This is a genomic window from Symplocastrum torsivum (genome assembly GCF_059505465.1).
In genome coordinates this window covers 1-48,585 of record NZ_JCACKQ010000052.1, presented here as the reverse complement: position 1 = coordinate 48,585, position 48,585 = coordinate 1, and the positions used below count along the sequence as shown (strand labels likewise).

At 45.9% G+C, this 48,585-nt stretch carries 46 protein-coding genes; 18 read left to right on the top strand and 28 right to left on the bottom strand.

What is annotated here, in order from left to right:
* Positions 1 to 224: hypothetical protein (locus tag AC5JL3_RS17290; protein WP_496075656.1), on the top strand; the 224-nt coding region annotated here is incomplete at its 5' end.
* 319 nt (positions 225 to 543) lie between these two features.
* Here AC5JL3_RS17290 and AC5JL3_RS17285 read toward each other — a convergent pair.
* Positions 544 to 861 carry a helix-turn-helix domain-containing protein gene (locus AC5JL3_RS17285; protein ID WP_496075655.1) on the bottom strand — a complete coding sequence of 106 codons (318 nt, stop codon included), beginning with the start codon at positions 859 to 861 and terminating at the stop codon, positions 544 to 546.
* A 65-nt stretch (positions 862 to 926) separates the two neighbouring features.
* Between AC5JL3_RS17285 and AC5JL3_RS17280 the strand changes: the two genes are divergently transcribed.
* Both AC5JL3_RS17280 and AC5JL3_RS17275 read left to right on the top strand, forming a co-directional pair.
* Entirely contained in the window at positions 927 to 1,427 is a 501-nt protein-coding gene (locus tag AC5JL3_RS17280; protein WP_496075654.1) for a helix-turn-helix domain-containing protein, read from the top strand.
* Positions 1,428 to 1,609: 182 nt separating this feature from the next.
* The gene (locus tag AC5JL3_RS17275) at positions 1,610 to 2,131 is read left to right on the top strand and encodes a transposase (RefSeq protein WP_496075658.1); all 522 of its coding nucleotides are present in this window, start codon (positions 1,610 to 1,612) and stop codon (positions 2,129 to 2,131) included.
* A 490-nt stretch (positions 2,132 to 2,621) separates the two neighbouring features.
* On the opposite strand, the gene AC5JL3_RS17270 is transcribed toward AC5JL3_RS17275, so the two are convergent.
* Positions 2,622 to 4,034, bottom strand: coding sequence for a DUF2272 domain-containing protein (locus AC5JL3_RS17270; protein ID WP_496075653.1), 1,413 nt, complete (start codon positions 4,032 to 4,034; stop codon positions 2,622 to 2,624).
* A 371-nt stretch (positions 4,035 to 4,405) separates the two neighbouring features.
* Here AC5JL3_RS17270 and AC5JL3_RS17265 point away from each other — a divergent pair, with 371 nt between their 5' ends.
* The 4 genes from AC5JL3_RS17265 to AC5JL3_RS17250 are packed head-to-tail and all read left to right on the top strand — an operon-like array spanning position 4,406 to position 9,932.
* The gene (locus AC5JL3_RS17265; RefSeq protein ID WP_496075652.1) at positions 4,406 to 5,026 is read left to right on the top strand and encodes a helix-turn-helix domain-containing protein; all 621 of its coding nucleotides are present in this window, start codon (positions 4,406 to 4,408) and stop codon (positions 5,024 to 5,026) included.
* Positions 5,027 to 5,052: 26 nt separating this feature from the next.
* Positions 5,053 to 5,601: a tetratricopeptide repeat protein gene (locus tag AC5JL3_RS17260; RefSeq protein ID WP_496075651.1), complete on the top strand. Its 549-nt coding sequence runs from the start codon at positions 5,053 to 5,055 to the stop codon at positions 5,599 to 5,601.
* On the top strand, positions 5,598 to 6,656 hold the full coding sequence (locus AC5JL3_RS17255; protein ID WP_496075650.1) for a tetratricopeptide repeat protein: 1,059 nt from the start codon (positions 5,598 to 5,600) through the stop codon (positions 6,654 to 6,656). The genes AC5JL3_RS17260 and AC5JL3_RS17255 overlap by 4 nt, the downstream gene beginning before the upstream one ends.
* 45 nt (positions 6,657 to 6,701) lie before the next feature.
* Positions 6,702 to 9,932, top strand: a complete 3,231-nt coding sequence (locus AC5JL3_RS17250) for a two-partner secretion domain-containing protein (RefSeq protein ID WP_496075649.1) — start codon at positions 6,702 to 6,704, stop codon at positions 9,930 to 9,932.
* A gap of 89 nt (positions 9,933 to 10,021) precedes the next feature.
* Here AC5JL3_RS17250 and AC5JL3_RS17245 read toward each other — a convergent pair whose 3' ends face one another.
* Positions 10,022 to 12,673: a CHAT domain-containing protein gene (locus tag AC5JL3_RS17245; RefSeq protein WP_496075648.1), complete on the bottom strand. Its 2,652-nt coding sequence runs from the start codon at positions 12,671 to 12,673 to the stop codon at positions 10,022 to 10,024.
* Positions 12,674 to 13,051: 378 nt separating this feature from the next.
* Here AC5JL3_RS17245 and AC5JL3_RS17240 point away from each other — a divergent pair, with 378 nt between their 5' ends.
* The 4 genes from AC5JL3_RS17240 to AC5JL3_RS17225 all read left to right on the top strand — a co-directional run bounded on the left by AC5JL3_RS17240 (position 13,052) and on the right by AC5JL3_RS17225 (position 16,363).
* On the top strand, positions 13,052 to 13,663 hold the full coding sequence (locus tag AC5JL3_RS17240; protein ID WP_496075657.1) for a ParA family protein: 612 nt from the start codon (positions 13,052 to 13,054) through the stop codon (positions 13,661 to 13,663).
* Positions 13,660 to 14,043 carry a hypothetical protein gene (locus AC5JL3_RS17235; protein ID WP_496075647.1) on the top strand — a complete coding sequence of 128 codons (384 nt, stop codon included), beginning with the start codon at positions 13,660 to 13,662 and terminating at the stop codon, positions 14,041 to 14,043. The genes AC5JL3_RS17240 and AC5JL3_RS17235 overlap by 4 nt, the downstream gene beginning before the upstream one ends.
* Positions 14,044 to 14,386: 343 nt before the next feature.
* Entirely contained in the window at positions 14,387 to 14,953 is a 567-nt protein-coding gene (locus AC5JL3_RS17230) for a tyrosine-type recombinase/integrase (RefSeq protein ID WP_496075646.1), read from the top strand.
* 261 nt (positions 14,954 to 15,214) lie between these two features.
* Complete coding sequence (locus AC5JL3_RS17225; RefSeq protein WP_496075645.1) at positions 15,215 to 16,363, top strand: alpha/beta hydrolase; 1,149 nt, start codon at positions 15,215 to 15,217, stop codon at positions 16,361 to 16,363.
* On the opposite strand, the gene AC5JL3_RS17220 is transcribed toward AC5JL3_RS17225, so the two are convergent.
* The 3 genes from AC5JL3_RS17220 to AC5JL3_RS17210 form a co-directional block, all read right to left on the bottom strand.
* Positions 16,356 to 18,074 (bottom strand): PAS domain-containing protein, encoded by a 1,719-nt coding sequence (locus AC5JL3_RS17220; protein ID WP_496075644.1) that lies wholly within the window; start codon positions 18,072 to 18,074, stop codon positions 16,356 to 16,358. The two genes, AC5JL3_RS17225 and AC5JL3_RS17220, sit on opposite strands and share 8 nt — an antisense overlap.
* 392 nt (positions 18,075 to 18,466) lie before the next feature.
* Entirely contained in the window at positions 18,467 to 18,601 is a 135-nt protein-coding gene (locus AC5JL3_RS17215) for a hypothetical protein (RefSeq protein WP_496075643.1), read from the bottom strand.
* 361 nt (positions 18,602 to 18,962) lie between these two features.
* On the bottom strand, positions 18,963 to 19,514 hold the full coding sequence (locus tag AC5JL3_RS17210) for a hypothetical protein (RefSeq protein ID WP_496075642.1): 552 nt from the start codon (positions 19,512 to 19,514) through the stop codon (positions 18,963 to 18,965).
* 246 nt (positions 19,515 to 19,760) lie between these two features.
* Between AC5JL3_RS17210 and AC5JL3_RS17205 the strand changes: the two genes are divergently transcribed.
* Positions 19,761 to 21,002 carry a YaaC family protein gene (locus AC5JL3_RS17205; RefSeq protein WP_496075641.1) on the top strand — a complete coding sequence of 414 codons (1,242 nt, stop codon included), beginning with the start codon at positions 19,761 to 19,763 and terminating at the stop codon, positions 21,000 to 21,002.
* A 141-nt stretch (positions 21,003 to 21,143) separates the two neighbouring features.
* On the opposite strand, the gene AC5JL3_RS17200 is transcribed toward AC5JL3_RS17205, so the two are convergent.
* The 5 genes from AC5JL3_RS17200 to AC5JL3_RS17180 form a co-directional block, all read right to left on the bottom strand.
* Positions 21,144 to 21,677, bottom strand: coding sequence for a tyrosine-type recombinase/integrase (locus AC5JL3_RS17200; RefSeq protein WP_496075640.1), 534 nt, complete (start codon positions 21,675 to 21,677; stop codon positions 21,144 to 21,146).
* 285 nt (positions 21,678 to 21,962) lie between these two features.
* Positions 21,963 to 22,316, bottom strand: a complete 354-nt coding sequence (locus AC5JL3_RS17195) for a hypothetical protein (protein ID WP_496075639.1) — start codon at positions 22,314 to 22,316, stop codon at positions 21,963 to 21,965.
* 861 nt (positions 22,317 to 23,177) lie between these two features.
* Complete coding sequence (locus tag AC5JL3_RS17190) at positions 23,178 to 25,991, bottom strand: CHAT domain-containing protein (RefSeq protein WP_496075638.1); 2,814 nt, start codon at positions 25,989 to 25,991, stop codon at positions 23,178 to 23,180.
* 212 nt (positions 25,992 to 26,203) lie between these two features.
* Complete coding sequence (locus AC5JL3_RS17185) at positions 26,204 to 27,328, bottom strand: helix-turn-helix domain-containing protein (protein ID WP_496075637.1); 1,125 nt, start codon at positions 27,326 to 27,328, stop codon at positions 26,204 to 26,206.
* The gene (locus tag AC5JL3_RS17180; protein WP_496075636.1) at positions 27,325 to 27,732 is read right to left on the bottom strand and encodes a type II toxin-antitoxin system RelE/ParE family toxin; all 408 of its coding nucleotides are present in this window, start codon (positions 27,730 to 27,732) and stop codon (positions 27,325 to 27,327) included. Before AC5JL3_RS17180 ends, AC5JL3_RS17185 begins: the two co-directional genes overlap by 4 nt.
* Before the next feature lie 680 nt (positions 27,733 to 28,412).
* On the opposite strand from AC5JL3_RS17180, the gene AC5JL3_RS17175 reads away from it, so the two are divergent.
* Positions 28,413 to 29,183: a DNA N-6-adenine-methyltransferase gene (locus AC5JL3_RS17175; RefSeq protein WP_496075635.1), complete on the top strand. Its 771-nt coding sequence runs from the start codon at positions 28,413 to 28,415 to the stop codon at positions 29,181 to 29,183.
* 12 nt (positions 29,184 to 29,195) lie between these two features.
* Here the strand turns inward: AC5JL3_RS17175 and AC5JL3_RS17170 are convergent, their stop codons facing one another.
* From AC5JL3_RS17170 to AC5JL3_RS17155, 4 genes are all read right to left on the bottom strand, one after another.
* Positions 29,196 to 29,450 (bottom strand): hypothetical protein, encoded by a 255-nt coding sequence (locus AC5JL3_RS17170; protein ID WP_496075634.1) that lies wholly within the window; start codon positions 29,448 to 29,450, stop codon positions 29,196 to 29,198.
* Positions 29,447 to 30,043 (bottom strand): nucleotide-binding protein, encoded by a 597-nt coding sequence (locus tag AC5JL3_RS17165; RefSeq protein WP_496075633.1) that lies wholly within the window; start codon positions 30,041 to 30,043, stop codon positions 29,447 to 29,449. The genes AC5JL3_RS17170 and AC5JL3_RS17165 overlap by 4 nt, the downstream gene beginning before the upstream one ends.
* Before the next feature lie 187 nt (positions 30,044 to 30,230).
* Positions 30,231 to 31,097 carry a tyrosine-type recombinase/integrase gene (locus tag AC5JL3_RS17160; RefSeq protein ID WP_496075632.1) on the bottom strand — a complete coding sequence of 289 codons (867 nt, stop codon included), beginning with the start codon at positions 31,095 to 31,097 and terminating at the stop codon, positions 30,231 to 30,233.
* A 356-nt stretch (positions 31,098 to 31,453) separates the two neighbouring features.
* Positions 31,454 to 31,645 (bottom strand): DUF2949 domain-containing protein, encoded by a 192-nt coding sequence (locus tag AC5JL3_RS17155; RefSeq protein ID WP_496075631.1) that lies wholly within the window; start codon positions 31,643 to 31,645, stop codon positions 31,454 to 31,456.
* A gap of 446 nt (positions 31,646 to 32,091) precedes the next feature.
* Here AC5JL3_RS17155 and AC5JL3_RS17150 point away from each other — a divergent pair, with 446 nt between their 5' ends.
* Together AC5JL3_RS17150 and AC5JL3_RS17145 are read left to right on the top strand one after the other, a co-directional pair.
* The gene (locus tag AC5JL3_RS17150; RefSeq protein WP_496075630.1) at positions 32,092 to 32,550 is read left to right on the top strand and encodes an SH3 domain-containing protein; all 459 of its coding nucleotides are present in this window, start codon (positions 32,092 to 32,094) and stop codon (positions 32,548 to 32,550) included.
* Between the two features lie 79 nt (positions 32,551 to 32,629).
* Positions 32,630 to 33,049 carry a VOC family protein gene (locus AC5JL3_RS17145; RefSeq protein ID WP_496075629.1) on the top strand — a complete coding sequence of 140 codons (420 nt, stop codon included), beginning with the start codon at positions 32,630 to 32,632 and terminating at the stop codon, positions 33,047 to 33,049.
* 185 nt (positions 33,050 to 33,234) lie between these two features.
* Here the strand turns inward: AC5JL3_RS17145 and AC5JL3_RS17140 are convergent, their stop codons facing one another.
* The 5 genes from AC5JL3_RS17140 to AC5JL3_RS17120 all read right to left on the bottom strand — a co-directional run bounded on the left by AC5JL3_RS17140 (position 33,235) and on the right by AC5JL3_RS17120 (position 36,815).
* Positions 33,235 to 33,669 carry an arsenate-mycothiol transferase ArsC gene (locus tag AC5JL3_RS17140; RefSeq protein WP_496075628.1) on the bottom strand — a complete coding sequence of 145 codons (435 nt, stop codon included), beginning with the start codon at positions 33,667 to 33,669 and terminating at the stop codon, positions 33,235 to 33,237.
* Between the two features lie 235 nt (positions 33,670 to 33,904).
* Entirely contained in the window at positions 33,905 to 35,011 is a 1,107-nt protein-coding gene (locus tag AC5JL3_RS17135) for an HNH endonuclease (RefSeq protein WP_496075627.1), read from the bottom strand.
* A gap of 417 nt (positions 35,012 to 35,428) precedes the next feature.
* Positions 35,429 to 35,905, bottom strand: coding sequence for a hypothetical protein (locus tag AC5JL3_RS17130; protein ID WP_496075626.1), 477 nt, complete (start codon positions 35,903 to 35,905; stop codon positions 35,429 to 35,431).
* A gap of 318 nt (positions 35,906 to 36,223) precedes the next feature.
* A complete protein-coding gene (locus tag AC5JL3_RS17125) occupies positions 36,224 to 36,529 on the bottom strand; it encodes a hypothetical protein (RefSeq protein WP_496075625.1) in 306 nt (101 codons plus the stop codon).
* Complete coding sequence (locus AC5JL3_RS17120; RefSeq protein WP_496075624.1) at positions 36,522 to 36,815, bottom strand: hypothetical protein; 294 nt, start codon at positions 36,813 to 36,815, stop codon at positions 36,522 to 36,524. The genes AC5JL3_RS17125 and AC5JL3_RS17120 overlap by 8 nt, the downstream gene beginning before the upstream one ends.
* A 143-nt stretch (positions 36,816 to 36,958) precedes the next feature.
* On the opposite strand from AC5JL3_RS17120, the gene AC5JL3_RS17115 reads away from it, so the two are divergent.
* Complete coding sequence (locus AC5JL3_RS17115) at positions 36,959 to 37,162, top strand: hypothetical protein (RefSeq protein ID WP_496075623.1); 204 nt, start codon at positions 36,959 to 36,961, stop codon at positions 37,160 to 37,162.
* A 42-nt stretch (positions 37,163 to 37,204) separates the two neighbouring features.
* Here the strand turns inward: AC5JL3_RS17115 and AC5JL3_RS17110 are convergent, their stop codons facing one another.
* Both AC5JL3_RS17110 and AC5JL3_RS17105 read right to left on the bottom strand, forming a co-directional pair.
* Complete coding sequence (locus AC5JL3_RS17110; RefSeq protein ID WP_496075622.1) at positions 37,205 to 37,717, bottom strand: hypothetical protein; 513 nt, start codon at positions 37,715 to 37,717, stop codon at positions 37,205 to 37,207.
* On the bottom strand, positions 37,714 to 38,508 hold the full coding sequence (locus tag AC5JL3_RS17105; protein WP_496075621.1) for a MarR family transcriptional regulator: 795 nt from the start codon (positions 38,506 to 38,508) through the stop codon (positions 37,714 to 37,716). The genes AC5JL3_RS17110 and AC5JL3_RS17105 overlap by 4 nt, the downstream gene beginning before the upstream one ends.
* Before the next feature lie 356 nt (positions 38,509 to 38,864).
* On the opposite strand from AC5JL3_RS17105, the gene AC5JL3_RS17100 reads away from it, so the two are divergent.
* On the top strand, positions 38,865 to 39,206 hold the full coding sequence (locus AC5JL3_RS17100) for a hypothetical protein (protein ID WP_496075620.1): 342 nt from the start codon (positions 38,865 to 38,867) through the stop codon (positions 39,204 to 39,206).
* A gap of 5 nt (positions 39,207 to 39,211) precedes the next feature.
* On the opposite strand, the gene AC5JL3_RS17095 is transcribed toward AC5JL3_RS17100, so the two are convergent.
* Together AC5JL3_RS17095 and xisF are read right to left on the bottom strand one after the other, a co-directional pair.
* Positions 39,212 to 40,096 carry a COG3415 family protein gene (locus tag AC5JL3_RS17095; protein WP_496075619.1) on the bottom strand — a complete coding sequence of 295 codons (885 nt, stop codon included), beginning with the start codon at positions 40,094 to 40,096 and terminating at the stop codon, positions 39,212 to 39,214.
* Between the two features lie 41 nt (positions 40,097 to 40,137).
* Positions 40,138 to 41,685 (bottom strand): fdxN element excision recombinase XisF, encoded by a 1,548-nt coding sequence (gene xisF, locus AC5JL3_RS17090; protein WP_496075618.1) that lies wholly within the window; start codon positions 41,683 to 41,685, stop codon positions 40,138 to 40,140.
* 23 nt (positions 41,686 to 41,708) lie between these two features.
* Here xisF and AC5JL3_RS17085 point away from each other — a divergent pair, with 23 nt between their 5' ends.
* The gene (locus AC5JL3_RS17085; RefSeq protein ID WP_496075617.1) at positions 41,709 to 41,915 is read left to right on the top strand and encodes a hypothetical protein; all 207 of its coding nucleotides are present in this window, start codon (positions 41,709 to 41,711) and stop codon (positions 41,913 to 41,915) included.
* On the opposite strand, the gene AC5JL3_RS17080 is transcribed toward AC5JL3_RS17085, so the two are convergent.
* From AC5JL3_RS17080 to AC5JL3_RS17065, 4 genes are all read right to left on the bottom strand, one after another.
* Positions 41,912 to 43,519 (bottom strand): hypothetical protein, encoded by a 1,608-nt coding sequence (locus AC5JL3_RS17080; protein ID WP_496075616.1) that lies wholly within the window; start codon positions 43,517 to 43,519, stop codon positions 41,912 to 41,914. The genes AC5JL3_RS17085 and AC5JL3_RS17080 overlap by 4 nt on opposite strands.
* Positions 43,520 to 44,659: 1,140 nt before the next feature.
* The gene (locus AC5JL3_RS17075; RefSeq protein WP_496075615.1) at positions 44,660 to 46,318 is read right to left on the bottom strand and encodes a GspE/PulE family protein; all 1,659 of its coding nucleotides are present in this window, start codon (positions 46,316 to 46,318) and stop codon (positions 44,660 to 44,662) included.
* A gap of 111 nt (positions 46,319 to 46,429) precedes the next feature.
* Positions 46,430 to 46,645, bottom strand: coding sequence for an FxLYD domain-containing protein (locus tag AC5JL3_RS17070; RefSeq protein ID WP_496075614.1), 216 nt, complete (start codon positions 46,643 to 46,645; stop codon positions 46,430 to 46,432).
* Between the two features lie 636 nt (positions 46,646 to 47,281).
* On the bottom strand, positions 47,282 to 47,830 hold the full coding sequence (locus AC5JL3_RS17065) for a DUF2690 domain-containing protein (RefSeq protein WP_496075613.1): 549 nt from the start codon (positions 47,828 to 47,830) through the stop codon (positions 47,282 to 47,284).
* Positions 47,831 to 48,585: the final 755 nt, after the last annotated feature.

The window sequence follows — 48,585 nt, the reverse complement described above, 5'->3', positions numbered from 1 at the left end:
TATCACAAGCCGAGCCTCCTGAGAGCGAACAAGTCGAGGATGACTCACCCAACTTCACGGCGGGTGAGTGCCAGTCCCGAACCCAAACGTCTCAACCTGACAATCCTGACGAAACCAAGAACTTCTCCAATCGCTGGTCCAGCTTTATGAATTTTATGAAGCCTGGGCACCATTGTTGTTCTCACTGGGAGTACTCGGCTGTCTGTTTGCGTTGTCCTGGCTAACAAACTGGTATGGAGTGACCAACCACTTGGCACGTCAACTGCCAAAGCCCAGTTGGGCTACAGCTTGGCACTCAAACTCAACCCCTGGTCGGCGGTGGCAAGAATTGCTTCCATTTTTCTTGCTTTTCTAAATGCTTTTCACGCCCTTTTCTCTCATATTTTTGGTTGTCGAAGCAAATCCTGGACAATTCCCCTACCTAGCACTCGCCTGAGACATTAATTACGTAATGTTACTACTCATAAAGTTAGTTTAGATACTCTCGGCTACTGAAAACACTTGGGATTGCAGTGTCATTTTCTTTCACCAATCATTTGCGGCTTAGGGGTTTATCCTGATTCGTGCAAGATCTGAGTTAAGCAACATATTGATGTAGCTGCCACTAACCGTGATGCCTAGTTCTTTTGCCATATGTTTTGCTAACCATTCTCCTGTCCAGCGCGAAAAAGAGTAACCATACTCACGCGGACTATGGTTCACTAGTTCTTTCAACCGATTGAGATACCGCTCATCAACAAGCCTGGGCCGACCCCTCGATGGATCGTCCCAGTTATGAGCCTGACCTGCCTGTGCCTTAGCAATCCAGTACCGTGCAGTCTCTTGAGAACACCCTAGTACAGCACGGCGTAAGTAAAGCACCCATATGATGGGACACTAGAGTTAAATAAAGATAAACTGCTGTAAAAGCGCAAAGGAAGGGGGACGTGGCAGGATTAGCGCCAAAATTATTGACTCTAAGGGAGTGCGATCGCACTGAGCTAGAAAAATTACTCAATCGCCGTAGCACACCCCAACAAATAGCACTTCGAGCTAAAATCATCCTACTGGCAGATAAAGGGAACAATAACCGTGAAATTGGACGGGAACTGAACATCAGTCGATTCATGGCTCGCAGATGGCGCAATCGATGGTTAGAGTTAAGCGAACGCTCAATACCAGTTATTGAACGATTACAGGATGAAGAGCGCAGTGGTAAGCCAGCCAAATTTAGCATGGAGCAAGTAGTAGAATTATTTGCGCTTGCCTGTTGTGAGCCAGAAGATTACGGACGACCGATCAGTGATTGGACAGCAAGGGAATTAGCAGAAGAAATAGTCAAACAGGGTATTGTCGAAAGCATATCGCCACGTCATGTGGGACGGTTATTAGAAGAAGCTCAAATCAAGCCACACCAGAGTCGCTACTGGTTAACCCCCCCCCCTTGATGATGAATTTGAGGCTAAAGCCCAAAACATCAGCAATCTATACATCACGGCGATTGAGCGTGCTGGAGTTGGGGAACGAACAGTGTGTATTGATGAAATGACAGGTATTCAAGCAATCGAACGGAAAGAAAAAGACCTGCGATTACGACCAGGTAAAGTTAAACGACGAGAAGCGAGAGTATATCCGTCATGGAACACAGGCATTAATCGCCAACTTTGATGTCGTCACAGGTCAAATTATCCATCCGACTTGCGGAGACACCCGAACTGAGCAAGACTTTGCCCAAAACATCCGTAAAATCATTGAGAGTAACCCTGATGCAAAAAAATGGCATCTAATCATGGATTGTCTCAATACCCATCAGTCCGAATCTTTAGTTCGCCTGGTAGTTGAACTTGAAGGATTAGAAATTGATTTGGGTATTAAAGGTGAATCAGGCATACTTCAATCGATGAAAACACGGGCAGCTTTTTTAAGTGACCCAACACATCGAATTGTTTTTCATTACACCCCTAAGCATTCCTCTTGGCTTAATCAAATTGAAATGTGGTTTAGCATTCTTGTCCGCAAACTACTAAAACGGGGGAATTTTGTCAATACCAATCACCTCAAAACTCGAATCTTAGATTTTATTGATTATTTTAATCGCACTATGGCGAAGCCATTCAAGTGGACTTACAAGGGTAAGGTCTTAGCGGTTTAATGGGTGCTTTACTTACGCCGTGCTGTACTAGTGCTTTGCAGATTTGGGTCTGAGATTGACCTGTATTTGCTAGCAGCATAATTTCAATGCGACGACGGGACTCTGGAGGTAAATCAGCTTGCATGCTCTTTAGCAGAAGCTTTCGCTGAGAAGAAGTTAAGCACTGACCTTGCTTTTCCACAGCTATTCTTCCTTGTAAAACTTCAGTAACTGATTGCCTTAGTTAACTCAGTAAAAACTGTGCTTATGTTATTCAAATTTAACCAAGGCTAAAAGTCAGTCAACTCCATGAAATTCATAACTGAATTTAAGTTCGGCTAACAATAACTCACAAGCCAAATTCATAAACTTCATTTTGTAGTGAAAAGGCTTGCGCTTGCCTGTAGTTGTAAAAAAAATCAGTTTGGGAGCTTGTAACTTGTAGTACCATAAGCTCCCCGTTGGACTCGCTAAATCGCCGCTACTCTAAACGAGTCAAAATTAATTTGACTCAGGCGACGGGTGCCCCTAATCGGTTCTCAATAACCGCAAAAAAGTCATTAATTTCATTATCATCATTAGGATTAATCAATTTACCTTCAGAGTTTACTGGAAAAGTTCTTAGGGTGACAGATTCTTCGACATTTCCTCCGATGACATCAATTTCACCAGGTCTTGTTGCGACAACAATATCAACATGTGCTTGGTAGTCGTTACCTACAGCAGTATCGTATGTTACTGTTATGCCGTCATTCTCCGATCTATTGGCAACAATCAAATCACCAGGTTGCAGTGAATATTCATCTATTGGGTGTCCTATGAAGGCGGCATCACTTCCTCTATCTTCGATGGCTTGATTAATATAGTTAGCATGACGCTGAGAGTAATTGAACTCGTCGCCAGCTCCTGCTTCTTGCATCACCCAAGAAATGAAAGCCGCAGACCAAGGGTTATTATCGTCATCATCCACTTCTTCAGATGTATCTATGTCAGTTCGATTTATACCTTGAGTTTGCCAATATTCATTTGCTATCCGTTGCCAAGCCTCTTCATCGCCTTCTTTTCGATAATCGTCATCTTGCTCGTAGACATGGTTACCGAAAAAGTCCCATTGCTCGTCAGCTATTCTTACAACTTCGTCTCCAAAAACACTGCCGAGGTCATAAACTTTCCACTTTGTACCCGAATAGGAAGCGTCTGTGTTAGGAGCTAGACCAACCGTTCCGTCTGCTGTGCGTCCATCTAAGAAAAGGAAATCAGGGTTAGGATTGGCTCCCTTGTTTTCTAGCGTAATAATGCCTTCACTAACTTCAGCAACTTGCCACTGTGTACCTGAATATGGCTCGTTTGTGTCAGGAGCTAAACCAACCGAGCCGTCTGCTGTGCGTCCATCTAAGAATTGGTAATCGTCGTTAAAATTTGCTCCCTTATTTTCTAGCGTAATAATACCTTCACTAACTTCAGTAACTTGCCACTTTGTACCCGAATATGGCTCGTTTGTGTCAGGAGCTAAACCAACCGAGCCGTCTGCTGTGCGTCCATCTAAGAATTGGTAATCGTCGTTAAAATTTGCTCCCATGTTTTCCAACGCAATATATTGGCCGGTTCTTAAATCTCCAACAAGCGCAGCATTCGCAGCCGCCCCCGTCAACGAATCGGCAGCAGGCGTGGTATCGAGGCTGGCAAGGTTGCTAGCGGTACTGGGACTCAATGGAATAATAGCTCCAGCAGAGTCAGACTTTAGCTGGATAGTAGACATTGAGAGTGGCTCTAGCTCTGGTGTAAAAGCACCCTCGCTATTAGTAAACCCTATAGCATTGGGCATTCCAGTAAGTCCAACATAACTATCCAAAGCAGCTCCCATTATGGGGTTTCGTTCTGATAAAGCTGTCCCATCTAGAGGGATTGTTCCAAAAGCGTCCATACTTAAATACCTTTAGTGAACTTAAACATCAAATTGGGAAGCACAGATTAGTGGTCTGCGATCGCTTCAACCAACTTGTTACTTATGGCTGGATAAAGAGAAACTACATCCAGCTTTTTAATTCAGATTGACCTAATCCTTAAAGCTAATCAATCTCATGAACTTCATAACTAAATAGGCTTGTTGTTTTTTTGAATGTGAGGCTTCTAACTCTCTCGATTTGTGGAATTAACCCTTCGGTAGAAGCAAATTTCATAAACTTCATAAAATTCATATTTTTAAGTAGAGCAACAAATTTTAACTTCCCGTAGTCAGTCGAGTTGAACCGTTCTAGGTATACTGAGCAGCAAACTTAGAGGCAGAGATGAGCAATGGGTGCTGATGACATCTCAAAGCTAGTAGAGTTTGCCGACACTTTGGTATATGAAAAGACAGGACAACACTTAGAGACTGTCGATAAAGATATACTTGGGCAAACTTTGAAAGGCAAGAAACTCAGTGCTATAGAGTTCCCTAGCTATGAAAATAGCTACGTACAGCGGTATCTCGCCCCGCAGTTATGGAAACGGCTGTCCTACGTAGCAGGAGAAAAAGTTGGTAAAAAAACTGTTCTAGAAGTTCTGAAAAGACTCCAAAAACAGCGCTCGCAAACAGAAAGCGCTCCACAGAGTCAATTCAGTGCCAATGCACAGGCTGGACTCAATGGTCACGCAGCCCTTAATGGTTCTGTTTCCCCTTGGTTGCTCATTAATGGGCAGTTGCGCGAATTATCACAAGCCGAGCCTCCTGAGAGCGAACAAGTCGAGGATGACTCACCCAACTTCACGGCGGGTGAGTGCCAGTCCCGAACCCAAACGTCTCAACCTGACAATCCTGACGAAACCAAGAACTTCTCCAATCGCTGGTCCAGCTTTATGAATTTTATGAAGCCTGGGCACCATTGTTGTTCTCACTGGGAGTACTCGGCTGTCTGTTTGCGTTGTCCTGGCTAACAAACTGGTATGGAGTGACCAACCACTTGGCACGTCAACTGCCCAAAGCCCAGTTAGGCTACAGCTTGGCACTCAAACTCAACCCTTGGTCGGCGGCGGCTCACTATAATCAAGGAGCAGCTTACGAAGACCAACATAATTATGAGCGTGCCCATGCCGAATATCAGTTGGCGATCGAGGGCGGACTGATTGAGGCTTACAACAATCAAGCCCGCTTGTACATTCTGGAAGGAAACTATGATGCAGCTATTTCCCTGCTGCGAAGCGGTCTTGGCTTGGCTAAAGATGACCGAGTTAAAGCAGATATGTACAAAAATCAAGGCTGGGCGCGGTTGGAACAAGGTCGCTATGCTGAAGCCAAGCTTGACCTAACTGAAGCAATTAAACTGAAAAGCGATCGCGCCTCCGCCTACTGCCTGCTAGCCCAAGTACTGGAACGCGAGGGGGATAAAAAAGCCGCGCAGGTGCAGTGGGAAAACTGTCTTGGATTTGCCTATCAGCCAAATACCCCAGAAGAAGACAAATGGGTTCATTTGGCACGTCAACGCTTGAGTGCTGAGGAAGGCAAGATATGAAATGCAGAGTTTCACTTTCAATCGTTCTCGGTCTGATGCTGACAGCTACAGATTGGGGAACTGCTAGCAATTGGCAGTCAAACGTAACACTCGCCGTAGAGGTATCAACAAATACTTGCAATCCGGTTGGACGACTGCTCAGCGTTCAAGGAGCCGTGCAACTTAAGCGTCAGGGATGGTCGGACTATCATTCAACCAATGTTGGGGCGGTGCTTTGTCTCGGTGATGTAGTAAGACCAGCCAAGGGAGCGAGAGTCATTGTCCAGTGTGCTGACCCCAACCAGAATCCTTGGACAGTCCCTGACGGCGTACCATCAGGCGTAGCTACTGGCTGCCCTGAACCAAACGAAGCACTATTCAGGACAACTGGCCCACTTACTCCCACTCGCGACCCGCTTGCCCGTGGCATTCCTTATATTATTAGCCCCAACAACACATTGCTGCTTAACGACAAGCCGACGCTGCGCTGGCAGGTTGTACCCGGTGCAACCAGCTACATCGTGCGTGTGAGTGGTCCGGGAGTGAACTGGGAGACGGAAGTCAGCACAACTGAGGTGGTCTATCCCGGTAAACCACCTTTGCAACCCGTAGAACAAGGGTATTTACTAACGGTTGAAGCGGATAATGGTGAATCACCAGCGAGGGGAACCTTCGGCTTGCTTGATGAGCAGCAGGCTCAGGGCGTGCGGACTGCTACCGATCGCATTGCTAGCCAGAACTTGTCTGAAGAGGCGAAAGCCTTAGCCCTTGCCGATCTTTACATCGGGCATGAGTTGATTGCTGAAGCCCTTGAGGTGCTAGAAGCGTCAGTGGCGAAAGGGAGCAAAACAGCGGCAATTTACCACACCCTTGGCGACCTCTACGGACAGATGGAATTACTCTCCCAAGCTGAGAAACACTATTTAAAAGCCTATGAGCTGGCAACAACTGCCGACAACATAGAAGGGCAAGCTAACGCTGCCGCTAGGTTGGGGGAAGTGTATGCAGCGCTGGGGAATTCAGACGAAGCCAGTCGTTGGCAGAAGGAGGCACAAGAGAGATATCAGGCAATGTGAGTTTCTCTTAATCCCTGAACTGGATGAGTTTAGAGTATAGCCAATATGATGAACAAGAATATTAACCTCTGGTGCTGGGGAAGGGACAGGTTTTCACTCAACGACTGTTTCTTTGAAAAGGCAAGTTCTGGAAGGACTCAAAGTGGTCGGAGTCAGTGCTGGAAGTTGGCGATCGCAAGTTCGGTCTTTGTTGGTGGGGCAATCGCCTCTTTGGAAAATTGCGCCTTAGCTCAAATCATCCCAGATAGCACCCTAGGAACTGAAAATTCTTCGGTCACACCTGCCGCTCCTAGCTCACCTTATGACGTGATTAATGGAGGGGCACGATGGGGTACAAACCTGTTCCACAGTTTTATCGAATTCAATGTTGGTAACCAACAGCAAGTCTATTTCGCTAATCCCGTAGGGGTAGAAAATATTCTGGGTCGCGTGACGGGAACTTACCCCTCAGATATTCTGGGAACGCTGGGTGTTAATGGCAGGGCAAATCTGTTTTTGCTCAATCCCAATGGCATTATCTTTGGACCGAATGCGAGGCTGGATGTTAGGGGTTCGTTTGTGGCGAGTACAGCGGACAGGGTTATTTTTGGCGATGGCTTTGCCTTCAGTGCCACGAACCCCCAAGCGTCACCCTTGCTAATCATCAATGTCCCCCTTGGCTTGCAGTTTGGAGCCAATCCAGGTAGCATTGTCAACCAATCGGTTGAAGGACTGGAAGTTCAACCAGGAAGGACTTTGGCGCTGGTGGGCGGCGATGTGAGTTTAGATGGTGGGATTTTACAGGCTCGTGGAGGTCAAGTCGAGTTAGGAGGAGTAGCAGAAGAGGGAATAGTTGGACTGAATATTGACAGCAACACGCTACGTTTGAGCTTCCCTGATGGTGTAGACAGAGCAGATGTGTCCCTTGCTAATGGAGCTGAAGTAAATGTAGCTGCTGGTGGTGGTGGTAGTATTGCCATCAATGCTCGGAACATAGATGTTTTGCAAGGAAGTGGGCTGAGGGCTGGGATAACTCCTCTTTCAGGTTCTGATAGCGCGATCGCAGGAGATATCTCACTTAATGCTATAGAAACAACGAAAATCGAAAATGGCTTTATCTACAATGCAGCTATTGATATCGGACAGGCGGGCAACATACGCATTGATACTGGGCAATTGATTGTTCGGGATGGAGTAGTAGCAACAGTTACTGTTTCTCAGGGGAATGCAGGGGATATCTTTGTGAACGCTTCAGAGTCAGTGGAACTAAGTAACAGCCCCTCATCAAATGGTACGGTTGCCTTCAATATTCCTGTTAAGTTCTTCGAGCCTATTCCTATTACTATTCCTATTGGCTTATTTGCCGCTTCGCTCAATGTTCGCGATATCGCTGATATTCCTGTCTACTTAACCCCTTTCATACCCCAATCTGGTGGAGATGCCGGAAATTTAACGATCACTACTGGGCAGTTGATTGTTCGGGATGGGGCAGTGGTATCGGCAGGTACTTCTACCACAGGGAAGGCAGGGAATTTGACCGTGAATGCAGAAGACTTCATAGAACTTAGTGGCACCTCAGCTAATAATGTTCCCTTAAACTTGCAATCTTTCCTCGTAGCAAATCCGGGTCCCAGCGGATTGCGTAATGGAACGGCTGGTTTCGGACGAGGCGGCGACTTGACCATTGAAACGGGGCGGTTGATTGTTCGGGATGGGGCATGGGTGGCAACGAATACTAGTGGCGAGATGCCAGCAGGGGAATTGACTGTGAACGCAAGGGAGTCCGTAGAACTCAGTGGCACCTCTTTAGCCAATGGTCTTCCTAGCTTCTTAGCTAGTGGGACTCGAGGAGTCGGAGATGCCAATTCCTTGACTATTAATACTCAACGGTTGATTGTCCGGGATGGGGCAATCATCTCGGCGGGTACGGCTGGTGGCTCCGGACAGGGAGGAAACTTGACCATAAACGCCTCCGAATCCGTCGAACTGATTGGTACCTCAAGACAAGGGATACCCGCCCCTGTATTACAGCAAGTGCTTGGAACTTCTGGAGACTTTCTATTTGGCATCGTAGAGGAGCGTCCGTTCCCTAGCGGTGTGGTTACTGGAACTGTAGGAGGGATAGGAAATGCCGGAAGCTTGACTATTAAGACAGGACGGTTGTTAATCCAAGGTGGGGCACAAGCCTCGGTTTCTACACTTGGTGCAGGGAATGCGGGTTCCTTGATTGTTCACGCCTCTTCTGTAGAACTGGCTGGAACGTCACAACAACAGCCCAATCCTAACGATCTAGTGGGTCGAAGTCTGTTGACTACTGCTGTTGGTCTAGACTCTACTGGAAAGGGCGGTGCTATAACAGTGCAAGCCAACTCCCTTATTATCACTGATGGTGCTGCACTGACAGCTAGTACCAGCGGGCAAGGAGATGCCGGAAACATCATCATCGCAGCAGATACTGTAGAAACAACAACTGGTGCACAAGTAAATGTGAGCAGTGAGGGAACAGGAAATGCAGGCAACTTAGACGTTGTTGCTCACTCAATCCTTCTGGACAACCAAGGAGCCATCACAGCCACAACTAGGTCGGGGAATGGCGGTGATATTACTCTACAGGCACGGGATTTACTGCTGCTGCGCCGCAACAGTGAGATATCCACCGAAGCTGGCATGAATCAAGCAGGCGGGAATGGCGGCAACATTATGATCGATACTGACTTCATCGTGGCTGTCCCTAAAGAAGATAGTGACATTGTTGCCGATGCCTTTGAAGGCAATGGGGGTAATATCAGTATCACCACTCAAGGTATCTTTGGCATCGAGTTCCGAGAACAAGATACCCCAGAGAGTGACATCACAGCCAGTTCTGAGTTTGGAGTAGACGGTGTAGTGGAACTTAACACGCCAGATGTTGATGCTAGCCGTGGGTTAGTTAACTTACCAGCAGAGCTAGTCGATGTTACCGGGCTGATTGGACAGGATTGTCCAGGAGGTGGAGGGACTGTAGGTCAAAGCGTAAGTGAATTTATGATTACTGGACGCGGCGGTTTACCACCTAAACCCACAGAGCCACTCAGGAGTGATGCCGTTCGCGTCAATTTGGACACGCCCACTCAAAGCCAAGAGAATCGCGCCAGTGGTGCTGTTACCGTCAATCCCACTACTTCTGAGCCATCCCCTCTCGTGGAAGCCCAAGGCTGGGTGATTAACGACAAGGGAGAGGTAGTACTCCTGGCTCAAGCCCCTACCGTCACACCGTCCAGTTCCCCGTCAACTCCAGCTACCTGCCATGCATCCTAAAATTTGTCTGGAACAACGATTTTGGGTGTGGCAAAGTCATCCTCTGAAAAGAATTTAGATTCTACAGGAAACCCAGAGAATATCAGGTTCTACAGCCAGTTACCAACTAGAACATAGGGTGCCCAGTAAAACGGAGCCTCATACCTACGCAAGAGTTCCAATTGGGCGCTCTGGAGTGCTTTCGCTTTGGTCACTCTCAGGTCGCCAGAATTGGACAAAGTATTGTAGAACTGAGCCATGAGTTCGGCTGTGGACTTATCGTTCACCTGCCACAGGGTTGCCAGCGTACTGCGTGCCCCCGCACGCACAGCTACACCAGCCAGTCCTAACGCGGCTCGCTTGTCTCCTGAAGCTGTTTCGCAGGCACTGAGAACCAGTAATTCAATCACGTCGGGTCGCCTTTGCTCTCTGGTTCGCAGTAAGGTATGCAACTCGTTGACATTAAGGCGCTCATCCCAAGCCTGAATGTACGTTTCGTCAGGTTGGGAACTGAATTGACCGTGAGTTGCTAAATGTACCACCGAGAACGGACGGGAGTTGATTTTGTTTTCCAGAGCTTGGCGAGTAAATTCTTGATTTTGGAGTACTAGACTTTCGGTTATTTGAGATATTCCCTCTAATTCCTGTTTCACCTCAGGTAGTGCCGGGGCAGGAACGTCTGGGATTTTTTGGGAAATTCCAGCAGCTAGGACTTCTAGCTGTACCTCTGACAAAGGTTGTGGTTCTAGTAGCTGGAGACTCGGATTTAGAGCCACTGCATACTTTTCAATGAGATAATGTTGACCGTCGTGCAGCGCTGCCATCGGAATATTCCGCAAGGGGCCATCCAGCACAAACACCAACGTCTTTATTCCATTCTTCTCCAGCTCTGTTTCAAGAGGTCCGAGCAACCAGCCATACACCTGCTGAGACAATTTCAAAAAGCCCGGTCCTGCACCGTTGCGGTTTTGTAGATTTAAACGCAACGTATCGAGGAGGTCTTCAAGAGTTTGTTCTTTGGGTAAGGACTTTGAGTAGTGGCGCAGGGGTTGCCCGTACAAGCTGAGGATGACCTCTATCCGATCATCTAAAATAATCGGGTAGATGACAGCCGCTGTCGGATCGACTTCTGGGTCAACTGACGCTGGTTTGGCAGTCTGCAAGCTGCATCGAAGCAAGTTCTCCAGTTCTGCCAATTGGAGTGCTTCAATCACATCACGAGCTTGCTTTAAGTTCTCCTGACTAGTCTGGTTTGATTGCAAAAGCAAATCAACTAGCTGCCGATAGACGGGTTCAACACTTTCGGTGAAGGAGAACTGGACGTTGGAACTGGTAGCCGTCAAATCGCTGCGGAGGGATTGCAGGGTGTTGAATGCTTCAGTGTAAGCGGCGATGCTCGCTTCGCGTAGCGCCTCCGGTATCGCTCCAGCCATATCTCCTTGGGTTCTGAGTAGATGTCCTAATTGCCATTGCCACTGATAGGCAATGTCCGGAGCCTGAATTGCCTGGGCTAGCCTGAGGGCTTGCTGGGTTAGGTCTTGAGCTTCAGGCTGTCTTTGAGTCTGTGCGTATAGCCCACCGAGATGGCCAAGAGCAAATGATTCTGCTCGCTGGTCGCCGAGGCTTTTAGCCTGTTGGACAGCTGTGGCTAAAACTTGTGCAATTTCTGTCCACGAAGGAACATCTGCGGCAGTGGCTTGTTTGAGGCAGCTTAGACTCTGAGCTAAGTTAATCTGGGCATAGACCGTTGTCTGAGTGGAAGGCAAATTGTTGAGTTGAGACTGGATTTGGGTCCACAAATCCTGTGCCTCTGACAAGGCTTCGGTTTCTAGCAATACACTCAGGCGATTGAGTTGTGCCTGAACCCATGTAGTCGGGGAGGCTCCTTCGGTTGCCGCCTGCTGATAGAAGGAAGCCGCTTGCTGATAATATTTTTTTGCCGCACCAAGGCTTGGTTTGTAGAGACAGCGCAAGGGTGTAAGCTTCTGTTCGCTTGCGCTGTCCTGCCGGGTTCTTGCTCGGTTACCTTTGGCACGTTCGGTATTGCCCAAACTGAGCAGGGCAGCACTCTGGTCTTGAGGAGATGCCAGTTCCTTTGCCACCTTCAAACTTAGCTGCAAGACTTGTGTGGACAGATCTAAGTTATCAAGCCTTTGGAGAACGTCGCCGAGGCTCCGCAAGCCATTGGCTTTGTTGAGAGAATTGGGTTGTGCGTCGAGCGTTTTGAGCAAGGAATCTTGTTGTTGTTGCCAGTTAGAGTTCTCTTGAGTTAACGTCTGGCAGTCCGGCTCTGCAATCCCAACGGCTTGCAGTAACGTGTTGCAGGCTCTAGGGTAAAGTCCTAAGGCTTGCTGGGCTTCAGCAATGTTGATCAGGATCTGGGTCATCCCGTCCGAATCGCCCATTTGAGCATAGGCGTTAACCGCCTGTTGCCAAACTCTCGCTGCCTCAGAGAACTTTCCCGCTTCGTAGAGTTGTTTACCCTGAATAGCCAGTTGTAAAGCCTTGTCGGCTTGAGAGATAAGGGATGAGGGATGAGTGACTGGTTGTTTCAGCCCTGCCACTCGCTCAGCCGACAGAGCCGGCACACTCACCAGTGCCAGTAAGGCTAAAAAGATTAGTTCGAGGGTACGGCGATGCGTTAGCGTCTGCTGTGCCAACGCTCCTAACGACGCTACGGCTTTGCTAAGGTGTGTAAGCAGCAAAGCTCGCCGCCGGCATCGCACGGGGACTCTGGACGCTAGTGACTGTTTAGGACGCATGGCAGATCGTTTAGCCGAAATACGGAAAGTTTATTACGTCGTCCAAGGATGGTATTGACCAAGGTATCATCTTGAATCTTTAATAAATCCTAGATTGCAGTGAGTCTAGTTTTTTGATCTGTGACGTAGATTCTTCCAGAATTTCCTAGTTGCACTAAACAAAATTCCGATCGGTGATGAGCCAACCTTCGATGTCTTTACGTGATGTAGTGTTTGTGGAGTAGGTTGTACAGCAGTGGTCAGTTCAGGTGTGGTGTTCAACTTCTTTCGAGTAGCTGGATATCCAAAAATCTGAATAGCTGCTTATTCAGTTGTTTGAATAACTAGAAAATCGACGTTCTGAAAATATGGTATTTTGGCAGGACATCAAGTGGGTTGGTGCGAAACGAAGGCAACATGATCATCACAGTCGCTTCCTTCAAAGGTGGTGTGGCGAAAACCACCAGTGCCGTGCATCTAGCTGCCTACCTAAAAGCTCAAGGCAGCGTAATTCTGATTGATGGTGACCCGAATCGCAGCGCGACTGGTTGGGCAAAACGGGGCAGGTTGCCTTTTGAAGTAGTTGACGAGCGGCAAGCTCCCTACCACTTGGTCAATCACAAACCCGACCATATCGTCATCGATACTCAAGCACGTCCTTCGGAAGAAGACCTGCAAAATCTCGTTCGAGGCGATTTGCTGATTCTACCAACGACTCCAGATGCTCTAGCCTTAGATGCCTTGTTTCAAACCGTGCTGGTTCTCAAGAAACTAGATGCCACTAAATTTCGGATTCTGCTGAGTATCGTTCCGCCCAAACCCCGCAAAACAGGGGAACGAGCCAAGGAAGCCCTAGAATCACAGGGTTTGCCATTGTTCAAGCACTGGATCAGGCGCTTTGCTTGCTACGAGACAGCCGCCTTAGAGGGCTGTCCTGTATATGAAGTGAAAGACCGGAATGCTGGCATTGCCTGGAAGGATTATCAACAGGTCTGCAAGGAGTTGCTGTGACACAAAAAGATAACGCCTTCCATCGAATTTTCGAGGTAGTTGGTCAACCGGAGTCGGTTGTGCCACTAACACCAATAACTTCCCCCCAACCATCGACGGAACTGGAATCTTCGCCAGAACCCGAAGCCGAATCTAAAAAACGCGGCAGACCACCAGGTAAGAAGTCAGACCCCCAGTTCATCTCAGCGCTCGCCTACATCAAAAAGAAAACTCACCTTCAGGTGAAGCGGCTGCTGTTGGATAAAGAGGAACAAGGACAAAAGCAGGACTTCTCTGAATTGGTACAGGAGTTGCTGGAATTCTGGGTGCAGCTCCAGCAAGGCGAAGAGCCAGAAACTTTAATCGCTAGATTGGAGGATAGCCAAAAATCCAAAGATTAAGGGTGCAAACTGTTGCCAAACAACAAGGTATCGGATGTTCAACCCTTGACAAGGAAATCTCTAGGTACAGCCGTATAGGTTCAGTCGTCTATACGGTCGAGTTCGGGGAAAACGTAGTATAGCTGTAACCAGGTGCAATTACTTCTCTTACCTAACGAACAACCGTTTAGATAAACAAAAGTTATAGTAACAACGAAGAAATCAGGGTTGCAGGCATCCTAGCAAGTCAAGCGATTGATAAGTTCTGGTTAAGCGGAGCTGTCTGAGGGAAAGAGCCAACGGGTTTACGAGGTTTCAACCGTTTACACCGGAATAATTATGTTTGTCGGTGTAAGGTAAAGTTATGAAAATAGACAGGCATGACCAAGCCAAAATCTTATCACCCGATGAGATCAAAAGTTTGTTTGAGTCTGGGCTAAAAACAGCACGCGATCGCGCTTTGTTCGGGGTGTGTCTCTACACAGGTGCTCGCATCGCTGAAGCTTGCTCTCTGCACACCAAGGATGTCTATTCGATAGATGGCAGCATTAGACCCCGTGTGACAATCCGTCGTGGCAACACTAAAGGTAAAAGCTCGACTCGTTCGATTCCGGTTGGCACTGAGTTGAGAGTGCTACTAGAAAATTACTCTTCACAGAAGGTTTACCTGTTCCCAGGTCGTCATGGTCGAGGGCATATTCATCCGGATTCAGCGGATAAGATTCTCCGGGCGGCGTTTCTGGAACTGCGTATTGAAGGTGCCAGCACTCACAGCTTTCGCCGTACTTGTCTAACTCAGATGCACAAGCGGGGTGTGCCGTTGAAGGTAATCCAGAAAATCTCTGGACACAAAACCTTGTCGGCTTTGCAGAAGTATCTAGAGGTGCTGGATGAGGATTTGGATGAAGCGATCGCGACTTTGGTTTTTTGAGGTGCTAATCCCCTCTTTCAGATAAGCAGTGGCTGTGCGGTACAACTTTGTACCTGATTAACAACAAGCTGTTCTTCCTGATCAGGGTATAAGACTGTTGAAAAGGAAGATAAGTAGATGCACCCTGATGATAAAAGCTTCGCCTCACGGCGAGGCTTTTTTTTTAGCGTCTTTTTCTTTTCCAGCCACAGCTTAATGCTCTAGCTCGTCTTCTGCTGGAAAGCTGTATAGAATAAGGCAGCTTAAGCATATAGCAATGGAATGAAGTCCTTCCTTTTAAGAAGTCTACTAACGCTCTTTGGTGCATCTGCATACATCATGCAACCGCTTGTCGTTGATGTGGCTGAGTCCGCGAGCCTGACAACGAGTGACTGTTCTGAGGTGCAACTCCCTGTAGCACTAGCACCAGATGAACCCAAACAGTATCAAGTCTACGGTCAGTTGTGCGGTCAATCCCCACTGGGGGAGCGCACGGTTCAAGTTCTTGTTTCAGGAACAACGTACAGCCATATTTACTGGGACGTTCCCTACCAACCTGAGAACTACTCCTACGTAGACGCGCTCACGGAAGCTGGATATGCAACCTTCAACATTGACCGAATTGGGATTGGTCGTAGCTCTCACCCCCCTGCTGACCAAGTAACCGTCGCCTCCAATACTTATGTCCTTGAGCAAGTTGTTCAAGGTCTACGGTTGGGTCAAATCGGAGGTATACCACAAACGCGCATCATGCTTGTGGGCTTCTCCTCCGGTGCGTTTGGTTCGGTTGTTGGCGTAGCGAGCCAGGATGATGACTTAGCTGGGGTAATTCTTAGCGGCTTCTTGCACAATCAAAATCCTGATTGGTTGGAAGCATTCATCAACTCGTTCTATCCGGCGCAACTCGATCCGCGCTTGGGCGAACAGAACCTACCGAATGGCTACCTAACCACTCAACCAGGAACGCGAGGCGAACTCTTCTATGAGCCTAACGCCGATCCACAAGTCATCGCATTCGATGAAGCGACTAAAGAGACTGTGACAACAGGTGAGGCAGCAACGAACGCTGCCGCTATTTTCGCCGAAACCTCAAAACTAATTCGCGTTCCCGTCTTCTTAGCCGTTGGACAATATGATGGAAGTTTTTGTACTGGTAATATCTGCGAGAGTGCAGAAAATGTGGCAGCGCTTGAAGCACCATTCTTTTCACCGGAAGCAAATTTACAGACGTTTGTTCTACCTGGAGCCGGTCACAGCCTCAATCTGCATCCAAATGCACCAGAGTGGTTTGAAGCAGCTCGTCAATGGTCTGACCAATATGTAGGCACAACAACAACGTCTGAGTCTGTACCAGAACCCAGTGGTGAATTCGGTTTGTTGACGTTGACGGCTTTAGGCGCAGTTTTAAGATGGAAGGGTCGATTCAAATGAGTTCTGAAAAGCTAATTCTAAATTCCGTGCCGCTTCTACAGCCTATCTCAAGTGTTCCTTCAAGTTGATTTGTTAAAACATGTACAAGCTGAAGCCCCAGTGATTTAGTTGTATTGAAGTTAAAATCTTTGGGAAATCCTTTACCACTATCTCTTACAGTCAATATAAAATGCTGATTTTCTTCAGTATAAAGAGTTATACTAATTTTCCGTACTTTACTATTAGTGAAGGCATGTTTCAAAGAATTTGAAACTAACTCATTGATAATCAAAGCACAAGGAATAGCTTTATCAATATTTAAGCTAACTTTGTCAATATCTAACTCCAGATTAATGTAGCCCGCATTCACTCCATAGGCGTGGAATAGGTCGGTTGTTAAACTTTTAATGTATTCAGCAAAATTAATTCTTGCAAAGTTTTTATATTGATACAATTTCTCGTGAACAAGCGCCATCGTTTTTACGCGATTGTAGCTTTCCCGGAACATCTCCTGCATGGCTGGGTTCGGGACGTACTGCGATTGCAAGTCCATTAGGCTACAAATTACCTGTAAATTATTCTTAACCCGATGATGGATTTCTTGAAGCAAGACCTCTTTTTCCCGGAGCGATTCTTGAAGTTGTAGCTCGGCAAGTTTGCGCTCACTAACATCTAAGTCAATTCCAGTTTTACGGATTGGCTTTCCCGTTTCGTCGAAAAAAAACTGAAACATACTTTCTATCCAATGAATGCTACCATCAAGCCAAACAATGCGGTAGTCGATATCGCCGCTCTCCCCCGTCTCGAAAGAACTAAGGCTAGCTTGGTGGACGCGCTCGCGGTCTTCCGGGTGAACGATTGATAAAAAAAGCTCGTAGCTGCCCTCCTCAATGTCGAGAGGCAAGCCAAAGATACGTTTGAAGTTATCTGACCAAGTGACTGTTCCGGTTTGAATATTCCAAGCCCAAAAGCCCATGTTGGCAGCCTCTAGGGCAAGGCGCAGTTGTTCTTCCGATTGCCTTCTATGCTCTTCTGCCAGCTTGCGCTCAGTGATGTCTAAATTGAACCCAGTTGCACGCACTGGATTGCCCGCTTCATTGAAAGAAAACCGCCCTTTGCTTTCCATCCAACGAATACTGCCATCAGTCCAGATAACGCGGAATTCGATCTCGCTGTCCTCTCCTGTCTCAAGAGAGTGTTTGGTGGCTTGGTGTAGGCGATCGCGATCATTGGGATGAACTGTTGCGACAAAGCTTTCAAAAGTACCATCGAAAGTATTGGGAGCCAAGCCAAAAAGTTGTTCGAGGTTATTCGACACAATGATAGCTCCAGTTTGAATATTCCAGTCCCAAAAGCCCATATTGACGGCATCCGAGAGAAGATATCGTACTTTTTCGGCATCTTTTTCGGCAGTAATGTTCTTGGCAACTGCATAGACGCATCCATCTCGATTGCGTAACATTCTCCAGGCTAGCCAACAGTAGCTTCCATTTTTGTGACGATAACGATTTTCATATTCCACAACGTCTTCTTGGGTACACTGCATCCAGGCACTCAAACTAAGCTGTACATCATCTGGATGGACAAACTCAATCCAAGGTCGAGAACCTGCTTCTATCTGAGTCCATCCCAGTAAGTTTTCCCAAGCCGAATTAAGTGGTTCAAAATATCCGTCTGACTTATGAATACAGAATAATTCCTGTGATAGTTCAAAAAATAAATTAAGGTTCATAAAGCTTTAACGAAGAGATAAACCTGAGTTCGGGCAAAGAGTAACTACTAGTCTATGGGTGTAACAAGTATTAGACTCAAAACGTCCGTTAAGCCAAACTCTTCAAGATAAGTGACCAAACTTTCACCGTTCGTAGAATTTCTTTTGATTCGGAAGGGTAATAACCTGCCGAAAACGCAGTCACGTTTGTTGTCGATTGGTTCAATGGAGTTGCTGATCAACCTGCACAAGGACAGGATTCTGCTCTTTGAGGTGCTAATCCCTCTTTTACCTAAGCGGCGGCTGTACGGTACAACTTTGTACCTGCACCGCTACTTTAAGGGATTGACTGATAACGTGTATGCAAGTGTAAGATAGCCCGATTGAGGCATGGCGATGTCGGGAAGTTACGGTTAGGCGACAGTTGGCGAACCCATATTGAAGCTGCCAGAGGGTATTAGCATCATGCATATGCTAACTTCATCGCTCAGTTGCTCCACAAAATTTTGAGCTTCTCCCTGATGCCTCTTGATATCGTAATCAGACATTAGTTTCCTTTAACCAACATGGCAGTTGATAGACATTCTGCTAAGCACTTCAGGCTCTACAGAGGGAAAGTGCGGTTACCACAACGAGCCTTATACTTACCGTTACAGAATCAAACTGACACAAACCCCTATTACTCGGAAACGCTCTTTAAACTTTCTAACTTAGGTATCAATAGTTTGAATGTTTGGGCAAAAGACCAACGGAGCTATGAGCAGTCAGCCCACTTTCCAGGACACTGCCCAAATTACTTAAGTTAGAAAGTCTGATTTTGGCTCTACCAAGTCCTCACTCGCAACAAGTAATATTTCCTCAAACTCCTTAAAAAAATCCAAAACCTAACGCGATCGCAATCACTACTACCTACTTCGGACGCTTGACTGCCCAGTTAACTTCTCGTCCTGAACGTTCACTACACTTAGTAAAAGTAAATCCCCAGCGGTGTAATTCATCATGCTTTACGACACTGGCGGGTTCCAATCCAATCAACATTGCAAGATCAGATGTGCTTAAGAGCCATCTTCGATTGGATGCTCTTTCAAGAAATTCAAAACGCTCTCTTAGTTGTGCAGCATGACTTTCCGGCTTGTAGTGGAGTTCAGGAAAGGGCTGTCCTGTAAGATGTTCTGTTTGTTGTCTGGCGAGTTGTCCTTTTACCGGAAATGCTTGCTCCACAACCTCTACAGCACTTAAGCTTCTTAAGAAGTCATCTATCGTGCGGCTTGAGTCTTCAGTGAGGAAATCATGCAAGTCATCCATTAGGTCAAGTTGAGAAGCATCTAGATAAGAGCGATTACCTTGAGTATGTGGTGTAATGTTCAATCGCTTCATCCGCACGTAAACGGCACTACGAGCGATACCATACCGATCTGGCAGTTGTTTAATGGGGTAATCAAAAAGTTCCGCTTCACTCATCTATTGTCCACAGGACAGTCCTGTTTGTACTGTACACCTGATCGGATACCTTAAAAACGGTCACATCCCACAACTGCTTTTAGTTGATTGGAGGATAAATCCTTTATGCCATACCATTTCAAGGCTTAGGCTTAATCTGGTATGTAAGTATATAGAGTGATTTCGTGGGTCTATCCTCTAACCTGAACATCTTGAGGATAACGGTCATGTCATAAATTAAGCAAATTAACTTTCTAAAAATATTTAATGATTAACGACATTAGTGAAATAATCTCAGAAAATCCAACCCAAGAAGTTTGGAAACTACTTCGTTTTTTTAAAGATGAGAATTATTGCATGAAATACCATTCTCGTCATCCAAAAACAACAGAAGAATCAGGCAAAAATCAGAAGAAGAATATTAAGAAGCAAGCTAAACAGATAGCATACTGTATTCGTCAAGCTGAAGAATATTTTAAGGCTTCTGCACAAGTTGGATTAGCGACTCGTCCAAACCTTCTCTACTATGGTGCGGTAAGCCTTTCAAATGCTCTAATTTTATTAAAGAAAGATGGCAAGTTTTCCTTAGATTTCCGGCGACAATCTGACACGCATCAGCATCATGGATTAGAGCTAGTAAAACGATTTAATGAGATGAATAAAGTAAAGAATGACAATAAAGGGAATATAGGAATAGAAAATTTTTTTGAACTATTAGAGTGCAAATGTCATATAAATAAAGATTCTAAAAAACCTTGGGGAAATTTCCCTCTTTTTTATGAAAGTTTAGAGCCAAGAGCTGTAGTAGTTAATGGTGATTTTTCTGAAACAGATCAAGCTGCACGAGGAATAATAAAAGTAGTTATTAATGGTTCTAATTTATTGCCAGTTGATGGCTTTATTGAAAAGAAAATCAATACATTAGATATTTTAAGAGCGCTACCGGATATGTATTTTCAATTAAAGCAATTTGATATTCAACCAAATTTATGCCCTGGAAATATATATGGGAATATTACCCATTCTTATAGCATGGATGAACAAGGAGAACGAGTATTTATAGAAGCGATAGATAGTTATAATTTTTCCATAGATTTTATTCCTGCTACTTTAAAAGAGAAGTTTATAAATTTATACAAGCAATCCCATATACCTATTACGCTCATACACGAGTTGAAAGCAAATCTACTTTTTAATATGACAGCTAACTTTGGTGAAAAGAAATTAGAGCGTATTTTTAATGACCCAGGGGTGGTTGATGATATTAATGGTCAAATATTTTATATATCAAATCCAAATGAGTACTTACCTGAGCCTGCTGCTTATATGATTTTGCTATTCAATTTGGGTATGCTCTGTAGATATTATCCAGATGTATGGTTGGAAATAATAGATAATAATGTGCCAATTGCGGAAATTACAGATTCTCTACTCAATATTGTTTATAGAAAGTTTCCAAATCTGATTTTAGATTTGATGACTAACACCAAACACCACATTCATTCATAAAGCACCAGAAAGTTGCTGCTCCAGTTGAGCCAATCGAGCCGTATAAGCATCCAGTTGAGGCTGGAGTAGATTCTGGATAAGAGGGGCGATCGCGCGTCTTGAGAAGGTTCAGGCAGTTGATTGAGAGCCTTTCAAGAAAAATTAAAGCAACTCTCCAGCCGCATCAACATCAGCTTGATTCACCTCCACATAAAGAGCTAAATTTGCCAAACTCGCATGACCAGTACGGTTTTGAAGTGTACGAAGCGGTACTCCAGCATCATGTAATTTCGTTATGCCAGTTCTGCGAAAACTGTGGGTTGACACACCCTTCAAGCCGATATATTCACAAGCTTGTCTAAGGGCTTTATCTGCTGCCTGTCTGCTTATGTGACCTCCAGCGGAATTTGGGAAGAGATATCCCTTATCTGGCAACCCTACCTCATTAATGATCTGAAATAGTTTCTGTGGTACCCTCACTTCTCTGGTTTTTTTGGTCTTAGTAGTGGATGCCCTAAAGACAATCCAGTTATCAATGATATCTGCTCTCTGTAGTTGAAGTGCTTCAGAGACACGACAAGAGCTGTAATAACAAATGCTAAAGAGTAATTTATGCTTAGGAGACAATACACTAAATAGTTCCTCTAGCTGTTCTTCCCTAAGTATTTCGGCTTGACCGTTGCGATTGTTCTTCATCTTGTTCTAATGGTTGCTGATTTGCCATAACAGCAACCGTTATTTGACGTTATACCGTTGTTTTAGCAAGAGTCCTAGTTTTGGAGTCTGTTTTTAGGCACTTGTTGAGAACTAGAATCAATAAGCTAGCTGTAAATTGTGCTGTAATACATTAAATAGTAGCAATAAGTAAAAACACTTACCTCTATAGGTAAGGTGTGATTAAGGTTATACAGAACTAGGAATTCTATGTCTAACCTAAATTAGATGATTGGTAGCGGCTCTGTAAGGGCAAATGCGATCGCGCTAGTAATCGTACAGAGATACGCCTATATCAATGTTTTCGTATTTCCCTGGATTCAATTTTTTTATCGTCTTCCGAATCTCTTGAAAATCTTGTTGTATTCCGACCTCTATGTATAGTTCAAAGCTATCTTGCTCAGAATCAAGCTTTAGAATTTGCCGACGCTCCTTGACTTCTATTTCTATTTCATTTGTTGGAAGATAATCAAGCTTAGATAGATTAAGCAGGGTTAACTTATTGCCAACTTGCACTCCAATATCATGGTTAAAAATGGCTAGATTGAAACGTACAGGTTCATTCCTCTCATCACCTGTATTCTTTAATCCCAAGTCAGCCCAAACAATGCATGTAATCATATACTAAGTGTACTGAGCGTTCAGGACGGGAAGTTAACTGGGCAGTCAAGCGCCAGAAGTAGTTGGTATTGATTGCGCTTAGCCGTTCATAGCGAGATGTTGTCTTTCACCGATTAGAAGGCAAACTCATACACGTTACTTTGGAACAAAATAAAACACCCTGCCGATAGAGGCAAGGTACTTGGCAATGGTGTATCAAATTGACTTTTGTTCTCCCTATCAGGAAATTATCTACGGCTCTGCTGGGGCAAGTGCGATCGTGTAGAACTTGGCAAGTCTTACCAATGCCTAGAGTTTTAAACGGGAGTTGTTACAGGATTGATAGAAGTGGCGATACAGAACATTGATATAGAGAATTCATCTAAAGATTGATGCAGCGCTTTGGTATCTTACCTAGTCTTGGTAAATGAAATGCCATAGTCGCAGGACAAGCAGATGGGACTATTCGGCTTAGTTTTAACAATGGAAAAATTTTGGTCGTTAGTGAGGAGTCAAAAGGAACTGTCCCATTTTTGATGTCTGACCGCTCACTGCCTGGAGGTCTGTAATGGCGAAAAATTGTTGTTTGGGATGGCAACTGTCCCATTAATGGCTCAAATTGGGACAGTTGAACACGTACTAGCGAACGTAGAATTGGGAATCAGGACACCCAAACAAGCCTTAATTTGTAGACTTTTCAGCCTTAACGACCAAAATTTTTCCGTTGCTATAACTAAGCCAAAACGTTGACATTTCAAACCCGTCCATGTAAAAAGCCATTTGTCACGTTGGCATGGCGAAGTTGGTTATTGAAATGGGTGGTTTGTATTGCATCTGTAGTGAATACTACAACAGCACCTCTTAACTCTATGTCTACTGCAATTAGCGTAATCCTTGGCAGGCGAAAGCAGCCCAGTAATAGGGATGAGAGAAGAGTTTTTCGTCCGGGTAATCTTTTATATTGTCAAGTTGACCTCTAAGCTTTTCGTACTTTAGACATTTACGCTGCCATTCTCGATGTTTTGTAGAACCTCGCTGGTATTGCTTTCGCTTGCTTTTGGCTTCCTCAAACCCTGCTTCTGCCTGCCTGGATAGTTCTTGGATATCCTCTCTGTTGAGCAATTTCTCCTTGTTCAATTCACGCAATTCAATCTGAGCTTGCCGCACAGCTTCAGGGCGACTACAGCCTTGTTGTCGATGCTGATAGTAGAAGATGGAAAATATGGCTGTAGCCAAGTCGTTGACTGCCCAGAGAGTACTGACAACGCTTCTGGCACCAGCACACAAAAAACCAGTGGAGAGTGTCAAAATATCATCTGTGATTTCGGGGAAACCCAGACCTGTCTCGCAGCAGGAGAGAAACACATCGGAGAGATTAGGTAGACGCCAACCTGGACTCATCAGTTGTCCCAATGTGATACTGCCATCTCCTAACTTCAACTGGGAATTGAGGGGTTCATCAAGGCAGGATTCGGCATGGTGGCAGGAGTGGAGTACCTGGACTTTTTCTGCTAGCTGCCGATAGTTGTCGCGGGTGGCTCGGCTGCTGCCTCTCAATCGTCGCTCACTGGAAATCTGATGCAACTGGGCAATTTGTTCGCCTTCAAAACTGGCGAAAGGCAGGTCATTAGTGGCATCTTCTACTGTGCCGTAAGTGAAATTCTCTGTTACTTCGCCACGCTGTTTGCAAAACTCCAAGACTTGGCAGCTAGGGGTGTAGCGAATGAGAAACTTGTCACCCAGGTAGCGATGTTCGGAGTGTTGAACGGGTAATGCGGCAAAAGGAATCTGATGCAGCAACAGGTGAGGCACAACGATCAGTTCTTCAATGCCATTGAGATGTTTTGCAATCAAGTCAGTAAGTTGCAGCCGTTGTGCTAGTTCGGTGAGAAAGGGACTGATTTGACTAATCCATTCTGCTCTAAGTTGATCTCGCTCTGATTTTGGTCTATTTGGGTGACAGGATGCTGCATAGGGCTGTAACCAGTTTTGAGAAATCCAGCCTTGCAGAGGCTCAATTCCCTGATCGGGACAAGTGTGAAGGGTAATTTGATTTTGCCGCAGGATAAATATATGGAGATTTTGGGCAGTAGTGTAGAAGCTGACAATAGCACTGGTGGGCTGGTCAATGAGCTTCTGCATCTGGACAAGATTAGGGGCATCAACTTTAATCTCGCCAGCTAGCACCGGGTCTAGGCGTCTGAGTTGTTCCCAAATTTGCTGTTTCTCAGCTTCTAAGGTTGCGATCTCTTCGTTGTAAGCTTGGAAGGCAGCGCGATCCAGTGTACTTGTTCCCTCTCCCATTAGTTCTCGGCTGTTGACAGAATCGAATGGTGAGCGTTTTTGGTCGATTCGCTCTTGCAAGTCGTCAAACTGTTGCAATAACTCTTTGACTTTCGGGGGAATTTCGCTGCCTTGGTAGAGGTCGTTACTTGCCATCAAGTCTACGAGGCGTTTGGAACGTGAGCGCTCGATGGTTTCAATGGCTTTTTCCAGTTGGGCATCATTGATGCAGGCTTGCACCATTTTTTCGTAAATGCCAATGGCTCCTTCCAGAATTTTTTGACGCAAATAGGACTTACGCACTGAAAGCAAATCTCGTTGTTCTGAGCGTTGTTCGAGAAGCGGAACCCCCCATTCTCCCGTTGCAGAACTGGCTGAGTGCGTAAGCCCTGGCCAAGAGTCAAGAGGCGTCATGGCGCGGGTAGTTTCCACAGCTTCTATAGCGACACCATATGCTTCTATGGCTTCAGACCACCGTTCTGCCAAAAAAGCCATCTTGCCGAGGTTTTGCCCCGTCATATGGTACATAAGGGGTGAAGCACTAGGTGTAAGAATTCCTAGGGCTGAACGGAAACACTTAATTGCTTGGTCAAACTGCCCCTGGTCGTGGTAGACAAGACTAAGGTGGTTTAGCACTATAGCAAAATCTTGGGGAAAGGCTTCGCGAGTGAATACTTGCAAAGCCTCTTTGTAGAAGTGAATCGCCTGTTCTAGATTTTGTCCTCGGTCTCCCAAAACCCGCTTGCTGTATAATTTACTCAAATTGGCATGAACCCCAGCCCATTCTTTGGGAAAAGCTTCGCGAGTGTAGACCTGTAAAGCATTTTCATAAGCTGTGAGCGCCATCTCCTCATTTTGTGCTTGGTTCTCCCGAAGTCTACTGCTATAAGCAATGCCCAAATTGTTTTGATTTGCAGCCCATTGTTCTGGGAAAGCTTCGTGAGTAAAAACAGTAGCAACTACTTCGCAGGCTGCAATAGCAATCTCAATGTTAATAGCCTTATTGCCTGCCGGAAATTTTTTAATCAGGTTACTAAAATCACTTACGACTTTTGCAATCAGTTGTGCTTGTCTTGGTGTCTGCTTGGGCAGGGTAAGTGCTGCCCACAGACGCAACAGTAGAGCAAAGCAATCATCCAGTTTGTCCAAGTTCGCGAGTAAAAGGCAAAGCAGCACTTGCAGATCGCTGTCACTATCTGATGTTGCTTGCAATACTTCCGTTAAAAAAGCTAATTTCGGGGCTAATATAGTTACTAACTGTACAGTATTTGATAACTGTTTCAGTATCTGCAATAAACCAGCATCAATCAGGTTTTTATTAGCCTTTAGGATTTCTATCTTTTCGCATTCCGACGAATCTTTGAGTAAAGTTTGGATTAACTTGGAATATGCTTCTTGGCGTTGTTCATCCATAGCTTGTTACTTGCTAGTTACTCAGAATGCTATCTGCTGTCTGGTCTAACGCAAAATGACCGATTTTATGCAGAACATCCCACTACTTTCCGTGTCCAAATGCGGTACTAATGCTACTTACATTCATGCTGTAACCAAACTCCAAATTTTCCGCAACTGTGGGAATAATGTGCTCGCTCTTTACTCGCATTGTCTTCTCTGCTAGCCGTGGTTCACAAACTTTTTGATTGACTTCTATCAGCAACTTCCAGATGTTTTTTTATTTCTACCCACTTTCCTGGAAAAGCTTCATGAGTATAAACCTGCAAAGCTGCTTCGTAGTGTGTAATGGATTGTTCTAAATTCTCGGCTCGGCTTCCATAGATACGATTCAGATAAGCATTTCCCAACCTACTTTGAACTTCTGCCCACTTTTCTGGAAAAGCTTCACGAGTATAGACCTGCAAAGCTATTTCGTAGTGTGTAATGGATTGTTCTAAATTCTCGGCTCGGCTTCCATAGATACGATTCAGATAAGCATTTCCCAACCTACTTTGAATTTCTGCCCACTTTTCTGGAAAAGCTTCACGAGTATAGACCTGTAAAGCTGTTTCGTCGTGTGCGATAGATTGTTCTAATTCAAAACCCTCGTCAATCCTATCTAGTAAACCTTCGGCTAAATCTAATAATTCAACTTCATCATCATTCTCATTGCTGAAATCACGATTAGTTCCTCCACTAGCAGTGTTGCCAGCCAAAAAATTTTTAATGGCAAAGATGCGATCTTCCTCTGAGGCGACATTCAAACATTTTTCTAATTCAGATATTATTTCTGAATTAGAAGGGGATCGTCCTCCTAATCTCTCCCGTATCCTTATAGCGACAGAGTCATCAGTGTTAAGCAATGCAGTCGGGAATTTTCTTATTGAAACAGCCTGTTGCAAGAAGTGCCCAATTGCTGCCTGGACATACTCACGCAAACTCATTCCTGCTGTTGATGCCAGATCTCGCACTTCTATCGGCACATCTACCAACAACCCACTTTCGGTATCGCTTACCTGATAAAGTTCCTCTCCCTGCTTCACGGATAGGAGCAAATCCGCACCCAGAGTATGCAGATACTTAAGTACCGACTCCAGCTCATGATCCTTTAGAGCCGACTCTAGCTTGGACACGGCAGCTTGCTGCACTCCCAATTTCTCGGCTAACTGTGCCTGCGTTAATCCGGCTTTGGAGCGCAACTCCCGCATGGCATCGGTCAAATAGAGCCGCAAGTACTCCAGCTTCCCGGCTAGGATTACCTCGGAGTCATCGCTTACCTTCGTATTGAGCCAGTCCTGAAAGTTGTACTTGTTCATTGTCCTTTCCTACTGTTCAACTCACGCAATCGAAGCCTTGCTGGCTCTTTATCTCTATCTCGGATCGCCCCGTCGTACTTCTTCATAAAAGCGTGCAACACCACAAAACATTGAGGAGTGACAGTGGTGAGAATGAATCGTGGGTTATGCTCGCTTTTAGTCATGCGGAATTCGTACAAGTCATCCTCTAGCTTCTTGAAGATATCGCTGTTAAACGATGCCAAGCCTTTGTCACACAGATATTTAAGATTGACTTGGAGCCTCTTGGTTTCTGATGGAGTCAGCACAGGTGTTGGCACGTTTGGCGGTAGCTCACCCTCTGGTATTAACCCCACAAAGAAAGCCAGCAAGTCTTTCGGTTCCTCCCCTCTCGCGTCTAGATACAGCTTCCAAGTCCAGACCACGTCCTACCTCACACGATAATATTCCTTACAAGGAATGTCAACTTGGATTTTATTCTAAAAGACATTAGACAGAGTTAGCCACTCTTCACTCTTGTTGAGGCTAATCACCTAGCTGTGATGCAGCCAGATAGCTCTTCTTACATTGGATTAGGTGGGTAGGGAGTTGTTGAAGTTCTACATTCGAGGGGCACTGACCAGTTATGCCACACTTGCCTTCCGGTTGTGTACCAAAAAATCACCCGTTTCTGGTATGCCTTCGCACCTCACTAAAAAACGGCACTACAGCCTCTAACTGTGTACCAAAAACTCGTCATTTTATCTATGTCACCAAACTTCCCTCACTCCAAGTTTTTGGGACGCACACTACACAAACGCCAACTGTCGAGCTACCCGGCTAACAGTAGCGCTAAAACCTAAACACTTGGTATGTATTCGGAACAATCCCCTAATCAAAATGTGATGGGAATAGGTCGTCAGATCAGGTTTTCTCGACGTAGGTGGTGTTAGGGAATGCGTTCGCATCCAACGTGTAATTGATAACAAGTATTCTTAAGACATCTTCATTCAAATGATACAAGCGAGAACTAGGCGCGTTTCCCTTGACTTGATTCCTAGTGTACAGAATATACACTAGTTGCCTAGAATTGCCTAGTGTACGAAATATACACTAGGAGAGGTTAATGTTCGTTCGATGGATAAAAAGACAAAACAGTAGAGGCGAATACAACTTTTGTTACCTGAGTGACACGAAGTGGATTGAAGGCAAGCCAAAAAATCGAACCTTAGCAGCGCTGGGAAGTATCACACTTAAGCCAACTAAGCCTGAGCGAGAAGTGTTCTGGATGCAAGCCAAGTCGAGCTTGGATGCTCTGAATTTAACCACACAAGAGAGAGCCAAGGTTGAAGCAGCGCTCGCGCAGAAGGTTCCCAGAGGCAAAAATCCTCATGGGGATTCAGATGCTCCGGTGGAATGGTACACACCACCTGAATATGTAGAGATGGCAAGATTGGTACTGGGAGGAATCGATTTAGACCCAGCCAGTAACAAGGTTGCTCAGGGATGGATCAAGGCAGGCATTTACTACACTGCTGAAATCGACGGCATGATACAACCCTGGTTTGGGCGCGTCTGGTGCAACCCACCTTATGGCCGACAAGTCAACAAATGGCTAGAAAAAGCACTGGCTTCCTATCAGGATGAAAAGGCTGAAGCTATCATTCTTCTGCTTAACAGAACCGGAGCCTCCTGGTACAAGCACTTGTTGCGGCAAGTAACGGCTGTTTGTGAGGTGGATAAACGAATTGCCTTCATTGATGCCAATGGTCACAGGCAAAGTTCGCCTCGCTACTACAATGATTTTGTCTATCTCGGCAAGGATGTAGAAACGTTCTCACGAGTGTTTGGAGAAATTGGGGATATCCGAAAAACCCCCACACCGTTGAGTACATAGTACGGAAGTTCCTTAGTCCGGCTCACCAAACCGTGCTGTTAGCGCTTCGATAATCACACTCGTCATCGTCACTCCAGTTCGCTTCGCCTCCGCTGACCAATGCCGTCGTAAGGATATCGGCACCTTGACGCATAAGTTCACTTCCGGTTCAGCCTCCTCTGAAGTTATTTCTGGTTTACTGGTTTTCTGGTCATCTGGTCTGTCTCCTTTCTGGTCTTCTTGTTTTCTGGCTTGCTTGATTAAATCCCCATACTTACCGTTGCTCATTTCCACATCTCCCTAATTTCTGACCCCAAACCCTCGTAATCAGCCCACGCCGCCAGAGCGCGAGGCTCATCTAAATCTCGAATCGGTATACCCGCCAGTGCCGCCTTGGGAAACCCCACCGTGCGACGAATCATCGTCTCAAAGACTGGAACCCCCCCTTGTTTCAAGTCCTTCTTCATCACTTCACCTTCCCGCGAAGGATAGGAAGGCACGATGGTAATCAAGGCTCGGTAATTAGCCTCCCCCAAATCCCGTGCCGTTTCCAACATCGGTTGAAGGCTTAAGACATCCGGAGCGGTGGGGAGAATTAGCAGATCGCATCCCTTTGCTAACTCCTTGAGGTCATCAGAATTGGGTCGCGCCGGAGTGTCAATAATCACGAAGTCAGAGCCAGACACAACCTTCATCGCTTGCCGTTCATCAGCTACGGTGAAGGGAAGTTGACCGCGATTATTCCAACCCAACGCCGTGCGGTTTGGGTCACCATCAACAAGGACAGTCTTGCCCAATTCGCTGAAGAAGGTTGCCAGGTGAACCGCCGTGACCGACTTCCCCACCCCGCCTTTGTACCCAGTTACGGTGAGAATTTTCATCGCTGTTGACCTCTAATCTGGTAACCCAGATATCTGGTAGAGAATCCTGACTGAGATTTATCTTCAAGGCTTGTCTCCTAGCCATTGTAGAGCGAACCCGAACCAGAACTTCTCCTTTCTGGTATCTGGGTTACCAGATAACCAGATTGATGGCTTCAGGTCATCTGATGAAACTTTAAAGCCTTTCCTATCCCGGCAAATACAAACTGCTGCTATCCGTTGGTCTGGCGTGTAAGTAGCGCGAAGTCGAGCCAATATTCGCATGACCCAAGGTCGCCTGCACTAAATGAATGGGAGCACCCCTTTCAAGGCTATGAGAAGCATGAGCGTGTCTCAATAAATGCGGTGACACCTTCCTCTGAAGACCAGCTCTTTGAGCCGCCACTCTCACGATTTCATAAACAGCGATTCGCGTCAGATGCCCCTGATTGTTATGCTTGCGCGAACGGAACACTGGGTCATCATCACCCGCACCCTTCTTGAGTTGCATCAGCTCAATCCACAGAGACGCAGGCACCAGTATGGTGCGAGTTTTCGAGCCTTTGCCAAACACCGTTACTTGTCCACCACTGTTGCGTTCCTGCAAATCCTTCCATTTCATCGCGCATAACTCGGAAACTCTCAGACCGAGTAGATATAGCGTTCGCACAACCGCCCGGTTTCTCAAGTCAGTCTCTAAAGCAATCATCGTCATCACCGCCATCTCAGTCAGCAACCGCTCATTGAGCGTGTCCTTCGCTTTAGGCATGACGACAGGCGCACCAACATTGACCGCTAACACCCCAGTCTGGGTGGCAAACGAAAGCAGGGACTTAACCGCCGAAAGGATAGACCGTTGGCTACTCGCTGACAAACCACTCTCTTCTAAAGAAGTGGCAAACGCTTGCACTTCCGCCAAACTCACCTCTAGCAGCGGCTTACCCACGAACAATAAAAATCGTTTAGCACTGCGACGATACAGTTCGGCGGTGTGGGCGCTTTTACCGTGAACCCACATATTAATTAGCTGCTGAGTAGCGGTAGTCGCCCCAGGCTGTTCAACCCGTAGCGTCATAAATGGCGTGGCGTTAAATGCGTAACGTCATCCTCTCATAAACAGGCAACACTGTTCACTAACCGTTGCCACACGACTTCAGCACGAATCTAACAAGACCAGGATAATGTAAGGTTCAATTCGCTTGAGAAAAAAGCGAACGCTTTTTTCAAACCCTAGAAGTTGATGTAGGTGACTTGTGCGCTATGTCCCAACAATCAAAAGCCTGACGACGCGAAGAGTCTATCAAAGCAAAAAGCGCCCCCGTAAGGGAGGCGCTTCTTAAATCGTCGGCTGTTGATTTGAAAGAGGCAGACTCTTTTTTGAAAATCTTCGTTTCACACCCTAATGGCAACTTGACTAAGCCGGAAATTTGCTCAAGCCATTTCCAACCAATCAAAGATTCGATCTAACTGCTTCAACGTGATTAATCCGTATTGCCAAAGAATCATCGGCAACAGATTTGGGGTATCGGGATGATGGCGCACCGCGAGGTCAATCGACGCGGAGGGAATTGCCAACTCATCCTGCAAAAAACCAATTAACAATAGGAGGCGTTTCGACTTCATTGGGTTATTTATGGTTAGGGTCTTTATCTTGGCTGACCACAATGTTAAGTACTATGAATATTCTCATAATTTTGGGTAAAGTTGGTCTTTCTAAGGAAAGATTTTATCTATTATCTGGACACAGCAGATGTACACAACATCCTCTGTCCTATAACAGTCAGGAGTTTGGGTATAGAGAAAGTCTAGTATTTAGTTTTGTAAAGTTTCTAAGCTAAGTGATTTAGCAATGGCTTGTCGGCTAGTCGCGGTACAGTGAAAGGCAATATTTTTCCTGAGCGTATCCCTCTTAGGTAGTAGATTAGAAGTATATACAGAATTTCTATAAAAACCCCCGCAAGCAGATGGCGCTTGCGGGGATTATTCGTATCAAGTTTCATACCTAAGCGACTAACCTTATAGTGGGTTCTGATAGCAGCGTTCAGTATCTGCTGAAGTAAGATGGCTTCATGAAATCTTGTTGGCTAATTACTGCACTGTTAACAGCGATTACTGGCTGTAGGCAACAACCCCAAGGACTAGAAGTGTCACCGTCCTCACCAACGTCTAACCCGACACCAGACGCTTCTATCTCTATCGCCACCGAGAGAGAGAATCAGCCATCTGCCAGTATTAGTCCTAGCCCTACGCCCATACCCCAATCGACAACAGAGGCTATCCTGATTGCCACTGATACCAATGCACAAATTAATCTGAGATCCGCTCCCTCTGTAACTAGCAAGCGTTTAGGGTACGCCTTGGCGGATGAGCGCGTGCAGGTCATCAAGCAAGCAGCAAGCACTGATGGCGATCGCTACACCTGGTATCAGGTGCGATTTCCCCGTTCCGGCGCTATCGCTTGGATTCGTGAAGATTTTGTCAGGCTCAAGACGAGTCAAATTCCTTCAGCATCGCCAACCCCGCCGTAGGAGGTCGATGAAGATGTTGCAGAGATTTCTCGACTTATGTTTCAGTACTGAGTTGAGATGCCTTTTCCTGAACTAGACCATGAATATTAGACCTTTTCATCTGGCTTTTGCTGTTACTGACTTGGCAGCCACCCGCCACTTCTACGAAAACATTCTCGGTTGCACCGTCGGCAGAACTTCCGACACCTGGATTGACTTTAATCTATTTGGGCACCAACTCACGGCTCACCTATGCCCTCAAGAGCCTGAAGACACGCCAACTAATGCTGTTGATGGAAAAAGTGTTCCGGTTCGACACTGGGGGGTGATTTTAGAGATGGAACAATGGGAAGTTCTGGCAGCAACGCTCAACAACTATGAGATTGACTTTATTATCAAGCCCTACATCCGCTTCCAAGGTGAAGTCGGTGAACAAGCCACCATGTTCTTTAAAGACCCCAGTGGTAATGCTTTAGAGTTCAAAGCCTTCCGGCAAGATGAAGCAATTTTTGCTCACTGATAAGCTCTCTCGGGGAAATTTGGCGTGCTGGACTAGTAATGCGACTGGGCACAGCCAACAAGTATGAATCACTACGAACAATCTTCAAGCGTTGGAAATTGTTCGTAGTGATTCATCTACTTTAATCTGCCAAATCTCTAGGTTCAGCTAAAGCGCTGCATCAGGCTAAGGCGCTCGCGAACCGATTATTTCGCCAGTTGCTCGATTAGTCGCTGGATGTTGTACTCGATTTGCTGGAGTGCTGAATCGGGGAGAGTGTACTCGACATCGTGAACTAGCCAGTATTCGATCGCATCTCTCCAGGTAGGGAAGCGCTCGACGATTAAAGGGAGGTGTTCTGACTCATCAACGGCAATAACTTTGGACGCTGCAACCAAATCCGCTTCAGTTAGGGGGAGAGGATAGCGCATATCGAGTGCCATGCTTACTCCGCGTTCGGTTAAACCCATGAGGGCGTGCTGGGAGATAGCTCCGACATTATTTACACCCCGTTCCAGCGCTAGTCCGCGAGAGGTAGCTATCCAATTTAACCCATGCTTGGGAGCCAATACATTGAATAAATGTTCGGCAAATCGGCTGCGGTAGTAATTGCCTGTGCAGAGAAACAATAGCGTTTTCATCCGTCCTCACCGATTTGAAAAAGCTAATAACGTTAGCAATTGCTGCCCTTGAGTTTATCAAATAACTTAATCGAATCGACCGTGCGGCAAAAGATTTAACCCTCAAGAGAATTGAGTTAACGCCTCTCGCGCTAACTTGGCATAGGTCTTTACCGTCTCATATATAACGAGCAACATTATCTCTATGCAATTCGATTCTGATGATTTTCTCCAATTAGCGTTGGCTAGGGAACAATTATTGAATGAGTTTCCCAGAGTCAGCTAGCTCGGAAAATCTTTGGTAGTGCTTTTCGAGGGCTTTTCTATTCGGTCTTGCTGTTTTACTCCGAGGCAGCCTTAACGCTTGCTCCGCTAGCTTAGAGTAATAGGTCTCTTTCAAACAGGGGGCAATCTCAACCTGATTCGTTAAGGGATTGATACTCAGGTAGTGAGCATCGAAGAGTTTATGGATGTCCATACGCAGCAACAGTCCGTTGGCTGGATGGTCAGTTTTCGGACCGAGATAGGGAATGATGTGAGCCGCTTCTAAAACAGGTTCAAAAGAGCAACCTGTAATTGAGCAACACCCACCATAAGCTTCTATCAACAGGCGCTTAAACCTTTTTTGACCCGGACGAACAACAGTGGCTTTGGCGCTCTTTTGCCTTTCATCTTTTATATCGTCTGGGTTGAAATCTTGCTCCCTACCCGACTCCGACTGTACTAGACCTTCCCAGATTTCTAGCAATTCTATCCCAAGTTTAGTAGATGGAATCTTGTATTCCAACAGGCGCGTCAAAGCGACGAAAAGGTCATCTTTGTTATCGTCGCTGGATACCCCGTGGCGTGACACATATTCTTGGTAAATTTGAGCAAACCTTCTAAAATCAAGGTTTTCCCCAAGAGATAGTTGCTTGTTGGGTCGAATAAAAAACTTGTCAGCTTGCTCCTGTTGTAAGAGTTTTAGTAATTCTACAGAGACAGAATCCTCCTGTTTTTCTCCTCCCACCAGCTTGATTAATCTCCTAACAACTTCTCGCTTTTGCGTGAGGGTTAGTTGATAGCTTTTGGTATATCTCGCAAAGACAGCGGCAATGTCTTCCCAAATCTGAATTTCCCGCTCTGGGTGAAAGTCATAAGTAAAATCTTTAAGCCAATCCGAAAGCTTTTCGTCAATGACATAGCCGACCTTGTGATAAATCCTGGTGAGGCGAGAGACTTGGACAGATGTCAGTTCACTGACGGGAGTACTCGGTTTCACCATTTGATGGCAAGGAATTTGCTCAATAGAAACTGTCGCTGTGTTTAGGTTGAAGACCTGTGCTCTCAGGCTAGGCTCGTTGAAGTTTGATGACATCATCATTTCTTAAGAGTAATAATCAGTCTTAAAGCAAGTGCTATAAAGCTTTGGTTGAAAATCTTTCAAGAGAATCTAGTCGCCGTTCCACTCCAAAAAGAATGAGGAGTCAGTGGTGGAGCCAGCGGCTTTTTGTTGGGAAAAGGCACTCAGTTTTTTAGACGAACGGTTTCATAGGCATAAATAAACACTTATAAAGCGGCAACAGGCTACGGCTTAGTCGGGAAATTCGATTGGCTTGGCGTTACCTTACATCCTGAAGCTTCTCCAAAAAAACGCCCTGATGACAGCTTATTTGAACACTCACTGCCGTTCAGATTGCTCAAATTGTGCTACTCGGAGTAATGCCGGGAGCTTGTCATCAAGTGCTTGCGTAGCTTTAAAAGCCTGAGTGAGACTTGCCCTCCAACTCAGCTATATGGCTCAAGAGTCGGTGTTGCTTGGGCAGCTTGTTACGGGCGCATCAAAAACAACCTCAAAGGAAGCAGTTGGTATAAACCGTTGCAAAACTCTCTTATGGTCTTGAGCATCTTGGCGATTAGCAAACCGGGCAACAGTGTAATGTTGAGCTTTGGGCAGGAGTCGGACAATCGCCCAGGGACGAGTGTAATCTCCCGGTTGCTCAATTCGTTGATGAGATATAGCTTTCTCGCCATCGGTTTTTAAGGTACTGTGCACAATTGCCCACATCTGTTCCCAGGCGGGGCTGTTATCTTTGGGACCCAGATTCCAATCACTCACTGGCGCTGGTAGCCAGGTCAGGACATAAGAGTTATCGCCAAAGGTGACTTTCCAGGACAGGCGACTCTTTAGCTTGTGGCATTGATAGCCTTTGAGCCGTAGGACAGCACAAACATTTTCGCCTTCACGCTTGAGGCGAAGCCAATCACGATGTTTCATCAGTGGCAAGTATTACTAGATGAGTTGATGGTTGCTTTTTGGAAACAGGAAAGGCGAAATGCCTTCAGTTGCTCTGGCGCTATCGCTCTGTGACGGGCTGCCACAGAGAGTGGTGAGAGCTGGGTTCGTAGGCATTCGCCAAGCTGTGCTTATGATCAATTTGGAAGTTGATACGTTTTTCAGGCGGTTACTGCTTCAAGTGTCACCTTTGAACTCAACCACAGTGCAACAAGTCTCTATCTCCTTGAGAGAAGATTGGACTTGCCAATCGTTACGTTAAAGGTTGATGCCTCTTGAAAGAAACGCCTTGACGACAGCTTATTCCAGTGAGCGCTGACGCAAATATTGCTCAAATTGTGCTGAAAGCTGCCTGGGAGTGAAATTGAACGTTCTCAACCACCAATCTGCTAGCGCTAGAAGGCGTTGAGGTCTATCAGAAGGCTCTCGATGGGAAGTAGCGCTGGGGTCAGAAAACCAGTGCTGTACAGTTGAGGCAGAAACTCCGCACACTAGCCCAATCTCTCTATAACCTACGGGTGCCCAAACGATGGCAAAGTCGTTTGGGGACATGCGACCCCACATCCAGTTCTGGAACGCTGCTGTCTCTTCGTTTTCTCTACTCAAGGGACTTACCCTCCAGCTTGTTGAACTCGCCTAACAATTCGAGGTCTTGTTCGTAAGCCCAATCTTTTTGGCAGAAGGAATAGCTGAAGCTATTCGGATGCAAGCCTACTAGGTAATGCCAGCCTGTCACCTTATGGACAGTTCCAGTCGTCCACAAGCGGTCTACTATCATCCCGTAGTCATGGGCTTTTACATAAGCCCAAATAACTTCATCCCCAACAGAAAACTTAGGGGGATGCTGTGGACTACCTTCTTCTTTCGTCAGCACAATCTGTTGACCAGTCATGGCTAACCTCCACTTGGCTGTCGGCTTTACGCCTCTACGGGTGTAAGCATAGCATGATTTGTCATCACTAATCATATTTGTCATTAAAAATGACTTGTGATGACAAATCATGAAAGTAAATGCCAACGCTATAAACTGTTGGCATGAGTGACAAGCAAAAGCGAGACCGAATTACTCTTGACATAACGGACTTGAGAGAGCGCATAGAAACGGCTCGCTCAGAGCCGTTATGGAAAGAACTTTCTTTGTCAAGAAAAATAAGGAATCTCTTGCAGACGTACCTGGAGCAACTCGAAAAGGAGCGGCAACAGGAGGAACAGCGTAACAATCAGCCAGACAATTCGTAGAAGGAACAGCGCTCAGTAGCTTAAACGTGAAAGAATTGATGCTTAGAGACTGTTAATCTCCCCAGTTCTCAACAGCATTTCTTTACGCTCTGTGTCATTTAACCCTTTGTCAATTCGAGCCATCACCTCTTCTGAGCGCCGCATTGCTTCCATCTGTTCACCGCTTGTGCGGTTGGTGGGTCGCAGATTTTGAACCACACTGGAAAAATCAACTTGTCGGTGTTTGCGGGTGCTGTGCCACTCGGCTTGAGTCTGTCGCCAGTCCTCCCTCTCAATCATGTCTAGTTCCTGGCAAATTGCTGGTGAGAGTCTGTAATCAATGCAGTTGGAAAGCTCACTACTGTCATAGCTACTACCAGCAGAGCAGCCCTGATTTTGACAGCGAGGAAGTTTGTCATGTCGGTAGTCATAACCATCAATCAGCATTGCTACTAAATGCGGTCTGACAATTCCCAAATCGTGACAACAGTAGCATTTCCAACTGGGTTGCCATACCTCCTTTTCGTAACCCGGTTTGTCTTCTTGCCGCAAAATCTCACGGGGCAGCTTCTTCACGACTCATTCCCCCAAATGCGGTTGTTGGCTTGCGCCCATTCACGAAACTTAGTCCTTTCGGAACGCTCTTCTCCAGGAGCTAACCCAACAAAAGCCCCAGCGCCTTGGGTTCGCATCTCCTCAAGCCACTCGTCCCGGCGCGGGTGATTTTCCCAATCTTGGCTGGGAGCGATCGCTTCCCCGACGTTGGCACGAAACTGTGGATACAACTCGTCGAAGTGCGTCCACACCCACCTCTCAGGAAGTGTCGGCTTCTTTGGCAGCTCTGCTGCCTTCTTTAAGCCAAACTTCAAAAAATTCTCTCTCTCAAATAGCGAGAGAGAGTTTAAATGGGTTTTATTAGTTTTATTAGTTTTAGGTGACTCAGACCCTTTGTCCGGTGAGGAGTCTGGCGATTGATTGTTGTGTGAGTGCATCGCTTGTTGCGTGGGTGCATCGTTTGTTGCGTCTACGCATTGCAGGTTGCGCTGGTGCATCGTTTGTTGCGTGGGTGCAACACTGTTGCGTGGGTGCAACACTTTAACCTTGGCTTTAATCAGCTCTGAATCGATGTATCTCATCTGGTCTAATTGCTTGAGGGCGCGGCTGACACTGCTCTTGTCGAGTCCTAGATCAGAGGCCATCTCCGTAACTGTTACCTCAACACCACGATCGCCAAATGGGTCAGACGTTGCGATGTAATAAAGAACTCCTAACTGAGCGCGTGTGAGTGTTTTGAAATCCTTGAGCCACTGCTCTTTTGTCACCCGTAGATGCAGTGCATTAGATGGCTTCTTTCGAGTTCCTGTCATAATAGAAATAGGTTGAATGATTAGATGCCCCGTACCTCACTTGTTCTGAGATCGGAGCTAATTTTTTAGCTCTCAGCCGTGCTAGAGAGCCATTGGCAAGCGTTTAGATGATTTCCAGTTTGTCCTGGGTAGGTTTCGCTCTCTATCAGGCATAGCGGCGGCGAAGTAATTCCCGCGTGGTTGTTCCTTACAGCAAGGATTCAGCCTTGCTTGTGGTCTGATGTAAACTTGTAGGTGTCATAGATGCTCCATCATCTGTGAATTGCCCTTAGCTAGGCTCTGGGGAATTAAGCTATCCTTCAACTTTAGTTGATAATTGGCGTATGCGCTAATTCTGAGTAGCGTATTATCGAAGGATGAGGAACAAAATCTTTGACCAGGTACTGAGGCAGCATGGGATAAGCGGCAAGTGGCTATCTCAGGAGTCTGGTGTTGCGGAGGCGACAATTAGTAAGTTCCGTAAAGGTCGGAGTTCAATCACTGTAGAGATTGAGGATAAGTTAATCGCGTGCCTCCCCTACGAAGTGCGGAAAGACTATTTCTCAGAAATTTTGGGTGGGGCTTGCTCAGAGCGTCTGCCGGATTTAAAGCAGGTAATTGAACAGGTAGATTTGGCTCAGTTGCCAGATGGGCTAAACGCGATCGCCCGTCGGCTTCGCGTCACAACCAGTAATTCCACTGATCCAGCCTCTGTATGAAAAACTCAAATGAACTCACAACCCTCATCGGGGTTATTGGGTTGATTGTCAGGAGAAAGCACTTGTTCTGCCTGCACCCACTGCTTTTTCCAGTTGCGAATTGTACTAGCACTCACGCCAAGTAATTCTTCAATCTGCACTGCACTCTTGCCCTCACGCAGCAGATTCTGACAAGCTTGCCTAGTTTCTGGTGGGTGTATCCGAGGCCGACCCATTTTCACTCTCTTAGGTCGGGTTAAATTAGCTCGGTTCGCCATTGAGCCGAGTGATTGAGCTGAAACTCCTGTGAGCCTCTCAATTTCTCCAACATCTCGACCATCTCGATACAGTGCAAGAGCTTGCTCCTTTTGAGCAGTTGAATAGAATAGACGTGGTTTGAATAGACCTGCCGCTTTGAGCCAATCATTGACTATCTTCGTGGGAACTCCGGTCAAATCCTCAATCTGACTGGCACTCATGCCATCAGTATGTAGATTCAGACAGCGCTGCCTCAGTTCGGGTGTAGGCTCTACTAACCTGTCTAAGTGATTGGCTTGACGAATCCACTCCCTTAGGCGACGGCAGTTCGTCACACCCGTTAGCGACTGAATCCTCTCAAGCGAGTAACCTTGAGTATGCAGCTTTACACACTGCTGCTTCACTTCATCTGAATAAGGTGGCTTGATCTCTGGTGGTAGTATTACCGGGAAGACTTCAGCAGGAATCGGATGCAGCTTTTCTTTGATGAGTTGCACCAGCACATGGAAGTAAAGGCAATTCTCGCACTCAAGCTCACCTCCAGGATTCAGGCAATTACAAAATGGGTGCCAATCTTTCAAAGCTTCCGCTTCAGCCGCAGTAAACCGTTGTGTGGCTTGCTCAAAAGTATTGATTGTCAGTTGTGAAAACATAGAAATCCTCTGTCACTAGAATTTAACAAGCGAGTTCAGTGTTAGATCGTTAAATCAACCGAAACAACTTCTCCGTTCAAAATTGAGACTTTGCTGACAAACTTGTCATAGATAATTTCTCGCTCCTTCAGATTGAGCGTGTACCAAAAGCTTTTCTTTTTGGCTTCAGGACGACTAATCATCTGTTGAGCCGTCTCTTGAACAAACTTTTTCTGCTCTACCTGAAGACTTTGCCCCTCAATCTCCTTGATTAAGCCGTATTTAGCCTGTTTGAGATGAGGTGTGGGGCTAATTTCTAGGAGTTTGTCGAGACCTTCTAATTGCTGTTTGAGGAGTGTAAGTTTTGAGGCTTCTAGTAAATCTTCTTTACACTCATTAGTTCTCGTTGACAGCTCATGCGCTAGATGAAACAACTGATGAATAATCGCCTCATCAAGTTTTTCCGTTCGGATACACTTACGATTGCTACAGCCAATCGTCGAATTTCGACAACCGTAATATCGATAATCGGCGCTATGCTTCAGTACACACTTATGACCACATTCGTCGCAAACAACAAGTCCTGTAAGATAGAAAGCTAATCCAGGAGTGCCTATCATCCGGCTATTTGACTTGAGAATCGCTTGAATTTCCTGAAATTCTTCATCAGTAATCAATCGAGAATCTGGGTGGGTATCATAGTGAACTTCCCAGGAATTTGGGTCTTTCTTGCCGCCTTTCCTTTGAAATTTCTTGTAAGCGGTATGACCTCGCAAAACCGGATTTTCTAGCCAGACTTTAAAGTTCGCTCCGGATGCCCAGAAAAGCACTTGTTTACTGAGAACTAGATTAGTCTCCTTGTTAGACTTCTTAAAGATTTCTTGAGCTTCACTATCACCTGACTTGGCAACTCCCTTCTTCTTTCGCTCAACCCCATATTTTAGATAAAGGTGTGTCAGAACGGGTCGAGTCCTTCTTAGTTGAAGAAAAACCTCCACTGACTCTCTAGCAATTTGAGATTTACTAATACCAATAAGTTTGGTTGAGGTGTTAGGTTCATTGTAGAGAGCTAGATAATCTTGCGGTCTATCCTGTAGAAGACAGATAACAGGTTCAGTATCTAGAACATATTTATCATCTTCGATAACATAGCCCCAAGGTGCTCGTGTCCAAGCAACTTTGTTGCCCCGACGGTATTCAAAACCGCGTTGGATTCTCTCCCTGAGCATACGCCGCTCATGCTGAGCAATTGTTGCCTGCAAATCTGCACTTAATTCTCCAGAAGCGCTGTTGAGATCTACTTCTCCTTGGTCAAGTAGTGTCAGTTTGATATTAGAGCTTCTTAAGAGTTCTTTAATTTTGTAATAGACTAGAGGTTCTCTAGTTAACCTGTCCCAGCGGGTTGCAACAATTACGTCTACCTCTCCCTGAGCAACTGAAGATAAAAGGTCGTTAAAACCGGGTCTATCTGGATTAGCTCCTGATTCAATATCTTGGTAGATCTTATCTACGCCAAACTGCTCAATGCGATGGATTTGTTGCTTGAAAGCATTGTGGTCAAAGGCTTGCTCGTGAGTTGAAACTCGCGCATATCCACATATCTTACCCATAAAAACCTCCTAAATCTAATGTCATGATACTAGAAAATTGTGCGCGTGTAAGTCAAGTTACGCTTGCACAAAAAAAGCTTTTAGTAATAAATAAAAGCCAAATAAGCTACCTGATAAAAGTAGATGAAATGGCTTCATCTGCCGTTAATCATGTTTTTGTGACTCTAATATCTAAATACCAGAGTCACAAAGCCAATGAAAAACTTTTTGAATTTTTTGAGAAATGTTAAGAAGAATAGTACCAGTAGAAATACCTGTCGCTGTCTAACCCAACCTCGACCGATACCATTTGGCTGGTTTGTTTGCTTCTGTAAGGAATCCCGTCTCGCCAGTAGAAGCAGGAGTCGAAGAGTTTTATGCCTGCTGTGAGAGCTTTCCAATAAGCTCTCCAGAGCTGACCGAAAGATTCATCGCTGTTCTTGTGGTTCCACAGAGCCAAAATCCAGTACCCTTGCCAACCCATACTCCTCAGGTCTTGAAAATATTGTTCCTCGACTGTAGGCTCGTCGTAAAAATTATTCCTAAGGAATTTCAGAAAGTGGCGGTAGCGTGCTTTTTGTTTTGCCTTGTTTGTCCAGAGGGGATGAGAATTGAGTAATGTTTTTTGGAAGTTATCTCGAAACTCTTCTCTCCGATTATGAATAAATAGCTCTTGAGCTGTTTCAAAGGGATAGTCAATTCCTTCCTTTTGGGCCCACTCTCGAATCTTTTGTTCTCCTTGGAAAAGGAGTTGATAGATAGCCTTTTCAATGTCGGTTGCTATATGCAGGTCTTCTAGGGCAGCTTGAGGAAGTACGTGGCTCAGAGAATGACCTGCCTGAGTAGGGTCAGGAATTAAGTTGAAAATTTTATTAGGTAGCACGATTGACTTGACCTGCCAGCTGTTCTGGATGCATCGCATCCAGTAGCGTTGCTGGTTATTGGCAGGAGCGAAATCAAAGGTAGCGATGCTCCGGAGCGCTTCTGCTAGTTTCCAAAAAGCCAGAGTTTGAGGAGTGTCGGGTAGTAAAGTGAGACTCCAATAGAGGTGGAGTTCCTGGAAGCCAAAGGCAGTATCTGAGGCGAATTTCTGAGAGGCAGCGATTGCCAAAGCTTCTCTGAGGGTAACTTGTTTTGGGCAGTCATTCAGATCGAAGATTTCAATGATGGTTCCTTCAAAATCGCAGGGGTCTCCTATTTCATCAATGATGAAGGCTTGCAATGTTTCTAAAGAGGATTCTTGCTTGATGGCTAGCAGTAACTTTTTTTGTCCATGTTCATGACGTAGCCAGCCTAAAGTACAAAGGATGTTGCTGCGATGGGCATAGACAGGGTTGTAGCTAGTTGCAAAAGCAGTGCGTATCTGTACCCGATGGTTGAGCCAGAACTCGCGCAGTTTCTTGGGCTGATGTAACAGGGAGGGAGTAAGTTTTTTTTGGGGGGTAGGTGGCTTGAGATTGTGGAGTTCTTTTTCGGGCAGCGGTTCGGGTAAGATCTGGTGGCAGCTCGTAGCCCAAAGATGAGTTTGGAAGTGCGTCCAGCTCAAAAATTCTTCTAACGCTAAACAGTAATTTTTAAGTTTTTCTTTCTGGATTGTTTGGTCGGAAGAAGGCGGATTGGCTAATGGTTTTAGGGTGTAAAGAATTTGTGTGGCATCTTTGAAAAACTGTTGAATTGGAACAAGAGCTAGATACTCATCCAAATGGTTGAGTAATTCGGTTTTTGTGAAACCATAGCTAGGCAGAATATAGCGTCTCAAGAATGTCCGGAGACGACTAACAAGTAGAGGCTTATCCTGACTGACTGTGGTTAGGGTGAATTGCTCCAAGGCTTCGTTGAGTGTCTCTAATTTCATGGCTTCTTTTCCAGTCAGTATCTTGAGAACTGATAACTTTCAAACGTTGATTTATGATCGCAATGACAACATCCAATCTAAAACAAACACTCCCTAGTAGTCGGGATGATAATGCATCGCTGCTAGGCGATCACCCATCACTTTTGTAGTGGTGTAAGTATCACGAAAATAAGAACGGTTGGAATCAGGCTCTAGACGAGCGCGTTTTTGGAGAGTTCAGTCAGAGGGGATTAAGCAAAGGCTCAAGGGGAAGTGAAACAGTCTTCAAAAACCGACATTAACGAAAACACGGCACAAGACCCGTCAGGTTTAATGCGATCGCAACCACTACCAACTACTTCGGTAAGAAAATCATGCTCCTTTCACAACGCAGTAGCCCAAACGTGGCAACGCACTTGTTAGACAATTATTCGGCAAAGGGAAGAGCGGCAACATGTCGTATAAAAGCGTACTTTTCTGTCAGCAGCAATTTAGACCAGCTTATTGATGACTCGCAAGAATCGGGGGGTTACTCTCAATAAGAGCCGATTTTTGGCTTTCTAAGTTCCATAAATTTTAGGAATTACCCCCATCAACGCTATACCGTCATTACAGCTTATTTTCTACCTCACATAATGTGAGATTATCGGTATTTGACATCCTGAACGGATGAGTGATTGATAAGTTGGATTGATGACTTATTACCGATTGAGACACAATATTCTTTATGTCATATTGATACAAAAAAAATACCCCAGATAAGTGGGGTAAGGGGATACAAGTATATTTTGTTCACAAAAAGTAGTTATCCGACAGTGCCTCTTACTGGATGAGTGCGATCGCGCACTTGTCTGTCAAGTCTGCCAACTGGATGCCACTTTTTCTGTGAGGAGGTTTTCAGAAATAGGGCTTGAGTTTAACTTTGCTCCCAAAGCAGACTAATTAAAATCAGCAAGCTAATAAGGGATATCAAGGCAATGGAAAATCTTGTGGGAGAACCAATCGAGGGATATTGTTTCTTGATTTTCGTTTAAGGCGATTTCCACTAAAGAAGTTACCAGTCAGGTGAGACAATGAGGATGTCCCATTTGGGCAATATAGGAGTATCTTAGCTAGTCTGGTAATTTGTTTTTCAGAAATCACCTAAGTCCCGTTAGATACTCAGGACTTACGGGACAAGGCACTGTGGGGCAGTACTCGCAGCACTTCTGTTAGGGTAGTTACCCCTATGGTCACCTTCTTAATCGCCGCCATCCGAAACGAGTCAAAATTGATTTCACCCAGGTAGCGGTGCAACTGGGTCATTGTTCCCTCGTAAATTAGCTGTCGCACTGTGTCATCGACGTTCAGTAGTTCCACAATCGCTTCCCGCCCTAAGTAGCCGGAATTGAAGCACTTAGAGCAACCCTTGCCACGACGCCATGCTTGCGGGTTCGCTTCTTGTATCGATAAGCCCAGCTTCCTCAAATCAGCTTCAATGGGTGTATGAGGTTGGGCGCAGTGGGGGCAAACTCTGCGGACTAAACGCTGAGCGACAATCCCCAATAGAGCATCACTGACTAAACCCGGATCTGGACCAATATCTTTGAGGCGGGGAATCGCACTGACAGCATCGTTAGTATGCAAGGTCGTCAGCACCAAGTGACCCGTCAACGCCGCCCGAATCGCTGTTTCTGCTGTTTCGCTGTCCCGAATTTCCCCGACCATGATGATGTCCGGGTCTTGTCGTAAAATCGCTCTAAGTCCTGCGGCTAAAGTCATCCCTGCCGCCTCATGTACTTGGGTTTGGGTAATGCGGGGCAACACATATTCCACCGGGTCTTCTACCGTCACCACATTCACATTTTCAGTAGCTACAGCTTGTAGAGAGTTGTAGAGCGTACTGGTTTTCCCCGAACCAGTTGGACCTGTGAGAATAATTATCCCCTGAGGCTGCTGCAACCAGCTTCTGTACAGCTCCAGATTTTTTTTGGAGAATCCTAAATCTTCTAGACCAGAAAAGGGGTTTCGTCGGGGGAGTAAGCGAATCACGACTTTCTCTCCACCCACGCAGGGGAGGGTACTCACCCGCATGTCCAGTCCTAGTTGGGTTTCCTCGCCAGAGGTGTAGTTTTCTCCAATCCGCCCATCTTGAGGACGACGGCTTTCGGCAATGTCCATGTTGCACATGACTTTGAGGGCAACAATCGCCCTGCGGCTGACATCAGCTTGCAGAGTGGTAATATCGCGCAGAATGCCGTCAATGCGATAGCGAACTCTTAAGCCATCTGACATCGGTTCTAGGTGAATATCGCTGGCGCGGTTGCGTAGCGCACTGGAAATAATGGTTTTAATCCGGCTAATTTGGTCAGCAGCTTTGGAGAGATAAAGTTGTGTAACTTCACTGATGTCTTCTTGCTCTGCCTCGCCCGTGAGAGGATTGACTATTTGTTCGGAGCTGATGGAGTTAGCATTGAAAGTTTGGGTGAGAAACCAAGTGCGATAGCTTTTATCGGCAATGGGAATGATTTTGATGTCGGCAAGGGTGCCTAGGGCGAAGCCCTTGCCTATGGCATCGCTTAGTTTTTTAATGTCCTCTTCTGTAAGAGCGACTGGACTGCCCAGGTAGTAACAGTTGCGCCAAAGCAGCAGGGGAATTACGGGAGGTAAAGCACTGCGATTGGGAACGTCCCGAAAAAAGCGGGAGCTGACTTCCGAATCAAGCATTTCAAAGTTAACAATTCCTTGCTCATCTACCAAAAGCTTCAGGGCTTCGTCACAGGTAATTTCACGGTTTCTTAGCTTAGCCCAAGCGGAGGCAATAGTAACGCAAGATTGCATTGTTTTTTCCAACAAAAATAAACAGCAGGGATTGAATTATATGGTTCGTGCCGTAATGCGTTAGCAAAGCGGCGCTCTCTTCGCATCGCTCACGAGCCATCAGAACCTCACTTACTCTGACTCGTTCCATTCAACGGATGTCGTCCTCACGTTGCGACCACCGGGCATAGAAGTTTGGAATGTAGCAGTTTGACCAGGGCTAAGCGTCTCTTCATTTGTGGGAACGGAACCCCTCTCAGTCACGCTGCCATTCTCGTCAAGAAGTTCATAGTTAACCATAGGTTGGTAAACTGTTTTGTTTGTATTATTGACAACATTACCAATCATTTGTTTGCCGTTGTATCTTACGTTACTGATAATTATTTGGGACTGAGCTTGGGATCGAGCGCTAGTTTTTTTTTCACACAAGCTACTGAGATTCAGAGTTCTGCCATCTTCTGTTTGCATATAACAAATGGGCTTATCAGTGTCTGAGCTTGAAACAACTGGATATCTATCACCTACAGTCAGCGGATGACTAAAAGCAGTTTCAGCTACGAACAGAAGCGAGGTAGCTGTGAGGGCAGCTATTAAACAAAAGTATTGATGCATGGCAATAATAGTCGAGACAATATGCTTTTCTGGAATTCGCTTTACAGATAGAATCGAACAGGGAACTGTTGATTAGCAGTGCAATCAAGTTGGGTCAAATGAAGTCAAACCTTTCTAGATCTAAGTAGTGATCGCACCTTGCATAGGAAGGCAGTGCGATCGCGTAGTGTGCGCTCTGCGCGATCGCCTGAAACAACTCAAAAATGAGTAGTACAAATGAGTACTCTATCTAAATTGTTTGAAGCTAGTTGATGATTGTTGCTCACACTACTGGAACAGTAGTGTTGGAAATTCTTTTTGCAGGTAGAACCGAACCTTGAAGTTGTTAACGAGTAGCCCAATCGAGTTGGGTCAAACAAAGTCAAATCAAGTTTAGTACCACCCTGTGCAGGTGCCCAAGGGGAAACCTACCGTTCTGGCGCAAGCTTGCATCTGGATGGGATTGCGGTCATTGAACATTGGCGTGAACGTGCTTTGTCCCGTGTTAATCTGAGTTGTCCCGCATGGACCAGATAAGCCGCCATTGCTATAACGACGGTTAACCCAAACGGTGTCACCAACAGCGCCTCCGGTGATCCTCCCCCACGCTGTACGCCGCGTGGCATTATAGCGGAGTTCGACGACCCGCGAGGTGCCAGTGATCTGCCTACGACTAACCGTTGCTGCGGGTCCGACCGCTGGTTCGCCGCCACTGCATCCCGGCCCTGGTGAATTGAGTTCTCGGCCAGGTTGCATTGGGGCGGGTTTAGGCGAGTTCTCCACTGGTTTTGGTATATTTTCTACTGGGGCGGGTCCGGGTGCAAGTTCCCCTGCGACGGTTTTTGGTGATGTGACTTCCTGGGCGAGGGCAGGAAAGACAACTGAACCTGAGAGTAAAGTTAGCCCAACTACAATAGCGGAAATACGAGATTTAAGCAGCATGATAATTCTCCTTGAAATTTTAAGTTGGCTAGCATCAAAGCACTCGTCAGTTCTTCCCAAAGGAGACACAACTATTAGTGGTATCTCACTAGAAGCTAATCAATACACATGACTGATTGCCTTAGTTAACTTGGTAATAACTGTGCTTATGTCGTTCAGATTGAACTAAGGATAAAAGGTAGTCAATATCATGAACTTCATAACTGAATTGGTCTTTTTATTTTGTTAAATTTGAGAAAATATAATTGTAAAAAAACTGTTCTAGAAGTTCTGAAAAGACTCCAAAAACAGCGCTCGCACTCAGGAGACGCTCCACAGGGTCAATTCAGTGCCAATACACAGGCTGGACTCAATGGTCACGCAGCCCTTAATGGTTCTATTCGCCCTTGGTTGCTCATTAATGGGCAGTTGCGCGAATTATCGCTCTTTTGTCACTCTCGTCAGAGCGAAATCTGAAACCCTTACAGCGAGGGAGTTTTACATTTGAGCTTATGAATTGGGTTTCTATCAGTTTGCGATCGCTCAAATACTGCGTGGACAAAGCTTTCCTCCATCGGCTGTTATTTTTATTTTCCCGGGGTGACAAAAGAGCGTTATAGCGGTTCTCAAATGAGTGGAGTACACTCAACTTCTGCCCTTTTCCCTCTGCCTTCTGCCTCAAAGCCAACTACTTTGTACCTCAGCAAATAGAGAAACGCTATATCACAAGCCGAGCCTCCTGAGAGCGAACAAGTCGAGGATGACTCACCCAACTT

Excerpts from the sequence above, each read along its gene's own strand:
- AC5JL3_RS17145 (WP_496075629.1), top strand. The coding sequence starts at position 32,630 with ATGAATATTAGACCTTTTCATCTGGCTTTTGCTGTTACTGACTTGGCA.
- AC5JL3_RS17265 (WP_496075652.1), top strand. The coding sequence starts at position 4,406 with ATGGGTGCTGATGACATCTCAAAGCTAGTAGAGTTTGCCGACACTTTG.
- AC5JL3_RS17205 (WP_496075641.1), top strand. The coding sequence starts at position 19,761 with ATGATTAACGACATTAGTGAAATAATCTCAGAAAATCCAACCCAAGAA.
- AC5JL3_RS17255 (WP_496075650.1), top strand. The coding sequence starts at position 5,598 with ATGAAATGCAGAGTTTCACTTTCAATCGTTCTCGGTCTGATGCTGACA.
- AC5JL3_RS17170 (WP_496075634.1), bottom strand. The coding sequence starts at position 29,450 with ATGAGCAACGGTAAGTATGGGGATTTAATCAAGCAAGCCAGAAAACAA.
- AC5JL3_RS17120 (WP_496075624.1), bottom strand. The coding sequence starts at position 36,815 with ATGACTGGTCAACAGATTGTGCTGACGAAAGAAGAAGGTAGTCCACAG.
- AC5JL3_RS17150 (WP_496075630.1), top strand. The coding sequence starts at position 32,092 with ATGAAATCTTGTTGGCTAATTACTGCACTGTTAACAGCGATTACTGGC.
- AC5JL3_RS17225 (WP_496075645.1), top strand. The coding sequence starts at position 15,215 with ATGAAGTCCTTCCTTTTAAGAAGTCTACTAACGCTCTTTGGTGCATCT.
- AC5JL3_RS17115 (WP_496075623.1), top strand. The coding sequence starts at position 36,959 with ATGAGTGACAAGCAAAAGCGAGACCGAATTACTCTTGACATAACGGAC.
- AC5JL3_RS17160 (WP_496075632.1), bottom strand. The coding sequence starts at position 31,097 with ATGACGCTACGGGTTGAACAGCCTGGGGCGACTACCGCTACTCAGCAG.
- AC5JL3_RS17130 (WP_496075626.1), bottom strand. The coding sequence starts at position 35,905 with ATGAAACATCGTGATTGGCTTCGCCTCAAGCGTGAAGGCGAAAATGTT.
- AC5JL3_RS17270 (WP_496075653.1), bottom strand. The coding sequence starts at position 4,034 with ATGGACGCTTTTGGAACAATCCCTCTAGATGGGACAGCTTTATCAGAA.
- AC5JL3_RS17080 (WP_496075616.1), bottom strand. The coding sequence starts at position 43,519 with ATGAAATTAGAGACACTCAACGAAGCCTTGGAGCAATTCACCCTAACC.
- AC5JL3_RS17245 (WP_496075648.1), bottom strand. The coding sequence starts at position 12,673 with ATGCGTCCTAAACAGTCACTAGCGTCCAGAGTCCCCGTGCGATGCCGG.
- AC5JL3_RS17075 (WP_496075615.1), bottom strand. The coding sequence starts at position 46,318 with ATGCAATCTTGCGTTACTATTGCCTCCGCTTGGGCTAAGCTAAGAAAC.
- AC5JL3_RS17085 (WP_496075617.1), top strand. The coding sequence starts at position 41,709 with ATGATACTAGAAAATTGTGCGCGTGTAAGTCAAGTTACGCTTGCACAA.
- AC5JL3_RS17185 (WP_496075637.1), bottom strand. The coding sequence starts at position 27,328 with ATGAACAAGTACAACTTTCAGGACTGGCTCAATACGAAGGTAAGCGAT.
- AC5JL3_RS17095 (WP_496075619.1), bottom strand. The coding sequence starts at position 40,096 with ATGTTTTCACAACTGACAATCAATACTTTTGAGCAAGCCACACAACGG.
- AC5JL3_RS17215 (WP_496075643.1), bottom strand. The coding sequence starts at position 18,601 with ATGTCTGATTACGATATCAAGAGGCATCAGGGAGAAGCTCAAAATTTT.
- AC5JL3_RS17210 (WP_496075642.1), bottom strand. The coding sequence starts at position 19,514 with ATGAGTGAAGCGGAACTTTTTGATTACCCCATTAAACAACTGCCAGAT.
- AC5JL3_RS17250 (WP_496075649.1), top strand. The coding sequence starts at position 6,702 with ATGATGAACAAGAATATTAACCTCTGGTGCTGGGGAAGGGACAGGTTT.
- xisF (WP_496075618.1), bottom strand. The coding sequence starts at position 41,685 with ATGGGTAAGATATGTGGATATGCGCGAGTTTCAACTCACGAGCAAGCC.
- AC5JL3_RS17100 (WP_496075620.1), top strand. The coding sequence starts at position 38,865 with ATGAGGAACAAAATCTTTGACCAGGTACTGAGGCAGCATGGGATAAGC.
- AC5JL3_RS17105 (WP_496075621.1), bottom strand. The coding sequence starts at position 38,508 with ATGACAGGAACTCGAAAGAAGCCATCTAATGCACTGCATCTACGGGTG.
- AC5JL3_RS17230 (WP_496075646.1), top strand. The coding sequence starts at position 14,387 with ATGAAAATAGACAGGCATGACCAAGCCAAAATCTTATCACCCGATGAG.
- AC5JL3_RS17155 (WP_496075631.1), bottom strand. The coding sequence starts at position 31,645 with ATGAAGTCGAAACGCCTCCTATTGTTAATTGGTTTTTTGCAGGATGAG.
- AC5JL3_RS17140 (WP_496075628.1), bottom strand. The coding sequence starts at position 33,669 with ATGAAAACGCTATTGTTTCTCTGCACAGGCAATTACTACCGCAGCCGA.
- AC5JL3_RS17220 (WP_496075644.1), bottom strand. The coding sequence starts at position 18,074 with ATGAACCTTAATTTATTTTTTGAACTATCACAGGAATTATTCTGTATT.
- AC5JL3_RS17135 (WP_496075627.1), bottom strand. The coding sequence starts at position 35,011 with ATGATGATGTCATCAAACTTCAACGAGCCTAGCCTGAGAGCACAGGTC.
- AC5JL3_RS17165 (WP_496075633.1), bottom strand. The coding sequence starts at position 30,043 with ATGAAAATTCTCACCGTAACTGGGTACAAAGGCGGGGTGGGGAAGTCG.
- AC5JL3_RS17065 (WP_496075613.1), bottom strand. The coding sequence starts at position 47,830 with ATGCTGCTTAAATCTCGTATTTCCGCTATTGTAGTTGGGCTAACTTTA.
- AC5JL3_RS17195 (WP_496075639.1), bottom strand. The coding sequence starts at position 22,316 with ATGATTACATGCATTGTTTGGGCTGACTTGGGATTAAAGAATACAGGT.
- AC5JL3_RS17175 (WP_496075635.1), top strand. The coding sequence starts at position 28,413 with ATGTTCGTTCGATGGATAAAAAGACAAAACAGTAGAGGCGAATACAAC.
- AC5JL3_RS17200 (WP_496075640.1), bottom strand. The coding sequence starts at position 21,677 with ATGAAGAACAATCGCAACGGTCAAGCCGAAATACTTAGGGAAGAACAG.
- AC5JL3_RS17070 (WP_496075614.1), bottom strand. The coding sequence starts at position 46,645 with ATGATTGGTAATGTTGTCAATAATACAAACAAAACAGTTTACCAACCT.
- AC5JL3_RS17190 (WP_496075638.1), bottom strand. The coding sequence starts at position 25,991 with ATGGATGAACAACGCCAAGAAGCATATTCCAAGTTAATCCAAACTTTA.